Annotated in this window: 56 protein-coding genes, 1 pseudogene and 1 riboswitch (2 of these 58 cut by a window edge); of the genes and pseudogenes, 38 read left to right on the forward strand and 19 right to left on the reverse strand. The window is 65.6% G+C overall.

Translation table 11 applies throughout. The features are described from left to right. Positions 1-440, forward strand: partial view of an MOSC domain-containing protein gene (locus V8683_RS03450; RefSeq protein ID WP_411192451.1) — the 3' portion only. Its footprint begins 238 nt before the window's first position; only the last 440 of its 678 coding nucleotides appear in the window; its start codon lies off the left edge, out of view; it ends in the stop codon at positions 438-440. 41 nt (positions 441-481) lie between these two features. On the opposite strand, the gene V8683_RS03455 is transcribed toward V8683_RS03450, so the two are convergent. Continuing rightward, positions 482-1,348 carry a LysR substrate-binding domain-containing protein gene (locus V8683_RS03455; protein ID WP_411192452.1) on the reverse strand — a complete coding sequence of 289 codons (867 nt, stop codon included), beginning with the start codon at positions 1,346-1,348 and terminating at the stop codon, positions 482-484. 102 nt (positions 1,349-1,450) lie between these two features. Here V8683_RS03455 and V8683_RS03460 point away from each other — a divergent pair, with 102 nt between their 5' ends. Beyond that, positions 1,451-2,512: an NAD(P)H-dependent flavin oxidoreductase gene (locus tag V8683_RS03460; RefSeq protein ID WP_411192453.1), complete on the forward strand. Its 1,062-nt coding sequence runs from the start codon at positions 1,451-1,453 to the stop codon at positions 2,510-2,512. A 336-nt stretch (positions 2,513-2,848) separates the two neighbouring features. On the opposite strand, the gene V8683_RS03465 is transcribed toward V8683_RS03460, so the two are convergent. Next, positions 2,849-3,688, reverse strand: coding sequence for an EamA family transporter (locus tag V8683_RS03465; RefSeq protein WP_411192454.1), 840 nt, complete (start codon positions 3,686-3,688; stop codon positions 2,849-2,851). 117 nt (positions 3,689-3,805) lie between these two features. Between V8683_RS03465 and gcvA the strand changes: the two genes are divergently transcribed. After that, positions 3,806-4,747, forward strand: coding sequence for a transcriptional regulator GcvA (gcvA, locus tag V8683_RS03470; protein WP_411192455.1), 942 nt, complete (start codon positions 3,806-3,808; stop codon positions 4,745-4,747). Positions 4,748-4,792: 45 nt separating this feature from the next. Here the strand turns inward: gcvA and V8683_RS03475 are convergent, their stop codons facing one another. The 3 genes from V8683_RS03475 to V8683_RS03485 form a co-directional block, all read right to left on the reverse strand. Next, complete coding sequence (locus V8683_RS03475) at positions 4,793-5,239, reverse strand: copper chaperone PCu(A)C (RefSeq protein WP_411192456.1); 447 nt, start codon at positions 5,237-5,239, stop codon at positions 4,793-4,795. Positions 5,240-5,374: 135 nt separating this feature from the next. After that, positions 5,375-5,740 carry a DUF2946 domain-containing protein gene (locus V8683_RS03480; protein ID WP_411192457.1) on the reverse strand — a complete coding sequence of 122 codons (366 nt, stop codon included), beginning with the start codon at positions 5,738-5,740 and terminating at the stop codon, positions 5,375-5,377. 67 nt (positions 5,741-5,807) lie between these two features. Continuing rightward, positions 5,808-6,131 (reverse strand): hypothetical protein, encoded by a 324-nt coding sequence (locus V8683_RS03485; protein ID WP_411192554.1) that lies wholly within the window; start codon positions 6,129-6,131, stop codon positions 5,808-5,810. A gap of 213 nt (positions 6,132-6,344) precedes the next feature. Here V8683_RS03485 and V8683_RS03490 point away from each other — a divergent pair, with 213 nt between their 5' ends. Further along, on the forward strand, positions 6,345-6,596 hold the full coding sequence (locus tag V8683_RS03490) for a hypothetical protein (RefSeq protein ID WP_411192458.1): 252 nt from the start codon (positions 6,345-6,347) through the stop codon (positions 6,594-6,596). Between the two features lie 86 nt (positions 6,597-6,682). On the opposite strand, the gene V8683_RS03495 is transcribed toward V8683_RS03490, so the two are convergent. Continuing rightward, positions 6,683-7,300 (reverse strand): TetR/AcrR family transcriptional regulator, encoded by a 618-nt coding sequence (locus tag V8683_RS03495; protein WP_411192459.1) that lies wholly within the window; start codon positions 7,298-7,300, stop codon positions 6,683-6,685. A gap of 82 nt (positions 7,301-7,382) precedes the next feature. Here V8683_RS03495 and V8683_RS03500 point away from each other — a divergent pair, with 82 nt between their 5' ends. Further along, on the forward strand, positions 7,383-8,504 hold the full coding sequence (locus V8683_RS03500) for an MBL fold metallo-hydrolase (protein ID WP_411192460.1): 1,122 nt from the start codon (positions 7,383-7,385) through the stop codon (positions 8,502-8,504). 69 nt (positions 8,505-8,573) lie between these two features. Further along, positions 8,574-9,065: a flavodoxin family protein gene (locus V8683_RS03505; RefSeq protein ID WP_411192461.1), complete on the forward strand. Its 492-nt coding sequence runs from the start codon at positions 8,574-8,576 to the stop codon at positions 9,063-9,065. 101 nt (positions 9,066-9,166) lie between these two features. On the opposite strand, the gene V8683_RS03510 is transcribed toward V8683_RS03505, so the two are convergent. Further along, the gene (locus V8683_RS03510; RefSeq protein WP_411192462.1) at positions 9,167-9,460 is read right to left on the reverse strand and encodes a YciI family protein; all 294 of its coding nucleotides are present in this window, start codon (positions 9,458-9,460) and stop codon (positions 9,167-9,169) included. Positions 9,461-9,604: 144 nt separating this feature from the next. Then, positions 9,605-10,441 carry a FadR/GntR family transcriptional regulator gene (locus V8683_RS03515; protein WP_411192463.1) on the reverse strand — a complete coding sequence of 279 codons (837 nt, stop codon included), beginning with the start codon at positions 10,439-10,441 and terminating at the stop codon, positions 9,605-9,607. 192 nt (positions 10,442-10,633) lie between these two features. Here V8683_RS03515 and V8683_RS03520 point away from each other — a divergent pair, with 192 nt between their 5' ends. The 7 genes from V8683_RS03520 (at position 10,634) to V8683_RS03550 (ending at position 18,550) form a co-directional block, all read left to right on the forward strand. Beyond that, positions 10,634-11,842, forward strand: a complete 1,209-nt coding sequence (locus V8683_RS03520; RefSeq protein WP_411192555.1) for an ABC transporter substrate-binding protein — start codon at positions 10,634-10,636, stop codon at positions 11,840-11,842. 73 nt (positions 11,843-11,915) lie between these two features. Beyond that, the gene (locus tag V8683_RS03525) at positions 11,916-12,776 is read left to right on the forward strand and encodes a branched-chain amino acid ABC transporter permease (protein ID WP_411192464.1); all 861 of its coding nucleotides are present in this window, start codon (positions 11,916-11,918) and stop codon (positions 12,774-12,776) included. After that, positions 12,773-13,822, forward strand: a complete 1,050-nt coding sequence (locus V8683_RS03530; RefSeq protein ID WP_411192465.1) for a branched-chain amino acid ABC transporter permease — start codon at positions 12,773-12,775, stop codon at positions 13,820-13,822. The genes V8683_RS03525 and V8683_RS03530 overlap by 4 nt, the downstream gene beginning before the upstream one ends. After that, positions 13,819-14,586, forward strand: a complete 768-nt coding sequence (locus tag V8683_RS03535; protein ID WP_411192466.1) for an ABC transporter ATP-binding protein — start codon at positions 13,819-13,821, stop codon at positions 14,584-14,586. The genes V8683_RS03530 and V8683_RS03535 overlap by 4 nt, the downstream gene beginning before the upstream one ends. After that, a complete protein-coding gene (locus tag V8683_RS03540; protein WP_411192467.1) occupies positions 14,583-15,284 on the forward strand; it encodes an ABC transporter ATP-binding protein in 702 nt (233 codons plus the stop codon). The genes V8683_RS03535 and V8683_RS03540 overlap by 4 nt, the downstream gene beginning before the upstream one ends. Before the next feature lie 56 nt (positions 15,285-15,340). Then, positions 15,341-16,828 (forward strand): M81 family metallopeptidase, encoded by a 1,488-nt coding sequence (locus tag V8683_RS03545; protein WP_411192468.1) that lies wholly within the window; start codon positions 15,341-15,343, stop codon positions 16,826-16,828. Between the two features lie 1,224 nt (positions 16,829-18,052). Then, a complete protein-coding gene (locus V8683_RS03550) occupies positions 18,053-18,550 on the forward strand; it encodes a hypothetical protein (RefSeq protein ID WP_411192469.1) in 498 nt (165 codons plus the stop codon). 31 nt (positions 18,551-18,581) lie between these two features. Here the strand turns inward: V8683_RS03550 and V8683_RS03555 are convergent, their stop codons facing one another. Beyond that, positions 18,582-19,583 carry a LysR family transcriptional regulator gene (locus tag V8683_RS03555; RefSeq protein ID WP_411192470.1) on the reverse strand — a complete coding sequence of 334 codons (1,002 nt, stop codon included), beginning with the start codon at positions 19,581-19,583 and terminating at the stop codon, positions 18,582-18,584. Positions 19,584-19,707: 124 nt separating this feature from the next. Between V8683_RS03555 and V8683_RS03560 the strand changes: the two genes are divergently transcribed. From V8683_RS03560 to V8683_RS03580, 5 genes are all read left to right on the forward strand, one after another. After that, positions 19,708-21,993 carry an NADP-dependent malic enzyme gene (locus V8683_RS03560; protein ID WP_411192471.1) on the forward strand — a complete coding sequence of 762 codons (2,286 nt, stop codon included), beginning with the start codon at positions 19,708-19,710 and terminating at the stop codon, positions 21,991-21,993. Positions 21,994-22,238: 245 nt separating this feature from the next. Continuing rightward, complete coding sequence (locus tag V8683_RS03565) at positions 22,239-22,991, forward strand: SDR family NAD(P)-dependent oxidoreductase (RefSeq protein ID WP_411192472.1); 753 nt, start codon at positions 22,239-22,241, stop codon at positions 22,989-22,991. 96 nt (positions 22,992-23,087) lie between these two features. Then, positions 23,088-24,416: an MFS transporter gene (locus V8683_RS03570; protein ID WP_462847696.1), complete on the forward strand. Its 1,329-nt coding sequence runs from the start codon at positions 23,088-23,090 to the stop codon at positions 24,414-24,416. A 23-nt stretch (positions 24,417-24,439) separates the two neighbouring features. Continuing rightward, positions 24,440-25,618, forward strand: a complete 1,179-nt coding sequence (gene rhmD / locus V8683_RS03575) for an L-rhamnonate dehydratase (RefSeq protein WP_411190606.1) — start codon at positions 24,440-24,442, stop codon at positions 25,616-25,618. Between the two features lie 42 nt (positions 25,619-25,660). Continuing rightward, positions 25,661-26,443, forward strand: a complete 783-nt coding sequence (locus tag V8683_RS03580; protein WP_411190607.1) for an SDR family NAD(P)-dependent oxidoreductase — start codon at positions 25,661-25,663, stop codon at positions 26,441-26,443. Here V8683_RS03580 and V8683_RS03585 read toward each other — a convergent pair. Then, a complete protein-coding gene (locus V8683_RS03585; protein WP_411190608.1) occupies positions 26,437-27,432 on the reverse strand; it encodes a LysR family transcriptional regulator in 996 nt (331 codons plus the stop codon). The genes V8683_RS03580 and V8683_RS03585 overlap by 7 nt on opposite strands. 126 nt (positions 27,433-27,558) lie before the next feature. Between V8683_RS03585 and V8683_RS03590 the strand changes: the two genes are divergently transcribed. The 9 genes from V8683_RS03590 to V8683_RS03630 all read left to right on the forward strand — a co-directional run bounded on the left by V8683_RS03590 (position 27,559) and on the right by V8683_RS03630 (position 38,393). Then, positions 27,559-27,873 carry an L-rhamnose mutarotase gene (locus V8683_RS03590; RefSeq protein ID WP_411190609.1) on the forward strand — a complete coding sequence of 105 codons (315 nt, stop codon included), beginning with the start codon at positions 27,559-27,561 and terminating at the stop codon, positions 27,871-27,873. Positions 27,874-27,890: 17 nt separating this feature from the next. After that, positions 27,891-28,784, forward strand: a complete 894-nt coding sequence (locus V8683_RS03595) for an amidohydrolase family protein (protein ID WP_411190610.1) — start codon at positions 27,891-27,893, stop codon at positions 28,782-28,784. A gap of 24 nt (positions 28,785-28,808) precedes the next feature. Beyond that, on the forward strand, positions 28,809-30,344 hold the full coding sequence (locus tag V8683_RS03600; RefSeq protein WP_411190611.1) for a sugar ABC transporter ATP-binding protein: 1,536 nt from the start codon (positions 28,809-28,811) through the stop codon (positions 30,342-30,344). Then, positions 30,341-31,408: an ABC transporter permease gene (locus tag V8683_RS03605; protein WP_411190612.1), complete on the forward strand. Its 1,068-nt coding sequence runs from the start codon at positions 30,341-30,343 to the stop codon at positions 31,406-31,408. The genes V8683_RS03600 and V8683_RS03605 overlap by 4 nt, the downstream gene beginning before the upstream one ends. Beyond that, a complete protein-coding gene (locus V8683_RS03610; RefSeq protein WP_411190613.1) occupies positions 31,401-32,408 on the forward strand; it encodes an ABC transporter permease in 1,008 nt (335 codons plus the stop codon). The genes V8683_RS03605 and V8683_RS03610 overlap by 8 nt, the downstream gene beginning before the upstream one ends. A 169-nt stretch (positions 32,409-32,577) precedes the next feature. After that, a complete protein-coding gene (gene rhaS, locus V8683_RS03615; RefSeq protein ID WP_411190614.1) occupies positions 32,578-33,585 on the forward strand; it encodes a rhamnose ABC transporter substrate-binding protein in 1,008 nt (335 codons plus the stop codon). A 754-nt stretch (positions 33,586-34,339) separates the two neighbouring features. Then, entirely contained in the window at positions 34,340-35,344 is a 1,005-nt protein-coding gene (locus V8683_RS03620; RefSeq protein ID WP_411190616.1) for an AraC family transcriptional regulator, read from the forward strand. Positions 35,345-35,628: 284 nt separating this feature from the next. Next, on the forward strand, positions 35,629-37,419 hold the full coding sequence (locus tag V8683_RS03625; RefSeq protein WP_411190617.1) for an acyl-CoA dehydrogenase: 1,791 nt from the start codon (positions 35,629-35,631) through the stop codon (positions 37,417-37,419). Between the two features lie 179 nt (positions 37,420-37,598). Next, the gene (locus V8683_RS03630; RefSeq protein WP_411190618.1) at positions 37,599-38,393 is read left to right on the forward strand and encodes a DUF1223 domain-containing protein; all 795 of its coding nucleotides are present in this window, start codon (positions 37,599-37,601) and stop codon (positions 38,391-38,393) included. Positions 38,394-38,436: 43 nt separating this feature from the next. Here V8683_RS03630 and V8683_RS03635 read toward each other — a convergent pair whose 3' ends face one another. Beyond that, complete coding sequence (locus tag V8683_RS03635; RefSeq protein ID WP_411190619.1) at positions 38,437-40,386, reverse strand: TonB-dependent receptor domain-containing protein; 1,950 nt, start codon at positions 40,384-40,386, stop codon at positions 38,437-38,439. A gap of 88 nt (positions 40,387-40,474) precedes the next feature. Beyond that, positions 40,475-40,682: riboswitch (cobalamin riboswitch) on the reverse strand. A gap of 397 nt (positions 40,683-41,079) precedes the next feature. On the opposite strand from V8683_RS03635, the gene V8683_RS03640 reads away from it, so the two are divergent. The 6 genes from V8683_RS03640 (at position 41,080) to V8683_RS03665 (ending at position 46,630) form a co-directional block, all read left to right on the forward strand. After that, positions 41,080-42,573, forward strand: coding sequence for a c-type cytochrome (locus tag V8683_RS03640; RefSeq protein WP_411190620.1), 1,494 nt, complete (start codon positions 41,080-41,082; stop codon positions 42,571-42,573). A 2-nt stretch (positions 42,574-42,575) separates the two neighbouring features. Beyond that, a complete protein-coding gene (locus V8683_RS03645) occupies positions 42,576-43,805 on the forward strand; it encodes a hypothetical protein (protein WP_411190621.1) in 1,230 nt (409 codons plus the stop codon). A 20-nt stretch (positions 43,806-43,825) separates the two neighbouring features. Beyond that, positions 43,826-44,509 carry a c-type cytochrome gene (locus tag V8683_RS03650; RefSeq protein WP_411190622.1) on the forward strand — a complete coding sequence of 228 codons (684 nt, stop codon included), beginning with the start codon at positions 43,826-43,828 and terminating at the stop codon, positions 44,507-44,509. A gap of 238 nt (positions 44,510-44,747) precedes the next feature. Next, positions 44,748-45,605, forward strand: a complete 858-nt coding sequence (locus V8683_RS03655) for an alpha/beta hydrolase (RefSeq protein WP_411190623.1) — start codon at positions 44,748-44,750, stop codon at positions 45,603-45,605. A 241-nt stretch (positions 45,606-45,846) separates the two neighbouring features. Then, positions 45,847-46,260 (forward strand): hypothetical protein, encoded by a 414-nt coding sequence (locus tag V8683_RS03660; RefSeq protein WP_411190624.1) that lies wholly within the window; start codon positions 45,847-45,849, stop codon positions 46,258-46,260. Between the two features lie 205 nt (positions 46,261-46,465). Next, positions 46,466-46,630, forward strand: coding sequence for a DUF1328 family protein (locus tag V8683_RS03665; protein WP_411192473.1), 165 nt, complete (start codon positions 46,466-46,468; stop codon positions 46,628-46,630). A 95-nt stretch (positions 46,631-46,725) separates the two neighbouring features. Here the strand turns inward: V8683_RS03665 and V8683_RS03670 are convergent, their stop codons facing one another. The 7 genes from V8683_RS03670 to V8683_RS03700 form a co-directional block, all read right to left on the reverse strand. Then, positions 46,726-47,223, reverse strand: a complete 498-nt coding sequence (locus V8683_RS03670; protein WP_411190625.1) for a PRC-barrel domain-containing protein — start codon at positions 47,221-47,223, stop codon at positions 46,726-46,728. A 123-nt stretch (positions 47,224-47,346) separates the two neighbouring features. Continuing rightward, a complete protein-coding gene (locus tag V8683_RS03675) occupies positions 47,347-47,553 on the reverse strand; it encodes a hypothetical protein (protein WP_411190626.1) in 207 nt (68 codons plus the stop codon). A 25-nt stretch (positions 47,554-47,578) separates the two neighbouring features. Further along, entirely contained in the window at positions 47,579-47,701 is a 123-nt protein-coding gene (locus V8683_RS03680; protein ID WP_411190627.1) for a hypothetical protein, read from the reverse strand. Between the two features lie 110 nt (positions 47,702-47,811). Beyond that, on the reverse strand, positions 47,812-48,162 hold the full coding sequence (locus V8683_RS03685) for a response regulator (protein ID WP_411190628.1): 351 nt from the start codon (positions 48,160-48,162) through the stop codon (positions 47,812-47,814). Positions 48,163-48,431: 269 nt separating this feature from the next. Then, entirely contained in the window at positions 48,432-48,713 is a 282-nt protein-coding gene (locus tag V8683_RS03690; protein ID WP_411190629.1) for a DUF2795 domain-containing protein, read from the reverse strand. A 61-nt stretch (positions 48,714-48,774) separates the two neighbouring features. Next, on the reverse strand, positions 48,775-49,416 hold the full coding sequence (locus V8683_RS03695) for a DUF1109 domain-containing protein (RefSeq protein ID WP_411190630.1): 642 nt from the start codon (positions 49,414-49,416) through the stop codon (positions 48,775-48,777). Next, positions 49,413-49,985: a sigma-70 family RNA polymerase sigma factor gene (locus V8683_RS03700; RefSeq protein ID WP_411190632.1), complete on the reverse strand. Its 573-nt coding sequence runs from the start codon at positions 49,983-49,985 to the stop codon at positions 49,413-49,415. Before V8683_RS03700 ends, V8683_RS03695 begins: the two co-directional genes overlap by 4 nt. 411 nt (positions 49,986-50,396) lie before the next feature. Between V8683_RS03700 and V8683_RS03705 the strand changes: the two genes are divergently transcribed. The 5 genes and pseudogenes from V8683_RS03705 (at position 50,397) to cqsA (ending at position 54,602) form a co-directional block, all read left to right on the forward strand. Then, positions 50,397-50,669, forward strand: coding sequence for a BufA1 family periplasmic bufferin-type metallophore (locus tag V8683_RS03705; protein ID WP_411190633.1), 273 nt, complete (start codon positions 50,397-50,399; stop codon positions 50,667-50,669). Between the two features lie 22 nt (positions 50,670-50,691). After that, on the forward strand, positions 50,692-51,534 hold the full coding sequence (gene bufB, locus V8683_RS03710) for an MNIO family bufferin maturase (protein WP_411190634.1): 843 nt from the start codon (positions 50,692-50,694) through the stop codon (positions 51,532-51,534). Next, positions 51,531-52,325, forward strand: coding sequence for an HvfC/BufC N-terminal domain-containing protein (locus V8683_RS03715; RefSeq protein ID WP_411190635.1), 795 nt, complete (start codon positions 51,531-51,533; stop codon positions 52,323-52,325). Before bufB ends, V8683_RS03715 begins: the two co-directional genes overlap by 4 nt. A 42-nt stretch (positions 52,326-52,367) precedes the next feature. Then, positions 52,368-52,574 (forward strand): annotated as a pseudogene (locus V8683_RS03720) (DoxX family protein); the annotation flags it as partial. A gap of 723 nt (positions 52,575-53,297) precedes the next feature. Next, the gene (gene cqsA / locus V8683_RS03725; RefSeq protein ID WP_411190636.1) at positions 53,298-54,602 is read left to right on the forward strand and encodes an alpha-hydroxyketone-type quorum-sensing autoinducer synthase; all 1,305 of its coding nucleotides are present in this window, start codon (positions 53,298-53,300) and stop codon (positions 54,600-54,602) included. Positions 54,603-54,639: 37 nt separating this feature from the next. On the opposite strand, the gene V8683_RS03730 is transcribed toward cqsA, so the two are convergent. After that, positions 54,640-55,652 carry the 3' portion of a response regulator gene (locus tag V8683_RS03730; protein WP_411190638.1) on the reverse strand. 13 nt of this gene lie beyond the right edge of the window, so only the last 1,013 of its 1,026 coding nucleotides appear in the window; its start codon lies beyond the right edge, outside the window; the stop codon is at positions 54,640-54,642.

Here is a 55,652-nt window from a genome sequence, read left to right on the forward strand (position 1 = left end):
TGGACCTGTTTGTCCCGGGCAGCCTCGGCGAGAATATTTCCTCCCGGCACATGACCGAGCGGAGCGTCCACGTCGGAGACGTATTTCGGTTCGGCACCGCGGTCCTGCAGGTGTCGCAGCCGCGCAGCCCGTGCTGGAAGATTAATCACCGTTTCGGCGTGGAACGGATGTCGATGTTTGTCGCTCAGGCGAGGATTACGGGTTGGTATTACCGGGTGCTGCAGCCGGGGAAAATGCAGGAGGGCGACGAGATATGGCTCCTCGAACGGCAGACTCAGCGGTTTTCCATTGAGCAGTTCTGGCAGGTTCAGATGTCGCACCGTCCGTCCATCGACGATCTTGCCGAGCTGGCCGTCGTCCCCGGGCTTGCGCCGGAGTGGCGGCAACGGCTGGAGCACAGAGCGAAGTGGCTGCGTGCTCAGGCCGGCGGTCAAGCCTGAAGAAGTCAGGGTGGGGGCTGGCGCGGCGATGACGCTCATGCTCAAACTCTTTTCATCTGGTTCAGCAAGTTCCGGAAAGCCGGGACGTCATAGCCCGAACGCCAGATCAGGCACGTGTCGACGTGCCCTGCAGGCAATCTCTTGAGGTCTTTCGGAACCCTGGCCAGCTCCAGCACACTTTTGGGTAGCAGGGTGACACATGCGCCCGCTGCAACGCAGGCAATCATGGCGTGATAGGAGCCCAATTCCTGCACTTTCCAGTCCGGGGAATCCGGAATGCCGAGCAGTTCTTCGGCAATGGCGCGGTACGTGCATCCCTGTGCGAATGCCGCCAGTGAACGCGTCCTGAGAGCCCGGGCGCTGCGTGCGCGAGATTCGCTGGTCGGCGCGAGCAACAGCAATTCTTCATGCCATGCTTTTTCAGCAATCAGTTCCAGGTCGTCTAGTAAGGAATCCTCCGTAGCGGGCGGTAACGCAAGGAATGCGCAATCCAGCCTGCCGGTGCGAACCTGCTCGAGCAGCAACCTTGATGGCCCCGTGCTGACTTCAAGCTGCGTGTCCGGGTAGCGGCCATGATAGGCAGCAAGCACGGTGGGGAGCCGGCTGGCGGCGGTGCTTTCCATGCACCCCATACGCAATATACCGCCGTCCAGGCCGCCCGTGACGACATGCCGTGCCTCTTCCTCCAGTGCCAGCATCCGTTGTGCGTAGTCGAGGAAGCGCTCGCCAGCAGTCGACAGGCTGAGCCGCTTACCGGTGCGCACGAACAGTTCCACACCCACATCCGCTTCCAGTTGCTGAATTCGCGTGGTTACGTTGGATTGAACCCTGCCCAGACGGCTTGCCGCACGCGTGATGCTCAATTCGGCTGCCACCGTGCAGAAGATATTGAGCGACTCTCGATCCATGTGATTCTCAAAAAATGAATGATAGAATAAGTTTATTCTCAGTTAGGGAATTTGTCATCGTTGCTGTTCAACCCCCCTGCAGAACAGGAGTCAGGAGTCGCCATGAGCTCGCTACATCCTTTCCTCAAAAGACTCGGCATCGAGTTTCCCATCATCCAGGCACCAATGGCGGGCGTCGCTACGCCACAGCTCGCGGCGGCAGTCTCGAACGCCGGTGGACTGGGTTCCCTTGGTATCGGTGCGAGTACGGCGGATCAGGCCCGCAAGATGATCGAAGAAGCGCGTAGTCTCACGCGTGAGCCTTTCAATGTGAACGTGTTTTGCCATCTGCCAGCCCAACGTAACGCGGAGCGGGAAGCAGCGTGGCTACGGCATCTGGCGCCGTTATTTGCCGAGGCGGGTATTGCGCCTCCAGCGGTGCTCGATGAGATCTACCGCACATTTCTTGAGGATGCCGCGGTATTCGAGTTGCTGATCGACCTGCGCCCGGCTGTCGTCAGCTTCCACTTCGGGCTGCCTTCCGCAGACGCTATCCGCGCGTTGCGCGAAGCAGGCATCATGACCTTGGCCAGTGCCACCAGTCTGCGCGAGGCAGCACTGGTCGAGCAGGCTGGCGTAGACGCCGTGGTGGCACAGGGGATAGAGGCGGGCGGTCACCGCGGCGTGTTCGACCCGGAGGCGGTGGACGAACGGCTGAGCACGGCGGTGCTGGTACGGTTGCTGGTGGAGCGGACGAAACTTCCCGTGATTGCGGCGGGGGGCATCATGGACGGCCAGGGGATCCGGGCCGCACTGGACCTCGGTGCCGCTGCCGCGCAACTCGGTACGGCCTTTATCTTGTGCCCGGAATCGGCGGCCAATGCGAGCTACCGCACGAACCTGAAGAGCGAACGCGCCGCAACGACGCGGTTGACTTCGGTGCTGTCAGGGCGTCCGGCACGCGGAATGGTTAATCGCCTGATCGCCTTCGGGGAATCGCCGGAAAGCCCGGCGCCGGCACCTTATCCCGTTGCCTACGACGCCGCCAAGCAATTGAATGCGGCTGCGGCCAAGCTTGGCAACCATGAGTTCGCAGCGCAATGGGCGGGCCAGGGGGCTCCGCTAGTGCGCGAATTGCCTGCCGCGCAACTGGTCCAGACGCTCGTAGCGGAATTGCGAAGCTGATGGATGGTTGAACATAGTCGTTCGTACAACTACTGAGTTGAATGCAGATATGTCTGGAACGGCAGGGGCACCCGATGAGTTACGGCCGGGCATGGCGGTGAGGTTAGCCCAAATTCCGTTCCAGGCTCAGTTGGAAATTTCCGGCCCACACGCCTCGCGGTGCTACCCCCCTCAAGATAGTGCGTCTACCAATTTCGCTACCTGGGCTTGAGGGGCGCCATTGTATCGACCGATCGAATTTTTGTGAATACTTCGCGAGCGGGATTCGAGCCGGCTCACCCACGCCTTGCAAATGCCACGTGCAAAGCGTGTCTGGACGAACCGGCGGCAGCGCGTTCAGCTCAGCTTGAGCGTCATCACGCCGAGGAAAATCAGGAGCGCGGCGGCGGAACGCCCGTAGTTGCGCGGCTCCTTCAGGACAAAGACCGAAATCGCCGCGCCGAACAGGATGGCCGTCTCGCGCAGCGCCGCTACCATGGCGATGGGTGCGCGAGTCATCGCCCAGAGGATCAGCGTATAAGCGCCCAGCGTGCAGGCGCCGCCCACCAGGGCAAGGTGCCCGCGAACGCGCAGATAACCTCGCATGGCGTCGCGCCGACGCAGGGCAGTCCACGCGAGTATCGGCAGCGCGGTGATCGCGAACATCCACGTCGTGTAAGCGGCGGGATTGCCCGAGATGCGCACACCGGTTCCATCGACGAGTGTATAAGACATGATCGCGATGGCATTCAGTAGAGCGAACTGGGTGCTTCGCGTGTTGACGCCGCTGGCGGGGCTGGCGAGCAGAAGGCCGAGTATGCCGCCGCATATCAGAAGAATGCCGCTCCATTCGCCGGCGGTAAGCTGCTCGCCGATGATCGGGCCGCTGGCCAGCGCGACGAGCAACGGCGGCGTGCCGCGCATGAGCGGGTAGGCGTGCCCCATGTCGCCGCTGCGATACGCCGCGCCGATCAACACGAAATAGACGATATGAATTGCGACGGAGGCCGCGATGTACGGCCAGCTATCGCTATGCGGCAACGGAAGAAACGGCAGGGCGATGCCGCTGATGAGGGCGGCGCTGCCGGTCACGAAGACGATATCGAGGAATTTGTCGGGACTGGATTTCACGAGGGCATTCCAGCCCGCATGAAGGAATGCGGCCAGCAGCACGATTGCCATGACGGCGGTGGACATGAATGGACTCCAACGTTTGCAGTCAGGATATCCACCTTGTTCCGGCGCGGCAAACCAGATAAATTGGGCGCTCGAATTAGATAAACTATCGTGAATAAAACCCAGATGAGGCGGGGAATGAAGAGGGTATTGCCACCACTCAACGCGCTGCGCGCGTTCGAGGCAGCGGGCCGGCTGGGCAGCTTCAAGGAAGCCGCCGCGGAACTGCACGTGACGCAAGGCGCCGTGAGCCAGCACGTGCGCCTGCTCGAATACTGGCTCGGCGCACCGCTGTTCGAACGGCATCACCGGCGGGTGACGCTGACTCCTTCAGCCAGGGGATATCTCGAAGAAGTCGGCCCGCTGTTCGGGCAGCTCGCCGATGCGACGGCGAGATACGGATCGCCGGCGGTCGTTACCCGTACGCTCACGGTGAACGCGGTAGCGACTTTCGCGCTGCGCTGGCTGGTTCCGCGACTCGCGATGTTCCTCGCCGACCATCCCGGCGTGGATGTCCGGGTGGAGACATCGAGCGAATCGGTGGAGAGTCTGAACGACACGTGGGATGTCGTCATCCGTGGCGGACCGGACACGTTCTATGGCTATTCGACGCGGCCTTTCCTGCACGAGGAGCGGATTCCGGTTTGCAGTCCTGTTCTGTTGAAGCGGATTCCGATTCGTAGAGCGAACGATCTGCATCGCCATACCTTGCTGCATACGGAGAGTCTGCCGCGGTTATGGCCGGAATGGCTCGCAAAGGCGGGCCATCCCGCATTTGTGCCCGCTTCGAATCTGACCTTCGATCACTTCTATCTAACCGTGCAGGCCGCTATCGACGGCGTAGGCGTCGCGATGGGCCCGACGGCGCTCATCGTGAACGAGCTGGCCACAGGCAGGCTCGTGACGCCGTTCGCGGGACCTCGCCTGCCGTCGCGGAGCTACTTCATGTATGTTCCGGAAGGCAGGGCCGAAGACGAACTGGTTCAGCACTTCTGTTCGTGGCTCGAGCGCGAGGGCGCCCGCCCGACGCCGCTCGCGCAAGTGCCACTGCGGCCTCGACGAACCAGCAGGTCGCGGTAAGTTCACCGGCGCACGGAAGGCGCCGGAGGACCAGTCCGTGCGCCTTTACAGCCCTGCCGCGTTCTTCACGGCGCACTGCGATTCGACGTTCTCGCCGTCGCTGAACTTGAAGGTCACGGGGACCGTCGAGCCGATCGTGAGCGGCTTCTTCGCGTGTTCGAACATCACGTGGTAGCCGCCCGGCGCGAAGGCGAGCGTGCCGTTGGCCGGCACGGTGGCCTTGTCGATCATGACCATCTTCGAGGTGCTGCCGCTGCTTTGCGTCTGATGTAGCATGGCCATGCCGAACGCCTCGGTGCTGATGCCCACGAGATCGACGGGCTTGCCGCTCATGTTCATGAGCTTGAAGTAGCCGCCGGAAGGCGTGTCGCCGGGCATCGAGCGGATCCAGCAGTCGGACACCATCACCGCTCCCGACGACGCGGCGAACGAGGACAGCGAGGCGACGGCGAGCGGCAAGGCGAGGGCGATGTGGCGAAGGGTGCGGCTCATGGAATGTTCTCCTGTTCCATACGAAAACGAATAGGGGGCGCCGGCAGTCGATTCGACGCGCTGCGCCGAACGCAATGTAGAAAGCGCAATGCGCTGCGCCGCGGCGACAATGCCGTGCGCTGCTTGCAGACCGGATCAGGGGTGGGGCGGAGGGGCGCGCGGTCGCGCCGAAGGGAACGGACCGACTGGGACGTGCCGCAACGAAAGCGCCATGACGGCGGGTGCGCCGGGCACGAACAGCGCGGGGAGTGCCGCCGGCATGGGCGGCATGGCGGCGTGATCGGCGAGCAGATTGCAATATCCGCATGCCGCGAAGCCATTGCCATGATCGTGTAGCGCGCTGCTTGCGGGCGGCTGCGCGGCCGAACACAGCACGCCTTCCGCGACTGTGTCGCGATGGGCCGCGACGACGAGCTGACTCACGAGCGGCGCGAGCACGATGAGCCACATGGCGACGAGGCCAGGCCATGCGATCAGGTGCTTGCGGGCGTGAACGAACATGTCGGGGATCGAAAGTTTGCGCGCCAGTCTATCACCGGCGCGCGACAGGCGTCACAGGCGGTCGGACTTACTGCAGGCGGCGCGTGTACGCGTCGGGGCGCACGCTGCGAGACGTTTTGCTGCACGCAGGGAAATCGGCGGACAGAAGCGCTACGGTATCCGGCCCCGCAATCGCACGTTTGTCACGCGCGTGGGACACAATCTCGGGAAGGCGCGCATAAAAAACTTCTAGTTGCCGCGCATCCGACGCTTTGCGCTCGAGGCCGAACACTTCCTCCAATACGCGCCGGGGCAGATGGAAGCGTTGAAGTCCGTGGAGAATACGGGCCTGAAACACAACACCGTCGCTGTTGTGCGGCACCGCCGCCCAGATAAGCGATTGGATATTCATGAAACCCCCGCGAATCCCGGCATTCCATTCCGATGCCATGTTTTTATCGTCGCATATCTTGTTCAGACACCGCTATTTTTCAAAATTATGTCGAATGCCGATTCGACATATTTACAACGCCCGTCATGTTGCAATGCAGCGAGATTCGTCTAGACTGGGTAGAGACGTTCGTGCCGATGCGAACACAGTCGTGCCATGACGGGAGGATGCGCCATGACGACAGCACAGATTGCGGAGTTTCACGCCGACCCGGTTTTGCATGTATTCGAACAGGACGGCGGCTGGCATTGGGGCATTACCGTTCCGCGAGCTTTGGGGAGCGGCTTCAAGGTGATTGCGTACAGCGAAAGGGCCTTTTCGAAGGAGGCTGCGGCACGCGACGACGGCAGCCAGGTGCTGGTCAGCCTCGCGCATGCCAGTCATGTCATGCTGTCCGCTTCGCTGCGTGACGGAGGTGCGCGATGATACCCAGCGAGTGCGCGTGAGCGCAGCCGGTGGGCGAGGCGCTGCGCGCGATCCGGTCTGGCGGTCGCCGGCGGCTTGATGCCGTCTTACGTCGCGTAATGCGCGAGAAACATATCGGCGGTCGATTCCGCCACTTTCTTCTGCTCGCTTTTGCCGAGCGGCGCCTGTCCCATCGTCACCTGCGGCCAGAATGCGAACGCCTTCACGAGGCCCTGTAGTTGCTTCGAGGCGAACAGCGGGTCCGCCGTCTTCAGCCGGCCGGCCGCTGCCGCCGCGCGAATCCATACGGTCAGGTCTTCTTCGCGCTCGCCAAGACGGCCCACCATCTCGCTCGCGCGCTCCGGCGAGTGCATGCCCGCTGCAATCGCCACGCGCGCGAGCGCGAGAAACGACTCGTCGTTCAGGAGGCGCAGCTTGCGCATGAGCAGCGCGACGAGCTGCGGGCGCAGCGGTTCGTCGGCGCGCCAGCCTGGCGTATCCGAGGATTCGCTCGCATTCCAGAGTTGCAGGAGGATGGCCTCGAAGAGCGCCTCCTTGCCGGGAAAGTGGTTGTAGACCGTACGCTTGGAAACGCATGCGCGGGCCGCGATGCGGTCCATGCTGGTCGCCTCGAACCCGGCCGCGAGAAATTCCTCGATCGCCGCGCTGACGATGGCGCTGCGTTTCCGGTCGGTCAGACGTTGAGGTGGGGCGCTGGATTCCATAGGCGCATTTTACACTGGGGAGTTTACTTTTCTCGAAAATAAACTACACTGGGCGGTGTACCTTTTCTGCCGGTTCCCTCCTATGGCCTCGCTCACCGCATTGCTTCGCCGTACCCTCGGCCTCGACACGGCCGAACACGCTCGCGCCCGCTTCGGCGCCTCCCCGCAGCACGACGGCACGCACTTTCGCAACGTCAAGCCACGCCCGGTCGAGTCGGCCGGCAAGGGCCTGAGCATTGCCTGGAACCTGCTGTTCAACAAGCCGCGCGGCACGGTGCCGGCCGGTGCGTTGCCGGTGGAGCGCCTGACGCGCGAGCAGCTCGACGCCGCGCCGGACCGCAGCCTCTACCGGCTCGGCCATTCCACGTTGTTGCTCAAGCTGCGCGGACAATTCTGGCTGACCGACCCGGTCTTCGCGGAACGCGCGTCGCCGTTTCGCCGTTTCGGCCCGAAGCGTTTTCACGCGCCGCCCATCGCGCTCGATGAGCTGCCGCCGCTGCGCGGCGTGATTCTCTCGCACGACCATTACGATCATCTGGACCGCGAAACCGTGTGCGCGCTGGCCGCGACGACAGGCGTTTTTCTCGCGCCGCTCGGCGTGGGCGACCGTCTGATCGAGTGGGGCGTGGACGCCGCGAAGGTGCGCCAGTTCGACTGGTGGGAGGGGACCGAGGTGGACGGTGTGATGTTCACGGCGACACCGGCACAGCATTTTTCGGGGCGCAGCCTGTTCGACGGCAATAGCACGCTGTGGGCGTCATGGGTGATCGTCGAGCGCGACCTGCGCGTGTTCTTCAGCGGCGATACGGGTTACTTCGAGGGCTTTCGCGAGATTGGCGAACGCTTCGGACCGTTCGACGTGACGATGCTGGAGACGGGCGCGTACGACGCGCAATGGCCGTATGTGCATATGCAGCCCGAGCAGACCGTGCAGGCACACCTCGATCTGCGCGGCCGCTGGCTGATGCCGGTGCACAACGGCACCTTCGATCTGGCGATGCACCGCTGGCAGGAGCCGTTCGAGCGCGTCACGGAACTCACGGCGGCGCGCGGCATTGCACTCGCAACGCCGCGCATGGGCGAGCGGCTCGCGCTGGATGCGCCCCATCGCGGCGAAAGCTGGTGGCGCCCGGTTGTCGAGGCGGCCAGGGCGGCGCCCGCGCGCGCATGGACCTGCCGTCGGGCCGAGCGGTCCGCACCTTGAGCGCGCAGAGGGGCGCGGTATCATCGGCTCATGCCCGATAACACGCGCCCCGATCATGGAAGACCGCGCATGAAGACACTGCTCGTCGTTTATCACACGATGACCGGCGGCACGCGGCAGATGGCCGAGGCGGCTGCGCAGGCGGCACGCGAGCAGGCCGGCGTGGCGGTCAAGCTGCAGCGTGCGGACGCCAGCGGTCCCGCCGACGTACTTGCGGCGGACGGCTATTTGTTCGCGACGCCCGAAAACCTGGCCGCGATGTCGGGGATCATGAAGGACTTCTTCGACCGCAGCTATTACGGCGTGCTCGATCGCGTGAACGGCCGCCCCTACGCAGCGATGATCTGCGCGGGCAGTGACGGGCAAAACGCGCTGCGCCAGCTCGATCGCATCGCCACGGGCTGGCGGCTCCGAAGCGTGGCGCCGGGCGTGATCGTCTGCACGCATGCCCAGACGCCCGAGCGGATACTCGCGCCCAAGACCATCGGCGCGGACGACCTTGCGCGCTGCGCGGAGCTGGGCGCGGGCCTCGCGGCCGGTCTCGCGCTGGGCGTGTTCTAAGCCCCCCAGACCTGCAGCTTTGCGTCGGACCCCCAAGGGGACCAAGAAAGCAGGGGGCGGCCCGGCGTTTCTCCCGAGATCCCGGCACGCGCCGTTCGCGCTCAGGCCGGCTGCGGATGCAGATTGACACCTGGGCCAATCCGCGTTGCCTTGAATTCGGTCACGGCGTAACTGGCGAGACCCTGAACCGCGAAGGGGTCGCTCGCGAGTATGGCGTCGAGCCGCTCGCGCTCGACGCCGGATGCCAGTATCACGCCGCCTTCGCGCGGCACCTTCGGCCCTGCTGCAATAAAGACACCCGCTGCGAAGTGCTGGTCGAGAAACTGGCGGTGGGCTTCGAGGGCGTTGTCGATGGCGTCGAGCGAGGCTCGATAGGTCAGGGAAACGACGTACATGGGTTCGGACTCCAGAGTAAGGTCGATGAAAAGGGCGGGCGATCCGATGGGAGCCGCGATGGGTACCGGTTGCCGCGAAGCGAGATTGCCGGTCCTTCGGCAAGGCGCATCGCCGGTGCGAAGCGTGAGCGCGAAGTTAGCCGCTCATGCGTCCTTTCCGCCCGCCGGCACAATCGCACGCACCCGCTTGCGCATCTCCGAATCGAGGATCAGCCGGCCGCGCAGCTTGCCTTTCATGCGCTTCACGTACTTCGGGGCCTCGGTCATGTGCTCGATCATCAGCGCGCGCACGCGTTCGGCGTCGCGCTCGCGCGCGGCCTGCAGGATCTCGCGGTGGATCTTGACGTTCGCGGCGCCGAAGCGGCGGTGCTCGGTGAGCGGCGTATCGTTGCGGAACTCGATGAGCTGCCGGATCATTTCGTTGATCAGTTCGCAGACGAAGCGCAGGAACGGGTTCGGGTTCGCGGCCGCGAGTATGTCGTGGAAAGTGGTGTCCTCCTGGCGCTGGCGCAGCAGATGCCCGCGATCGTGCGCACCGGCCGTGCCGTCGCAGCAGGCGATGTTCGCCTCCAGCGCGGCGAAGTCCGCTTCGCTCAGATGCGGCACCGCGCCCGCCGCCAGTTCGGGTTCGAGCTGCCGGCGCACGGTATAGATGTCGTCGATCGTGACGTCCTTGAAGAACAGATAGTTCTGCAGAAGTTGCAGCGTGCGGTCGAGCGGCACCTCCACGACCATGCCGCCCCCACTCGGCCCGGTGCTCACCTTGATGAGGCCCTGCACTTCGAGCGACTTCAGCGCTTCGCGTATGGTGCTTTTGCTGACCGAATACAACTGCTGCAGCTCGGCCTCGCGCGGCAGGCGGTCACCCGGCTTCAGGTCTTTCTCCGTGATGAGCCGCTTGATTTCCTCGGCAACGAGGTCGCCGCGCTTCGGCTGCTTGATTTCGACGGCGCTGCCCGATCTGACGCGGTTCATGCCCATCTTTCAGACTCCCTGCAGGTGACCCGCGGCGCTTCCGTGCCACGGACGTCGACCCGGAATTTGGCCTCGTATTTTGGCCGATTGACACTCGAATTAATTAAACCTAGGATCGGTTTCATTCTATTTATCATGATAAATAGAATCAAGCAGTCGGTCGCCTCGTGTGTGCTTTTTTCTGAAAGGAGCATGAACTTGAATCGCCGGGAACTGTTGAAACTGGCCGCGCTGTCGGCCGTGCCGGGTGCGCTGGGCGCGCTGTCGTCCAGCCGCGCGTTCGCGCAGGGGGCGCTCGTGCAGCTAGGGTGTCCCGTGCCGATGTCGGGGCCGTTCGCGGCCAACGGCAAATACGCCGACCTCGGCATGCAGCTTGTGGTCAAGCAGTACGGCAAGGTGCTCGGCCTGCCGGTGAGCTACACGACGCTCGACACCGAAGGCAAACCCGCCACCGCCGTGCGCCGCGTGCAGGAGATCGAGCAGCAGAAGGGCGTGCGCTACTTCGCGGGCGGCATCCTGTCTTCCGAAGCGCTGGCGATGGGCAAGGAAGTGGACAAGGCAGGCGGCGTGTTCATCACCACGGCGGGCGCCGACGAGATCACCGGCAAGGATTGCAACAGTTCGACGTTCCGCTGGTCGGTGCCGACCTTCGGCGCGATCAACGAGACGGTGCGGCCGCTCATCCAGATGATGCCGAAGGCGAAGCGCTGGTACACCATCACGCCGCAATACGTGTTCGGCGAGGGGCTGCTTTCGGCGGCGAAAGACGTCTTCAAGGAAAAGGGCATCGAGCATGTGGGCAACAGCTACCACTCGCTCACCGAAAAGGAGTTCAGCGGCTATCTGACGAATGCCGTCGCGGCGAAGCCGGACGTGCTGCTGATTCTCAACTTCGGCTCGCAGTCTTCGGATACGCTGCGCCAGGCCGTGAGCTTCGGCCTGAAGAACAACTGCACGATCCTGCTTGCGTGGGCTTCGGGCCTGGAACAGTTCGAGGCACTGGGTGCGGACCTGTGCGACGGCGTCTATTTCGGCGCGCAATACTGGCACGCTATCGATTCGCCGCTGAACCGCGATCTCGTCAAGCGCACGAACGAGGCCTTTCAGGCCAATCCCAACTACAGTCTGGCCGGTTCGTACATCTGCGCGAAGATCCTGCTGGACGGCATGGTGAAGGCCGGCAGCACCGACCCGAAGAAGGTGATCGCGGTGATGGAAGGCATGAAGTACGACGGCCTCACCGGGCCCGAAGTCATCCGCAAGGGCGACCATCAGGTGCTCAAGAACTACTATCTGCTCAAGGGCAAGCCGAAGAGCAAGATGAGGGACAAGGACGATTACGTCGATATCGTCAGCTCCGGCCAGTCGTTCCTGCCGGTGGAGCAGACCGGCTGCAAGCTCGCCTGAGCCGCGCGACGCCTCCGACACGAGGGCGGCAGCGCGCGCCGCCCGGCCTTGCATTTTCTACGCTACGCAAGCCATGAACGTCTATCTGCTGCAGATCATCAATGGAATCGGCGTCGGGATGCTGTATTTCCTGCTTGCGGTGGGCCTCTCGATCGTCTTCGGCCTGTTGCGCTTCGTGAACTTCGCGCATGGCGCGTTCTACCTGCTTGGCGCTTATTGCTGCTACCAGGTCATGCAATGGTCGGGAAACTTCTGGCTCGCGCTCGTCGTCGTGCCGCTCGTGGTCGGGGCTTTTGCGTGGGTGGTCGAAAAGCTCGTCCTGCGGCACGTCTACGAGCAGCAGCACGAGTTCCATATTCTCGCCACCGTCGGTCTTGCGCTCGTGCTGCAGGAGTGTGTCATTCTCGTATGGGGGCCGCTTGGCGATAACGTGCCGGTGCCCGACGTGCTGAACGGCGTCGTCATCTGGGGCAGCTTCGTCTATCCGAAGTACCGGCTCTTCGTGATCGGGTTCACCGCCGTGCTCGCCGCGCTGCTCTGGTGGGTGCTGGACGGCACGCGGCTCGGCAGCGCCGTGCGCGCAGGCAGCGAATCGGCGGAGATGGTGGCGCTGCTGGGCATCAACGTCTCGCGCGTGTTCAGTCTCGTGTTTGCGCTGGGCGCCGCCACCGCCGCGCTTGCGGGCGTGCTCGCGGCGCCCATACGCGGCGTCGATCCGTTCATGGGGCTCGAAGCGCTCAGCGTGGCGTTCGTCGTGGTGGTGGTGGGCGGCATGGGCAACTTCCTCGGCGCGCTGGTGGGTGGCCTGCTCGTGGGCATCGTGCAGAGCGTGATGAGCACGCTGTGGCCCGAGGGGGCGCAACTGATGATCTACGTGGCCATGGCTGCCGTGCTGCTGCTGCGCCCGAACGGCCTGCTGGGGAGGGCCGTATGATCGACTCGTCGAAGCCGATGTCTCAGGAGTCCGAAGGGGGTGGCGCGTCTGTCGCGCATCGGGAGGGTTGGGCGCGACTTTATCGCTACGTTTTGCTCGCCGCGGTAGTGGCCGGCGTGCTGCCGCTCGTGCTGCACTCGGGATCGCTCGCCACGGAAGTGCTCGTCTATGCGCTTGCCGCGCTCGGCTGCAATCTGCTGCTGGGCTTCACGGGGCTGCTCTCGTTCGGGCAGGGCATCTTTTTCGGGCTCGGCAGCTATGCGGCCGGGATCGCGCTCACGCGCGGCGTGCCTTCCGTTTGCGCGGCGCTCGTCATCGCGGGCGCGGTCGGTGCGCTGGCGGCGGTGTTCGTCGGCTGGTTCTCGATACGCCAGCGCGGCACCTATTTCGTCATGCTGACGCTCGCGTTCGGCCAGCTCTTCTACTTCCTCGCGTACAGCACGCCCGACCTCACAGGCGGCGACAACGGTCTGCTCGACATTCCGCGTCCCGCGCTTTCGCTCTTCGGGCACGCACTCGTTTCTCTCGATACGCCGTGGCAATACTACGGCTTCGTCGCGGCCGTCTTCATCGTCGTGTTTGCCTTGCTGGTGCGCGTTTCGCAGTCGGTGTTCGGCCGCACGCTGCTCGCAATCCGCGACAACGAGGCACGTGCCGCTGCCGCCGGCTACGACGTGCGCCGCTTCAAGCTCGCCGCGTTCGTGATTTCGGGGGCGGCGACGGGGCTCGCGGGCGGACTGCACGCGCTGATGACGGGCATCGCGCCGCTTTCGAACATCGACTATCACACGAGCGAGATGATCCTGCTGATGACCGTGATAGGGGGCAGCGGCAATCTCTTTGCCTCCGTGATCGGCGCGGCGTTCTACGTGCTGTTCGCCGACTGGCTCTCGACGCTGTGGCCGCGCTGGCTGTTGCTGCTCGGCCTCGTGCTGATCGCGGTGAGCCTGTTCATGCAGCGCGGCCTGTGGGGGCTTGGCGAGCGGATTGCCGCGGCGCTCGCGGGAACGCGCGGCGCGGCCGGCGCCGGCGGGGAAAAGCCATGAGCGAAGCGATTCTGCAAGCGAGCGGCGTGGTCAAACGCTATGGCAAGTTCACGGCGCTCGCGGGCGTGGATTTGCGCGTCGCACCGCGCACCGTGCATTCCGTGATCGGCCCGAACGGCGCGGGCAAGACCACGCTCTTTCATGTGCTGACCGGCACGGTGCCGATCACGTCGGGCTCGATCGTGTTCGACGGCGAGGACATTACGCGCGAGCCCGATCACAAGCGCGTGCGGCGCGGCATGGCACGCTCGTTCCAGGTAACGAGCCTGTTTCAGAACCTGAGCGTGCGCGAGAACCTGCGCGTGGCGGCACAGGGCGTCGAGGCGCGTCGCGCGCTCAACGCCTGGACGCCTCCACGCGGTGCACTGGCGCATGCCGAAATCGTGGAGCGCGTGCTGGAGCGCCTCGCGCTGCAACGTCATGCCGATACGCTGGCGGGCGCGCTCTCGCACGGCCAGCAGCGCCGCCTCGAAGTGGGCATGGCGCTGGCCGCGCGGCCGCGCGCGATTTTCCTCGACGAGCCCACCTCGGGCATGGGCATCGACGATCTCGACGACATGAAGACGCTGATTCGCGGCCTGCGCGACGAATACACCGTCGTGCTGATCGAGCACAACATGGGCATCGTGATGGACATTTCGGACACCATCACGGTGATGCAGCAGGGCCGCGTGCTCGTGGAGGGCAAGCCGGACGAGATTCGCGGCGACGAGCGCGTGCGCAGTGCCTACCTCGGCAACATGATCACGGGAGGCCGCGCATGATGCTCGACGTGCGGGACGTCCACGCGTTCTACGGCAAGAGCCACATTCTGCAGGGCGTGTCGCTGGCCGTGAACGAAGGCGAAACGGTAACGCTCCTCGGCCGCAACGGCGCGGGCAAGTCCACGACGCTGAAGTCGATCGCAGGCGTCGTGGCGCCGCGCGGCGGGACCGTGAGCTTTGCGGGCAAGCGCATCGGCGGGCTCGCGCCGCATCGCATCGCCGCCGCGGGCCTGTGCTTCGTGCCCGAGCATCGCGGCGTTTTCCGGCTATTGAGCGTCGAGGAGAACCTGAGACTGGGCGCGCGCAAGGATTCGCCGTGGCAGCTCGACGACATCTACCGCATTTTTCCGCGGCTGAAGGAACGCCGCAAGAACGGCGGCGCGCAGCTTTCGGGCGGCGAGCAGCAGATGCTCGCCATTGGCCGCGCACTCATGAATCACCCGCGCCTCCTGATGCTCGACGAACCCGTGGAGGGGCTCGCGCCCGTGATCGTCGAGGAGATCGTCGCGCAGCTCAAGCACATCAAGGCCGCGGGCGTGGCGATTCTGTTAGTGGAACAGAATCTGGAAGTGTGTACGCAGCTCGCCGACCGGCATTACATCATCGAGCAGGGCGTGATCGTCTACGAGGGCGACAACGCGGCGTTCGCGGCCGACCACGCCGCGAAGGACCGCTATCTTGGCGTGGGCGTTGTTTGAGCGGCACGCCGGCATAGTGATGGAAAGCACGCAAAGGAACCGCATCGATGCACCGCATGAAGATCCTCATTGCACGGATGAATCACGAGACCAATACGTTTTCGCCGGTCGCGACGCCGCTCGCGGCGTTCGGCCGCAACGGCCCGGCGTGGGGCGATGACGCGTACCGGCTCGAAAAGGGCATGCGCACGGCGATGTCGGCGTTCATCGACGCGGCCGAGCGTCTCGGCGCCGAAGTCGTGACGCCGGTTTCCGCCGCGGCCAACCCGAGCGGGCCGGTGGAGGCAGCGGCCTATGAGGCGATCTGCGACGCGATCGTGGCCGCCGCACCGGGCTGCGATGCCGTGATGCTCGACCTGCACGGCGCGATGGTCGCGGAGCAGTCGGCGGACGGCGAGGGCGATCTGCTCGCGCGCGTGCGTGCGGCACTGCCTGATGTGCCGATTGCGGTGGCGCTCGATCTGCACGGCAATGTCACGCAGAAAATGATCGATCACGCCGACGTGATCGTGAGCTTCAAGACCTATCCGCACGTCGATATGTACGAGACAGGCGAACATGCGGCGCGTGTGCTGATCGAGCGCATGGCAGGCCGCGCGCGGCCGGTGCTCGCATGGCGCCAGCCGCCGCTGCTCACGTCGACGCTGCTGAGCGCGAGTGCGGGCGGCGCGATGCATCGTGCAATCGAGGCAGCACGTCGAGAGGAGTCCCAGGGAATGCTTGCTGTCTCGGTGCTGGCGGGATTTTCGCTCGCCGACATTCCCGCGCCGTGCATCAGTGTCGTGGTGGTGGGCAACGGGGACGAGGCCGCTGCCGCGGCGGCGGCCGAACGCGTGGCGCGCCAGATCTGGAGCGAGCGCGACGACTTCGTCTATCGCAGCCCGCCGCTGGCGGAATCGGTCGCACAGGCCGAGCCTCTGGCGCGCGGAGCGGACAAGCCGGTGCTGCTGCTCGATCACGGTGACAACTGCATGTCCGGCGGCACCTGCGACACGATGGATCTGCTCGAAGCCGCGCTGGCGCAGGGCTTGACGGGGATTGTCAGCGGGCCGCTGTGCGATCCGGAGGCCGTCGCGCAATTGATCGAGGCGGGCGTGGGGGCGACGGTCACGCTCGGAATCGGCAACAAGCTGCAGCGCGAAGGAGCGCCGCCGCGCGCTCCGTTCGAAGCGACCGGGGTCGTGCGCGCGATCACCGACGGCGAGTACGTCATCACCGGGCCGACCTATACGGGCCAGCGTGCCTCCATGGGACGCGCGGCGGTGCTCGACATCGGCACGGCCACGCTGGTCGTGACCGAGCGCACGCACGAGCCGTGGGACCTGGGCGTGTTCGAGAGCGTGGGCATCGATCCGCGGCGCGCGCGTTTCCTGCTGCTCAAATCGCGCATGTACTGCCGGCCCGTGTTCGTGCCGATTTCGGCGGGGCTCGTGGAGTGCGACAGCCGCGGCGTGACGGGGTCGGACTACGGCCTTTTCGAGTACCGGCGCGTGGCGCGACCGGTTTACCCGTTTGATCCGGATACGGTCTGGGCGGGTCATTGAGAATGCGGCGTTACGTTCGGCCGGGCCGAAAAACGTAACGCCGCAGACGTAACACCCATCGCACGGCAAGCCTCTGCGCGAGGCATTCGTCTGCCGCTCCGTCCCGTCCCGCAAGCCTTCCTGATTGCGCGGTCGCTGCGCCATGCCGCGCCGTGCCGCGCCCGCGAGCGTTGGCTCGCAACTTGCACAGTTCGATCGCCAGGCCGAGCCACATTCGAGCTTTGCGCCCCAGCGCGCGGCTCCCACATCAACCATCAAGGCAACGCGCGCGTTTGCGACGGCAGGCACGAGGCAACCGTTTTCTGCAGAAACGATCAGCGGGTTTCCGGGGGCACTGATTACACCTTTGACCAATCAGGACGCGATGACATCGCGAAAGGACTAATCATGGCTCCCTTCAAACACACTCTTGTTGCATCGGCGAGCGCAATCCTGTGGTTGTCGCTGGCCACGGTGTCTCAGGCCGAGGACGTCACATCGACGCCGCCCACCTCGGTCTCGCAAGGCGGCGGATGGTCGATCCCGGGCATGCCGGGGTCGGGTTACGGAAGTACGGGGGACGGCGGCACAACCGGCGGTTCGGTTGGGGCTGGGTCGGGCGCCGGGGCGGGCAACGGCGCCGGGGCGGGCGCTACCGCGAGTTCCGGCTGGGGCGATGGGTCGGCGTGGGGCGGTGTTTCGACCTATGGCGGAGGCGGTGGGTCGAGCGGTGGCAGTGGTTATGGCGGTGGTACGGGCAACGGGGGATCGAGCGGGGCCGGTGGCGGCTCTGGAGACGGCGGGCAGGGAGGCTCGGGCGGTTCTGGCGGCTCCGGGAATGGCGGGCATGGAGGCTGGGGAGGTTCGGGCGGCGATGGTGGCGGCTCCGGGAATGGCGGTCACGGTGGATCGGGAGGATCGGGAGGATCGGGCGGTTCGGGTGGATCAGGCGGTTCGGGTGGATCAGGCGGATCGGGCGGATCGGGCGGATCGGGTGGGTCAGGCGGATCGGGCGGATCAGGCGGATCGGGAGGATCAGGCGGATCGGGAGGATCGGGCGGTTCGGGTGGGTCAGGCGGATCAGGCGGATCAGGCGGTTCGGGTGGGTCAGGAGGCTCTGGAAACGGCGGCCACGGTGGTTCGGGTGGCGGCTCCGGCCACACCGGCACCACCGGCTCGAACTCCGGCAATGGCAACCAGTCGTCGAGCGGCCTCCTCAGCCCGATCGCGAATCTCGTCCTCAACGTGGGCGCCATCAGCGTGCCGATCGTGCCGATCACCCTCGGCAACAACAGCGGCAGCGGCAATGGCAACGGTGCAGGCAACGGCACGAGCAGCGGCTCGAAGGGCGCGACGAGCGGATCGAGCGGACATGGCTCGGGCGGCTTGCTGGCGCCCGTGACCGCGTTGCTGGGCGGCACGTCCCTGACCTCGGCGAGCGGCGGCTCGAAGGGCTCGGGTTCGCATTCCGGCAGCAGCCCGCTCGCACCGCTCGTCAACCTGCTCGGCGGCCAGACCGGTGGCTCCACGGGCAGCGCGGGCAGCACGGCGAACGGGTCGTCGACGAAGGGCAGCCCCGGCTCCACCTCCAACCCGGCCGCACCGCTGACCAGCCTCCTCGGCGCGCTCACCGGCGCCGCCGGCGGAGCGGGCGGGAGTTCGTCGCCGCTGTCTCCGCTCACGAATCTGCTCGGCGGTCTCGCGGGCAGTACCGGCAGCGGCGGCGGCACGTCGAAGCACTAGGCCGTAAGGCGAGGTGCCCTTCGGGGCACCTTCACACGCCCCGCCCGCTGTCCGCGGCCTGATAAAGCTCGCGCAACGACTGTCCGAAGGCCGCGTCCAGTTCGCGCGCGACGCCTGCGCGCGTGAACATCGCGACCGGCGGCAGCGTCCAGTCGAGCGTATAAGGCACGATCGCCACGCCCGCGAAATGCACGAGTTCTTCCGCGATATCGGCGGGCACGATCGACACGGCATTCTCGTTGGCGACGATCATTTCGCCGATCAGCCGCGACGTGTAGCTCTCCAGCATCGGCACAGGCGGCGCGACCCCGGCCTGCAGGAAGATATCGGCGATCTGCCCGCGCATGGGCGTGTGCGGCGCACCGAGGATCCAGTCGAGTTCCACGAGCTTGTCCCAACTGAGGCGCGCGCGCGCCAGCCGCGCGGCGAGGCGCCGGCTCGCGATGAGGCGCGGCTTCTGCTGGTACAGGACCTCGAAGCGAAGCTGCGCGAAATCGACCGTGGACGAGGCCCGGCCGATCACGATGTCGAGCGTGTGGTCGCGCAGCAGCGGCATGAGCGCGTCGCTCGTGCCTTCGTGAATCGTCAGCGTGACCCGCTGCGGCAGCCGCGCCTGCGTGAGCTGGATCGCCGAAGCGAGCGTACGCCCCGAGATGAATGGAATCACGCCCACGTGCAGCCGCGTGGCGTGGCCCGCGACCACGGCTTCGATGTCGCGCGCGAGGTGGTCGAGGTCGTGCAGCATGGCCTGGGCGCGCGTGAGCACCACGTTGCCGAGGGCGGTGGACGTCATGCCGCGCGACGAGCGCTCGAAGAGCGGCCCGCCGAACATGCTCTCCATTTCGGCGAGCGCGTTGGTCACGGCCGGCTGGCTGGTGGCGACGTGCTCGGCCACGCGCGTGAGCGACCCGTACTGGCGGATCTGCAGCAGCAGCACGAGGTGGCGCATCTTCAGGCGCGTGGTCAGGCGCCGCGTGACTTCATCGGGACTGAGAGTAGACAAAGGGACGGAGCAATGGACGATTCGGGCCATTAGTATAAGAAAAAAGTGATGGTGTCATACTAAATCAAAATTGGCAGATTATGGCGGCTGCCTAGAATCGACTCATTCGAACGTAGCCGGGACTGTCCGGCCCTAAAGAGAGCGAGTGAGGAACATGAACGAGACGGATCGCCAGGCAGCCCTGGAGTACCACCAGTACCCGACCCCCGGGAAAATCTCGGTAACGGCAAGCAAGCCGCTCATCACGCAGCGCGATCTGGCCCTGGCCTACACGCCGGGCGTGGCCGTGGCCTGCGAGGAGATCGTCACGGACCCGCAGAACTCGTTCAAGTACACGAGCCGCGGCAATCTGGTGGGCGTCATCACGAACGGTTCGGCTGTGCTGGGCCTCGGCAATATCGGCGCGCTGGCGTCGAAGCCGGTGATGGAGGGCAAGGCGGTCCTGTTCAAGAAGTTCGCCGGCATCGACGTGTTCGACATCGAAATCACCGAATCCGACCCGGACAAGCTCGTCGAGATCATCGCGAGCCTCGAAGCGACCTTCGGCGGCATCAACCTCGAAGACATCAAGGCGCCGGACTGTTTCACCGTCGAACGCAAGCTGCGCGACCGCATGAAGATCCCCGTCTTCCACGACGACCAGCACGGCACGGCGATCACGGTCTCGGCCGCGTTCCTGAACGGTCTGAAGGTGGTGGGCAAGGATATCCGCGACGTGAAGGTCGTGACCTCGGGCGCGGGCGCGGCGGCGCTGGCCTGTCTGGACCTGATGGTCGATCTGGGTCTGCCGGTCGAAAACATCTGGGCGACGGACCTCGCAGGCGTGGTCTACAAGGGCCGCACGGAACTGATGGACCCGGACAAGGCGCGCTTCGCGCAGGAGACTGCGGCGCGCTCGCTCTCCGAGGTGATCGAAGGTGCCGACGTGTTCCTCGGCTGCTCGGCGGGCGGCGTGCTCAAGGCGGAAATGGTCAAGAAGATGGCTGCGAAGCCGCTGATCCTCGCGCTCGCGAACCCGACGCCCGAAATCTTCCCGGAAGTGGCGCTCGAAGCGCGCGCCGACGCGGTCATCGCGACGGGCCGTTCGGACTTCCCGAACCAGGTGAACAACGTCCTGTGCTTCCCGTACATCTTCCGCGGCGCGCTGGACGTGGGCGCGACCACCATCACGCGCAACATGGAGATCGCGGCGGTGCGCGCCATCGCGCAACTCGCCCAGGAAGAGCCGAATGACTCGGTGGCCGCCGCCTACGGCGCCTATGACTTGCGCTTCGGCCCGACGTACTTCATTCCGAAGCCCTTCGATTCGCGCCTGATCCTGCGCATCGCGCCGGCCGTGGCGAAGGCCGCGATGGAAGACGGCGTGGCCACGCGCGCCATCGACGACTTCGAGGCTTACACGAACGAGCTCCAGCAGTTCGTCTATCACTCGGGCGCGTTCATGAAGCCCGTCTTCGCGACGGCCAAGCAGATCGTGCGCGAAGGCGGCAAGTCGCGCATCGTGTTCGCCGAGGGCGAGGAAGAGCGCGTGCTGCGCGCGGTGCAGGTGATCGTCGACGAGAAGCTCGCGCGTCCGATCCTGATCGGCCGTCCCGAAGTGCTGCTCGCGCGCATCGAGAAGTTCGGCCTGCGCCTGCGTCTGGGCGAGGACGTGGAAGTGACGAACCCCGAGTACGACGAGCGCTTCCACCAGTACTGGACCACCTATTGGGAACTGCGTTGCCGCGACGGCATTTCGAAGGAAATGGCGCGCGTGGAAATGCGCCGTCGCCTCACGCTGATCGGCGCGATGATGGTGCGCCTCGGCGACGCGGACGGCATGGTGTGCGGCACCGTGGGCGCGTACCACGACCATCTGCGCTTCGTCGACGAAGCGATCGGCATGGCGCCCGGCGCGAACACCTATGCGGCGATGAACATCCTGCTGCTCGACAAGCGCACGGTGGCGCTCGTGGACACGCACGTCAACGACAATCCGGACGCAGCGACGATCGCCGAGTTCACGATCGCCGCGGCGAAGCAGATGGCATGGCTCAATCTCTCGCCGAAGGTCGCGCTGCTCTCGCGCTCGAACTTCGGCTCGGGCAGTTCGGCTTCGGGCACGAAGATGCGCGAAGTGCTGAAGCTCGTGACCGCACAGGCGCCGGACCTGGAGATCGACGGCGAAATGCACGGTGACTGCGCGCTCGACGAGTCGCTGCGCGAGCGCATCCTGCCGCATTCGCGCCTGAAGGGCGCGGCGAACCTGCTCGTGTGCCCGAACGTGGACTCCGGCAACATCGCCTACAACCTGCTCAAGACGGGCGCGGGCAGCAACGTGGCCGTGGGCCCGTTCCTGCTGGGCGTGAACGCGCCGGTGAACGTCCTGACCTCGAGCTCGACGGTGCGCCGCATCGTCAACATGGCCGCGTTGACGGTGCTGCAGGCCAATCGCGACTGATCGGGCGGCGTCCGGGTCGTTTCCTCTTCGGCTCTTTGCCCTGCTGAACCCTGCTGAAACGGCGGTCCGCGCGAGCGGCCGCCGTTTTTTCTTTGCGAAGGGGCCCGCTGACGAAGGCGATCCGCTTTCGCTATCACCCCATGCGTCTTTCGGATTGTTCCCGTATCGCGGCGCACCTATATTGGCTGGGCAACGTTCGATTCCCATTTCACGAGACGCCGCATGAAGACGGCCGAGGAGGCGCAATGAACCAGATCGATCTCAAGGACCGCGTGATGGTGGTCACCGGCGGCGCGCGCGGCATCGGCTACGCGGTCGCACAGCGCGCGCTGCGCTCCGGCGCCGCGGTGGCGCTGTGGGACGCCGACGGCGAGCGGCTCGAACGCTCGCGCGGCGAGCTCGCGGCGCTCGGCAAGGTGTCGGCCGTCAAGGTCGAGCTGACCGATGAGACTTCCGTCGAAGCCGCCGCGCACCAGACCGTCGAAACGCACGGCGCGATCCATGCGCTCGTCAACAGCGCGGGCATCACCGGCGGCAATGGCCTCACGTGGGAACTGCCCGTGGACATGTGGCGCCGTGTGATCGAAGTGAACCTGATCGGCTGCTATCTGACCTGCCGCGCCGTCGTGCCGCACATGATCGCGCAGGGCTACGGGCGCATCGTCAACATCGCTTCGGTGGCGGGCAAGGAGGGCAATCCGAATGCTTCGCACTACAGCGCATCGAAGGCCGGGTTGATCGGGCTGACCAAGTCGCTCGGCAAGGAGCTGGCGACGAAGAACGTGCTCGTCAACGCGGTGACGCCGGCCGCCGCAAAAACCGAGATCTTCGATTCGATGTCGCAGCAGCATATCGACTACATGCTCTCGAAGATCCCGATGAACCGCTTTCTGATGCCCGAAGAGGCGGCTTCGCTGATCGTCTGGCTCACCTCCGAGGATTGTGCGTTCAGCACCGGCTCGGTATTCGACCTCTCCGGCGGGCGCGCGACCTACTGAGTGCCCCGCCGGGCGATGCGGCATCCCGCCCGTAAAGGGCGCTCTATGATCACAGCGACGATCACGGCGGACCCACCGCCGGAGGAGGAGACAGCCATGAAAGCCGAGGCCAGCCCGCTGCCCGATGCCGTTGTCGGCAAGGTCATGCGGCGCCTGCTGCCGTTCCTGCTGCTGATGTACGTGCTGGCGTTCCTCGACCGCGCCAACATCGGCTTCGCGCAAAAGGCGCTCCAGCACGACACCGGGCTTTCCGACACGGCGTTCGCCTTCGGCGCCGGCGTATTCTTCGTGGGCTATGCGCTCTTCGAAGTGCCGGGCAATCTGCTGCTGCACCGCGTGGGCGCCCGCATCTGGATGTGCCGCATCATGGTGAGCTGGGGCGTCGTCTCGGCGGCCACGGCCCTCGTGCACACGCCCGCTTCGTTCTGCACGCTGCGCTTTTTGCTGGGCGTGGCCGAGGCCGGGTTCTTTCCCGGCATCATCTACTACCTCACGCAGTGGTTTCCGCAGGCCGCCCGTGCGCGCGCCATCGGCGTCTTCTACTTCGGTGCGCCGCTTGCGTTCATCGTCGGCGGTCCTTTGTCCGGATTCCTGATCGATCTGCACGGCACCTTCGGCGTGGCGGGCTGGAAGTGGCTCTTCCTCGTCGAGGGCGGACTCGCGTCGGCGGTAGGCGTATGGGCGTTCTGGTATCTGACCGACCGCCCCGCCGACGCGCGCTGGCTCAGCGCCGACGAACAACGCGCCTTGAGCGACGCGCTCAGGGTCGATGCGCGCGAAGCCGCCGCTCACGGTCCGCGCGACGCGCTGGCCGCACTCGTGGACCGGCGCGTGCTGGCCTGGGCGGCGATCTATGCGCTGATCCAGATGAGCGTCTACGGCGTGATCTTCTTTCTGCCGCAGCAGGTGGCGTCGCTCGTGGGGGCGCGCGTGGGGCTCAAGGTGGGTCTGCTCGCGGCACTGCCCTGGCTGTGCGCTGTGGCGCTCACGTGGGTCGTGCCGCGTCGCGCCGACCGGCTCGGCAACCATCGCGCATGGGCCGTGCGCCTGCTCGTGCTGGCGGGGCTCGGCATTGCGGTGTCCGGCGCGGCGGGCAGCCCGCTCGTGGCGATGATCGGCCTGTGCTGCGCCGCGAGCGGTTTCATCGCCGCGCAGCCGCTGTTCTGGACCTTTCCGGCGCGCTATCTGGCGGGCGCCGCTTCGGCGAGCGGCATCGCGCTCATCAACTCGCTCGGCAGCCTCGGCGGCTTCGTCGCACCCATGCTGCGTGCCGGCGCCGATCACGCTTTCGCTTCGCATAGCGCCGGCCTCGAACTGCTCGCCCTTGCGAGTCTCGCGGCCGCGCTGCTGGTTCTCATCGTCGTTCCCCGCGCCGGCGCGCGGGCGGCCTCATCGTTCGAGCCGCCCGTGGGGCGCGTGCGGTAACCCACTTCAAGGAGCAACGCCTCATGGCCATGCCTACCATCAAACACGTGCGCGCCTTTACCGTGCGCGGCGGCGGCGCCGACTACCACGACCAGGCCGCCGGCCACTGGATCGACGACCACATCTCGACGCCGATGGCGCGCTATCCCGAGTATCGCGCGAGCCGCCGCTCGTTCGGCATCGACGTGCTGGGCACGCTCGTCGTGGAAGTGGAGGCGAGCGACGGCACGGTGGGCTTTGCGGTGACGACGGGCGGCGAGATCGGCGCGTTCATCGTCGAGCGGCATCTCGCGCGCTTTCTCGAAGGCCAGCGCGTGACCGACCTCGAGAAGATCTGGGATCAGATGTACTACGCGACGCTCTACTACGGCCGCAAGGGCGTGGTGCTCAATACGATCTCGGGCGTCGATCTGGCGCTGTGGGATCTGCTCGGCAAGCTGCGCGAAGAACCGGTGTATCAGTTGCTGGGCGGCCCCGTGCGCGACGAACTGGTGTTCTACGCCACGGGCGCGCGTCCGGACCTCGCGAAGGAGATGGGCTTCATTGGCGGCAAGCTGCCCTTGCAGCACGGTCCGGCCGAAGGCGAGGAGGGGCTGCGCCAGAACATCGAGAAGCTCGCTACGATGCGCGAGCGCGTGGGCGACGACTTCTGGCTCATGTACGACTGCTGGATGAGCCTCGACGTGCGCTATGCCACGCGGCTCGCGCAGGCCGCGCACGAGTACGGCCTGAAGTGGCTGGAAGAGTGCCTGCCGCCCGACGACTACTGGGGCTATGCCGAACTGCGCCGCAACGTGCCGCGCGGCATGATGGTGTCCACCGGCGAGCACGAGGCGACGCGCTGGGGCTTTCGCATGCTGCTGGAGATGGGCTGCTGCGACCTGATCCAGCCCGACGTGAACTGGTGCGGCGGCATGACCGAGCTCATCAAGATTTCGGCGCTCGCGGACGCGCACAACGTGCTCGTCGTGCCGCACGGTTCGTCGGTCTACAGCTATCACTTCGTGGTCACGCGTCACAACTCGCCGTTCGCCGAGTTCCTCATGATGGCGCCGAAGGCCGATCAGGTCGTGCCGATGTTCACGCCGCTCCTGCTGGACGAGCCGGTACCGGTGAAGGGCCGCATGAAGGTGCCGGACACGCCGGGTTTCGGCGTGCGCCTGAACCCGGACTGCGCGCTCGCACGGCCGTATACACACTAACTGCGCCACTAACCGCGCGCCAGCATTCACGAGGAGAACGACGTGCTGCTCAAGGACAAGGTGGTGATCGTCACGGGCGGGTCGCGCGGTATCGGCCGCGCCATCGCTCTCGCCAGCGCCCGCGAGGGCGCCGATGTCGCGATCAATTACTGGGGGGACAACGACGCGTCGTACGGGCGGCGCGCGGCCATTTCCGAAGTGCTCGACGACATTGCGCGGCTGGGGCGCCGGGCGATTGCCGTGGAGGGCAACGTGGCGGCGCCGCAGACGGGCGTCGACCTCGTGCGCGAGACCGTGGAAAAGTTCGGCCGGGTGGACGTGCTGGCGAGCAATGCGGGCATTTGCCCGTTCCATGGGTTTCTCGACATGCCGCCGGCCGTGCTCGAACGCACGATAGGCGTGAACCTGAACGGCGCGTTCTATGTGACCCAGGCCGTGGCGCGGCAGATGAAGGAGCAGGGCACGGGCGGCGCGATCGTGGCGACGAGTTCGATCAGCGCGCTCGTGGGCGGCGGCATGCAGACGCATTACACGCCCACCAAGGCGGGCGTGCACTCGCTGATGCAGTCGTGCGCCATTGCGCTCGGCCCCTACGGCATCCGCTGCAACTCGGTCATGCCGGGCACGATCGCCACCGACCTGAATGCGGAGGATCTCGCGGACGACGCCAAGCGCGCGTATTTCGAGAAGCGCATTCCGCTCGGCCGGCTCGGTGCGCCCGAGGACGTGGCCGAATGTGTGGTGTTTCTCGCCTCCGAGCGCGCGCGCTACGTCACGGGCGCGGCGCTGCTGGTGGATGGCGGCCTGTTCGTGAACCTTCAGTGAGGCGCGAGCGTTTCCGCGTGTGCGCGATCATGAGCGACGGCTTCGTCCGCCTTGAAAGGCTGGGAAAAACGCCGCAGCAGGCCCACGAAATGCTCGGCCGGCTCCGCGAGCGGTTCGCCCTTGCGCGTGAGCACGCCGAAGCCGGGCAGGCTCTTGCCGATCTCGATCGGCAGCACGGCGAGCAGGCGGCCGCGCACGTGATCGCGCACGACCGACTCGGGCAACATGGCCACGGCGTCGAAGCTTTCGAGCAGTTGCAGCGTGGCGAAGATCGACGCCGATTCCGTGAGATTGACGGGCGTGGCGAGCCCGGCGCGCGCCAGTTCGCCCTCGAACAGCTCGCGGGCGGGGCTCGTGATGGGCTGCACGACCCACGGCCAGTTCATCAGCTCCGCGAGCGTGATTCGTTCGCGGCGCGCGAGCGGATGCTGCGAACGCACCACGAGCACGAGCGGTTCGCGCGCAAGCGGCTCGAAGCCGAAATCGTTGTGCTGCAGCGGCGTGGTGAGGCGCCCGAGCGCGAGATCCACTTCGCGGCGATGGAGCAGTTGAACCACCTGATCGCTCGTTTCGCCGAGGATGCGCACGTTGAGCAGCGGCCGTTCGGTCTTCAGCATGGCCACGGCCTGCGCGAGCAGGTCGGGCGCGGCGCCCATGATCGCGCCCACGGTGAGTTGGCCGTGGCCGCCGCGGCGCTTCACGTCGAGGTCTTCGGCGAAGCGCGTGAGGTCGGCAAGGGCGCGGCGCGCGTAGGCGAGCGTCACGACGCCGAGCGCCGTGGGCTGCATGCCGCGCGCATTGCGCTCGAAGAGGCGAAAGCCGAAGGCCTCCTCGATGTCGCTGAGCATGCGGCTGCCGCTTGGCTGGGCGACGTTGATGGCGTCGGCGGCCTGATGGACGTTGCGCGTGTCGTCGAGCGCGACGAGCAGCGCGAGGTGCTTGAATCGGAGCCGGTTGACGAGTGCGACAACGGCGGTCGGATGGTTCATTAGCGATCCGGTTTATGTATCGCCCGATCCCAACATCGGATTGGTTGGCTATCGATGCGGGAATTATAGTCGGTGAAAACTGCCTGGGAATCCACGAAAACCAGAGGGCAGGATGGAGACACGAGCATGGAGACTATCGCGTTTCGCATGGTGCTCAACCCCGGACAGCGCGACGAGTACGCGCGCCGGCACCGCGAAATCTGGCCCGGGCTGGCGGCGGAACTCACGAAAGCGGGCGTGAGCGACTACTGGATCTTTCTCGACGAAGCCACGAACCATCTGTTCGCGGTGCTCAAGCGCCGCGACGATCACACGATGGAGACGCTGCCCACCCTGCCCATCATGCGCAGATGGTGGGATTTCATGGCCGACATCATGCAGACGGGCGAGGGCAACGTGCCCGTGCAGGCGCCGCTCGTGCCGCTCTTTCATCTGGCGTGAGCGCGAGGGAGCCTCTTATGCAAGTCGTCGATCCGCACGTCCACTTCTGGGACCTCGCTACGCATCATTACCCGTGGCTCGCGAATCCGGGCGTGTCCTTCGTGGGCGACGCGCGCGCGCTCCGCTTCAACTACCTGCCCGCCGACCTGCTGCGCGAGGCCGGCGACATCGACGTGCTGAAGGTCGTGCACGTGGAGGCGAATCACGATCCGGCCGATCCGGTCGAGGAAACGCGCTGGCTGCAAGGTCTCGCCGACGCGGGTCGGGAACATGCGATGCCCGCGGCGATCGTCGCCGCCGCAGACCTCAGTGCGCCGAACGCCCAGGCCGTGCTGGAAGGCCATGCCGCGTTTTCGCGCACGCGCGGCATTCGCCAGATCCTCAACGTGCATGCCGACCCGCTCTACGACTATGTGGGCCGTCATTTTCTGCGCGACGCCGCGTGGCGCGCGAACTTCGCTTTGGTCGCCCGCTATGGCTTCTCCTTCGATCTGCAGCTCTATCCGTCTCAGATGGAGGAGGCGGCTGCGCTCGCGCAGGCGCACCCCGATATCGCGTTGATCGTGAACCACGCGGGCATGTTCGTGGACCGCAACAGCGTGGCCGGCTATCGCGCCTGGCGCGACGGGCTGCGCGCGCTGGCCGCGTGCCCGAACGTGACGGTGAAGATCAGCGGGCTGGCGATGTTCGATCACCAATGGACCGTGGAGAGCCTGCGCCCCTATGTGCTCGAAACGCTCGACGCGTTCGGCGTCGAGCGGGCGATGTTCGCCTCGAACTTTCCGGTGGACCGGCAGTTCGGCAACTATGACGACCTGTGGCAGGCGTATGCGCAGATCGTGAGCGGGGCAAGCGAGGACGAGCGGGACGCGCTTTTTATCGGCAACGCCGAGCGCATTTACCGGATCTAGCCGGCAGGACGACAGGAGACGCGTGTGGAAACCCAGGCAACGACCGGCGCCGTACCCCGGCTCGAACTCAGGCAGGCCAGCAAGTCGTTCGGGCGCGTGCGCGCGCTGGTGGACGGCAGCCTGACGCTGCAGCCGGGCGAGGTGCATGCGCTCCTCGGCGAGAACGGCGCGGGCAAGTCGACGCTCGTGAAGATTCTCGCGGGCGTGTATCGCCCGGACAGCGGCACCCTACTCATCGACGGCGTCGAGCGCCAGTTCGCGACGCCGGCCGAGGCGCGCGACGCGGGCATTGCCGTGATCTATCAGGAGCCCACACTGTTCTTCGACCTTTCGATTGCCGAGAACATCTATATGGGCCGTCAGCCGCTCGACCGGCTCGGGCGCATCGACTACGACGCGATGCATCGCGACGTGGCCGCGCTGCTTGCCTCGCTCGGCGTGGATCTGAAGGCCGGGCGTCTCGTGCGCGGCCTTTCGATTGCCGACCAGCAGGTGATCGAAATCGCGAAGGCGCTCTCGCTGAACGCGAACGTGCTCGTAATGGACGAACCCACGGCGGCGCTCTCGCTGCCGGAGGTGGAGCGGCTTTTCACGATCGCCCGCAAGCTGCGCGAGCGCGGCGTGGCCGTCCTCTTCATTACGCACCGGCTGGAGGAAGTGTTCGCGCTCACGGAACACGTGACGATCATGCGCGACGGCGCGAAGGTATTCGACGCGCCCACCGCCACGCTCAGCACGCAGGAGATCGTCGCGAAGATGGTGGGCCGCGACCTCGCCACCTTCTATCCGAAGGCCGACGTGGCGCCGGGCGAGGTCATGCTGCGCGTGCGTGGGCTCACGCGCCGCGGCGTGTTCAAGGACATCTCGTTCGACGTGCGCGGCGGCGAGATCGTGGCGCTCGCGGGGCTCGTGGGCGCGGGGCGCAGCGAGGTGGCGCGGGCGATCTTCGGCATCGACGCCTGCGATTCGGGCGAAGTGCAGATCGCGGGCAAGCCGCTCGCCATGGGCAAGCCCGCGGCGGCCGTGCGGGCGGGGCTCGCGCTCGTGCCGGAAGACCGGCGCCAGCAAGGGCTCGCGCTGGACCTGAGCATCGCGCGTAATGCCTCGATGACGGTGCTCGGCAGGCTCGTGCGTTTCGGCCTCATCTCCGCCGCGCGCGAAACGCAGCTCGCGGGGCAGTGGGGCACGCGCCTGCGGCTGAAGGCGGGCGACCTGAACGCACCGGTGGCCACGCTCTCGGGCGGCAACCAGCAGAAAGTGGTGCTCGGCAAATGGCTGGCCACGGGGCCGAAGGTGCTCATCATCGACGAGCCCACGCGCGGCATCGACGTGGGCGCGAAAGCCGAGGTCTACGGCGCGCTCGCCGATCTCGTGCGCGAGGGCATGGCCGTGCTGATGATTTCCAGCGAATTGCCCGAAGTGCTCGGCATGGCCGACCGCGTGCTCGTCATGCACGAGGGCCGCATTACGGCCGATATCGCGCGCGCCGACGCGAACGAAGAGCGCATCATGAGCGCTGCGCTGGGCGAAGCCAACGTCCACCTGGGGCACGCCGCATGATGCGTCATACCACGACCCCTCATCCGCCGCTGCCGCACGGGCCGCATGACGGTGCGCCGTCCGAGCGCCGCCGCGTGCCGGCGCTCGCCGAGGCGCTGGCGAAGAGCCGCGAGACGACGCTCTTCGTCGTGCTGCTGCTGATCGTCGGCGGCACGGCCCTCGCGCAGCCGCAGTTCCTGAATTTGCAGAACCTGCGCGACGTGCTGCTCAACGTCTCGATCGTCGCCTTGCTCACGGCGGGCATGACGATCGTGATCCTCATGCGGCATATCGATCTTTCCGTGGGCTCGACGGTCGGTATCAGCGCGTATGCGGTCGGCAGCTTCTATGTCGCGTTTCCGCATATGCCGGTGATCGTGGCGCTGGGCGCCGGCTGCGCGATCGGCTTCGTCGCCGGAGGCATCAACGCGCTGCTCGTGGCGGCGGGCCGGGTGCCTTCGCTCGTCGCCACGCTCTCCACGCTCTATATCTTTCGCGGTGCCGACTATGCGTGGGTCCACGGCGGGCAGATCAACGCGACGAGCCTGCCCGACGCGTTCTCACGGCTCGCCACCGGCACCGTGCTGGGCGTGCCGGTGCTCGCGCTCATTGCGCTCGCGCTGCTGGTCGGGCTCTCGGTCTACCTGAAGCAGTTCCGTCCGGGCCGCGAATACTACGCCATCGGTTCCAATCCCGAGGCTGCGCGGCTTGCCGGCATCAACGTGGAGCGGCGCGTCGCCACGGGTTTTCTGATCAGCGGCACCATCGCGGGACTGGCGGGCGCGCTGTGGCTGGCGCGCTTCGGCACTGTCGAAGCGAGCACGGCCAAGGGCATCGAACTGCAGGTCGTGGCCGCCGCGGTGGTGGGCAGCGTCGCGATCACGGGCGGCGTGGGCACGATACTCGGCGCGACGCTGGGGGCGCTCGTGCTGGCCGTCATCAGCATCGCGCTCGTGGTGCTGCATGTTTCGCCGTTCTGGGAGCAGGCCATTCAGGGTGCGCTGATCGTCGCGGCCATTGCCGCCGACACGCTGCTGGCCCGCTCCGTCGCCAAACGCATGATGAGGAAGCGCGATCATGGCTAAACCCGATTCCGCTCTGCTGACCCGCCGCCCCGGCCTGCCGCTCAGTTGGGAAGCGCTGCTGGTAGTAATCCTGATCGTCTCGCTGGTGGCCGGACGCCTCCTGTCCCCCGTGTTTCTCAGCGGCGACAACGTCGGCAACATCCTGGCCGACCTCAGCGAAGTGTCGCTGATGGCGCTGCCCATGACGCTCATCATCGTGGCGGCCGAGATCGATCTTTCGGTGGCCTCGGTATTGGGCGCGTCGAGCGCGCTGATGGGCGTGCTCTGGCACATGGGGCTGCCGATGCCGCTCGTGGCGCTGCTCGTGATCGTCGGGGGAGCGCTTGCGGGTCTCCTTAACGGGCTCGTCATCGTCAAGCTGAACCTGCCCTCGCTGGCCGTGACGATCGGCACGCTCGCGCTTTTTCGCGGGCTCGCCTATGTCCTGCTGGGCGACCAGGCGATTGCCGACTTTCCGCCGGCGTGGACCGCATTCGGCATGAACACGCTGGGCCATACATTCGTTCCGCTGCCGTTTCTCATCGTGGTCGCGTGCGCGGTGGTGTTCGTCGTGCTGTTGCAGGCCACCGCGTTTGGCCGCAGCCTCTATGCGATCGGCGCGAACAGCACGGCGGCGTCTTTCTCGGGTATCGACGTCGCCAGGATCAAGCTGCGTCTGTTCGTGCTGTCCGGCGCGATGAGCGCGCTTGCGGGCATCGTCTATACGCTGCGTTTCACGAGCGCTCGCGGCGACAACGGCGAGGGGTTCGAGCTCTCGGTGATCGCGGCGGTGCTGTTCGGGGGCGTCAGCATTTTCGGCGGCCGCGGCTCGATGTACGGCGTGCTGCTTTCGCTGCTGATCGTGGGGGTGCTCAAGAACGCGCTCACGCTCGCTGACGTTTCCAGCGAAACGCTCACGATCGTTACTGGCGCGCTGCTGCTTGCCTCCGTGCTGATTCCGAATCTTGCTGCGCGGTGGCGCGCGGCGCGGGACCGGCGCGCGTTGGCGCGGGCGGCGTGATGTGTTGAGTGAAATGCGGCGGTAAAGGTAGCAAGCGGGTAGCAAGCGGCAGTTGTGGCAGCAAGCGGCAGTTGCGGCGGTTCAGCCAGTCGGGAAGGAGGCACGCGGAACGTCAACACGCAGTCAACCATCCGGGCACACGCCCGGTATCCATTGAGGAGACACGTTCATGTTCAAGCCAGTACGTCACATGTGCACAGCGCTGCTGTGCGCGACGCTGTTGGGTGCAGGCCTGGCGGCGCATGCCGCCGGCATCAAGGACGGGCTGAAGATCGCCTTCGTGCCCAAGCAGATCAACAACCCCTATGAAGTGATCGCCGACAACGGCGGCATGGACGCGATCAAGGAGTTCAAGGGCGACGGCAAGGTGGTCGGTCCTTCGGATGCCGGAGCATCGTCGCAGGTGTCGTATATCAACACGCTTATCACGCAGCACGAAGACGTGATCGTCATTGCCGCCAACGACGCGAACGCGCTCGTGCCGTACCTGAAGAAGGCGATGTCCCAGGGCGTCAAGGTCGTCACGTTCGACTCCGATACGGCGCCCGACGGCCGGCAGATTTTCGTGAACCAGGCGGATGCCGAGAGCATTGGCCGTGGCCAGATCCAGTTGGTTTCGAAGCTGATGGGCGAGGAAGGAGAGTTCGCGATTCTTTCGGCCACGCCGAATGCGACCAATCAGAACACCTGGATCAAGTGGATGCAGGAAGAGCTGAAGAAGCCCGAGTACGCGAAGATGAAGCTCGTGAAGATCGCTTACGGCAACGATGACGACCAGAAGTCTTTCGTCGAGACGCAGGGTTTGCTGCAAGCGTATCCGAACCTCAAGGCGATCGTCGCGCCGACTTCGGTGGGGATTGCTGCGGCTGCGCGTTATATCTCTTCGTCGTCGAGCAAGGGGAAGGTGGCCGTGACGGGACTTGGCACACCTAACCAGATGCGTGCGTTCGTGAAGAACGGCACCGTGAAGGCGTTCCAGCTTTGGGATCCGGGTGCACTGGGGTATCTTGCGGCGTATGCGGCCGCGAATCTGGCCTCGGGGAATATTACCGGCAAGGAGGGGGAGTCGTTCGATGCGGGTAAGCTCGGCAAGCGGACGATCGGCAAGAATGGCGAGGTCATACTCGGGCCGCCGACGACTTTCGATGCGCAGAATATCGATAATTTCAATTTTTGAAGTGAGTGGGTTGGAATTTTGATATTTGCGGTTCTTGTTGTTTTGGCGTTTTCTTGTGTTCGTGGTGGTATGCCAGGGTTGCCCCTGTGCGGGGCGGCACCTACTTTCTTTGCCGCGGCAAAGAAAGTAGGCAAAGAAAGCCGCTCACCCCGCCAGTGTGACGCCGTCCGCCACTCGCCCACCTTGGTAGTGGTTCCGGGGCGTCTGCCATCACTGGCCGTTAGCCGGAGTGACAAGGCGCTCATCCTTCCGGCGGCGCTGCGCGCGCCGAAGGGCATAACCCGAACCAGCGGTATGCACACCGAAATGCCTCGCAGCAAGGCCGGTTTCCCTTGCAGACCTGTCTGCGGCGCGCGTAGCGCGCAGCAGGAGGTATGAGCCCTTTGTCACTAACGTGGAGGGTGCGGGGTGACAGACGCTCCGGAGCCACTGGCTATTGTGGTGCGGGGTGAATGGTGGCTGGCATTAGCGGTGTGAGCGGCTTTCTTTGCCTACTTTCTTTGCCGCGGCAAAGAAAGTAGGTGCCGCCCCGCACAGGGGCAACCCTGGCAGACCACCACGAACACAAGGAAAGGCCAAAACAGCAGGAACCACGAATCAAACACCCCGCGACAAATCCCAAACACGCACCAGACGCAGCCACAGTAAGCACGGCGCCGCCGCGTTACCGAGCCGGCAGGCCCCCACCCCAATTCAGCATCAACTTCTACACTAGAATATCGCATCCACCGCCCCGCACTCCCTCCGATACCGAATGCAAGCGCCCAGCGCCACCGTCCCGATCTCCCTCGTCAACGGCTTTCTCGCGGCGGCTGGCGCGAAAGACGAAGTGACGAACCGTTATCTGAAGCAGGCAGGCATCGCACCGGAACTGCTGGGCGAACCAGGCGCGCGGGTGACCGAAGAGCAGTTCTCGACGCTCTACCAGGCGCTGGCGATCGAACTCGACGACGAGATGCCCGGCGTCTTCAGCCGCCCGTTTCGCAGCGGCACGCTCAAATTCCTCTGCCTGAGCCTGCTCGACGCGCGCAACCTCGAAACGGCATTGCATCGCTTCGGCCAGTTCTTCCACATCGTGCTGGACGACTTCCGTCTCGAGTCCCGCCGCATCGGACCGGTGGCGCAGGTCGAGCTGTGTCCGAACCCCGACTTCGGCCCCCTCGGTCCGCTGGGCCAGGAACTCATGCTCAAGCTCGCGCACGGCGTCGGTTCCTGGCTCATCGGGCAGAAGATCCCGTTGCTGCAAGTGGAGTTCGCCTGCGAGCAACCGCCCCATGCACTCGATCACCGCTACTTCTTCTCGGGACCGGTGCGCTTTGGTTGCCGGGCTACGCTGATGCGCTTCGGCACGGCCTATCTGGATCTGCCGATCCGCCAGAGCAAGCGCAATCTGCGCAACTTTCTCGCGCGCTCGCCCGGCGACTGGATCTTCGAAACGTTCAGCGAGCAGCGAACAGGCCATCGCGTGCGGCAGTTCATGGCCACCGCGCTGCCCGATCTGCCGACCATCGAAGCGGCGGCGCAGAACCTGAATTGCTCCGTGCGCACGCTGTGCCGGCGGCTCGCGGCCGAAGAGACTTCGTTCCAGTTGCTCAAGGACGAGTTGCGGCGCGACATCGCCATCCAGCGCCTCACCGAGACGCAGGACACGATTGCGGCCATCGGCGGCGACATCGGCTTCGACGATCCGAGCGCGTTCCACCGCGCCTTCCGCCACTGGACGGGCAGCACGCCCGGCACCTACCGCGTGCGCGCCTGAGAGGCCTGGCCTACCCAGGATGGGGGGGCGGATCGATCGCAGCAGTGCTGCATGATGCGCCTTGCGGCGCCACGCCCTGCATCTGCACGCGGGCTGGCCGGCACGGCGTGGCCAGATTTGTCACCAGGTGGGCAGATTTGGACAGTCGGCGAAGCCGCTTTGGCGCTACGATCTGCCCCAGATCCCGCCGTTCCCGCTCCTTTACCGACGAGACCCGCGGCGAGACCCATGGCGAGACCCGCGCCGCGGCGCCACCCTCTTACCGCACCACTGGAAGGACCATCATGAGCTACACCGCCCCCGTCAAGGACATGCTGTTCGTGCTGAAAGAACTGGCCGGAATTGACAGCGTCGCTGCGCTGCCGGGCTTCGAGGACGCGAATCTCGACACGGCGCAGGCGGTGCTCGACGAAGCCGCGAAGCTGTGCGGCGAAGTGCTTGCGCCGCTGAACGTGGAGGGCGATCGCGCGCCCAGTAGCTGGCGTGACGGCGAAGTCACGGCGACGCCGGGGTTCGCGCTCGCATTCCGCCAGTTCGTCGAGGGCGGCTGGCAAGGTTTGCAGCACCCGTCCGAGTACGGCGGTCAGGCGCTCCCCAAGTTGATCGCGACGCCGTGCATCGAAATGCTCAACGCGGCGAACCTGTCGTTCGCGCTGTGCCCGCTCTTGACCGACGGCGCGATCGAGGCGCTGCTTACGGCAGGTACCGAAGAGCAGAAGGCGCGCTACGTGCCGAAGCTGATCTCGGGCGAATGGACCGGCACGATGAACCTCACGGAGCCGCAGGCGGGCTCCGATCTCGCGCTCGTGCGCACGCGCGCCGAACCGCAGGGCGACGGCAGCTACAAGGTCTTCGGCACGAAGATCTTCATCACGTGGGGCGAGCACGACATGGCGGACAACATCGTCCACCTGGTGCTCGCGCGCACGCCCGATGCGCCCGCCGGCGTGAAGGGCATTTCGCTCTTCATCGTACCGAAGTTCCTCATCAATGAGGACGGCTCGCTCGGCGCGCGCAACGACGTGCATTGCGTGTCCATCGAGCACAAGCTCGGCATCAAGGCGAGCCCGACTGCCGTGCTGCAGTACGGCGATCATGGCGGCGCCGTGGGCTACCTCGTGGGCGAAGAGAACCGCGGCCTCGAGTACATGTTCATCATGATGAACGCGGCGCGCTTCGGCGTGGGCATGCAGGGTATCGGCGTGGCCGACCGTGCGTATCAGAAAGCTGTAGCGTACGCAAAGGAGCGCGTGCAGAGCCGTCCCGTCGACGGATCGGCGGTGCAGTCCGTCACCATCATTCACCACCCCGACGTGCGCCGCATGCTGGCGACCATGCGCGCCCTGACCGAAGGCGCCCGCTCGCTCGCCTACGTGGCGGCGGCCCACAGCGATCACGCCCATCGGCATTCGGACGCTGCGGAGCGCGCACGTCATCAGGCGGTCTACGAGTACCTCGTACCCATCGTGAAGGGCTGGAGCACGGAGATGGTCAACGAGGTGGCAAGCCTCGGCGTGCAGGTGCACGGCGGCATGGGCTTCATCGAGGAGACGGGCGCCGCACAGTATTACCGCGATGCGCGCATTCTCGCGATCTACGAAGGCACGACGGCCATTCAGGCCAATGATCTCGTGGGCCGCAAGACCGTGCGCGACGGCGGTGCGGTGGCGAAGGCGCTGCTGGCCGAAGTTGCCGCCACGGTCGATGCACTGGCGAAGGCGGACGGTCCGGCGGCGGCATCGATGCGCGCGCAACTGGAGCAGGGCGCAAAGGTGCTGGCGAACGTGGTGGCGTTCGTCGTGGCGAACACGAAGACCGATCCGAATGCGGTGTTCGCGGGCAGCGTGCCGTATCTGAAGCTGGCGGGCGTCGTGCTGTGCGGCTGGCAAATGGCGCGCGCGTTGTTGGCCGCGCAACGCAACCGCTCGGACGACCCGTCGTTCCATGACGCGAAGATCGCGATTGCCCAGTTCTATGCGGAGCATGTGCTGCCGCTCGCGAGCGGTTTCGAGGCGTCCGTGCTCAGTGCGCGCGGCGCGCAAGGCGTGCTCGCGCTGGCGGAAGACCAGTTCTGATTGGCGAGTCTGGGGCCGGGCGGCATTCTTGTCGCCCGGCCCGCTCGCGAAAATTCCTGATCTGCTGTAACCCCACCGAACTTCCAGCCGAATTAACAGCAGGGTCCAGGCGACTTGTGCCGCCTTACCGATCCGCTGACCCGCGCGCCCGCGCGGGCGTGCCGCTGTGGAGGGACATCATGCGCCTCGTTGGTCTGCTCGGTGGTTTCCTGTTGATGCTCGCCTTACTGGTGGCGAACGCGTCCTATGCGTCGGATGCTTGCCACGCGACGAGCGGGCCCGGTACTGCGGCCGTGGTTGAGCTCTATACGAGCGAAGGCTGTTCGAGTTGCCCGCCGGCCGATCGCGAGTTGAGCATGCTCTCGCGCGAAGCCAGTCCGGGATCGGCCGTGATTCCGCTCGGCTTGCACGTGACGTACTGGGACAGCCTGGGCTGGCAGGACGTGATGGCGCAGAAGGTCTTCGACGCCCGCCAGAGCGAACTCGTGGCCGCCGGTCACGGCACCTTCGTCTACACGCCGGAATTTTTCGCGAACGGCGAGGAGATTCGCTCATGGCATGGCACGTTGCCCGAAGCGATCCGCAGGATCAACACCACACCCGCGCCGGTGGAGATAGCGCTGACGACGCGCTCCGATGCGAATAACACCGTCGAGCTGGAGGCGAGGGTTACGCCTCGCGATACTCGTGCGTTACCGGCGGACGGCGCGCAGCTCTATTTCGCCGTTACGGAAGACGGGCTCGTCTCGCATGTGCTGCGAGGCGAAAACGGCGGCACGACGCTTTCGCACGACAGTGTCGTGCGGCTCTGGGTGGGGCCTGTTTCACTGGGTTCGCAGGGCGGAATCGTGCGGCGCGATATCGCCGTGCCTCCCCAATGGGACCGCGCGCGTCTGCATTTTGTCGCACTGGTGCAGAACGGGCGCGATCAGGTTTTGCAGGCCGTGAGGGCTGGAACTTGCGGGGCCTCGTGAGCGAGGCAGCGCCTCACGAGGCCGCGTGGTGGACCCATCACCATCAGAACGTATACGCAATCTTCCCAAACGCCGTCCGCCCAAGGCTGTTATACCCATAGGCCGTCATGTACTGCCGGTTGAACAGATTCGCCAGCGAGGCGGACAGCGCGAGGTGCGGATTGATCTGATAAGAAGCGCGCAGACTGACCGTCGTCCACGAAGGCAGGTAAATTGTGTTCTCCTGATCGTCGAAGGTCGATCCGTTGTAGAGAATCGAGATGCCCGTGCTGAGCGCGTGGAGGTGGAACTCGTCCCACGTGTGATCGACGCTCAGGTTGACTGTCTGCCGCGGCCGGCGGTTCAGCCAGGTATCGTCGGTGACGTCTTCCGGATTCAGCAGGCCGACGGTGAGGCTCACCGGCGTGGACTTGCCGAGCGTGCCCTTGTATGAGAGGTCGATGCCCTGGATATGCGCACGGCCGACGTTGAACGGTATAAAGGTCTCCGAACTGTAAGCAATCAGGTCGTGGAAACGCGTGTCGTAGATGGCGGCCGTGAAGGTGCCGAACGACGTGTTGGCATCGAGGGCCGCTTCGACGCTGTCGCTGCGTTCCGGTTGCAGATCGGGATTGCCGTACTGCGGATAGTAGAGATCGTCGAACGTTGGCAGGCGGAAGGCGTTGCCATAAGACACGCGCGCCGTGTAGACCGGCGTGATCTCCCACGCCAGCGAGACATTGCCCGTGTTCACCGTCTGGCCTTCGACGATCTCGTGGCGCCCTGCGAGGAACAGCGTCCACGGGCCGAGCGTGGTCGACTGGTGCAGCGACACCGCCGAATCGTCGCGGGTGGGTACGCCGGTCGGGATATCTACCGGCAGGAAAGCCTGTTCGCGCGTGAAGTCGTAGGCGAGCTTCGTCTCTCCGGTGAATGGCAGTCCGAACAATCGGTTGCCCGTCTCCTGGTGCGTGAGCGACGTGGACGTGCTGAAGCGCGTGGAGTCGATTTCGTCGGTGGGAATCGTCGGATCATTCGCGTAGACGAACTGACGATCGGTTGCGTAGCCCACCGACTGATCGAACTGCGTGGTCGGCGTGATGTCCCAGTGGAACGCAATGCCCGTGGTCAGTTGATGATCGAGCTGCCGGTCGTCGCCGCCCGCGTTGTCGTAAGACAGATCGGAGCGGTGATAGAGCATGAACGTCGAGATCGACCAGTTGTCGCGCGCATAGCCGAGGCGCGCATCCACGTCTTGGGCGTGATACGGATTGCGCCCGTCTTCGTGGCCGTAGGCCCACGGCTGGGTCGCGTCGATGCCCGCAGTGTTGTAGTCGTGCAGGCCGAGCGAATACGTCAGGCCGCCCAGCGCGGCCAGCGGCCCGGTGGAGGGGACCGTGCCCGAGGTGCGGACCTGCGTGTCGAAGGTCTTGTTCGAGCCGCCGCCGAACGAGACCGTGGTCTGGTTCGGCTGGTTCGACGCGTGGCGCGTGAAGAGCTGCACGACGCCGCCCACCGCATCCGCGCCGAACGAGGCGGCGGCCGGCCCGGAAATCACCTCGACGCGGTCGAACGCCTCGGTCGGCAGATCGGCCCATTCGGCCTCGCCCGTGGTGGCGGAGCCAATACGTATGCCGTCGATGAAGACGGCCACCTGCTGGGCTGACGAGCCGCGGATGCTGACCGAAGCCGCCGATCCCGGCCCGCCGTTCTGCGAAACCGTCACGCCGGGCAGCGTGGCAAGCGCCTGGGTGATGCTGGGATCTTGCGGAGCGAGACGATCGAGGTCCGCGCGCGTGAGGACCTGGGTGCTCGCGTAGCGCCGGTCGAACGACTGCGGCAGATGCTGCGTGTCGCCGACAACGAGAATGCTCGGCAGCGCGGTTTCGCCGTGCGCCTCGTCAGTCTGATCGGTCTGGTCCTGTTGTGCGAGCGTCGCGTCGTCGGCGGCATGGGCGTTGTGCCACGCGCAGGCCGTCACGGCCGACGTGAGAATGAATTGTTTTAGTTTCATGTGCGGGGCTGAGGTCAGGGCTGTCCCTGCAGCGAGCAGCCGCGCGTAGCGGCGCTGGCGCTTCGGGACACCCCGCCCGTTGCGGCTGCATGGACCTCGGTTGATGGCAGGTCTCCTGGCTCGCGGGTCTGCGTCCTCTGCCGGCCTTCCCGGTTTCCCAGTGGCTCGCGCGGGCATGGACTCGCCGCTCACAGTTGCGGGGGCAGCCGCAGTCTCGAAGCGCGCGTTTTTGAGGCGCGCCTTTACTGCGTTCCCTTTTGATCCCGTCGCCGGGAACCATCAGCGCGCAAGGTTAATGCGCCATGGTTCGCCGCGTCAATTGTCCGGGCCGCGGGTGATGCGAAAAAGGCACGGAAGGCGCGCAGCACGAGGTGCGTTTCCCGGTGCGTTAGCGGCCGGCGCCCGAAATAAAAATGAAAGAAATCCCCGGTCGAGCGGGCCAGTCCGCATTGCCGCTCCGGCTGCAGCGGTGCGTGGATGCCCGGTCTGCGCGATTCCCGACATGATTCCAAACATAACTGCTACGCAGCGTTAGCCACGCGGACCTTTTGCTAGCATGGCCCTCCCTGAATTTCAGGTGTCGTCATTGATCCGGAAGTCAGGGGTGCATAGCGGGTGCACAGAGGGCGCGCGGCGTCCGCTCATCCGGATCGGATCTACAGAAGAAGGGGGAGACGTATGGACATGCTCGGCATGTACCCGACGTTTTACGTTCCGGGCATCGGTACGGCCTGGGTCATGGGGATCATCGGCGTGATACACGTCGTGGCGTCCCACACATCGGTCGGCGCTTCGTTTCTGTTCGCGCTGCTCGAAACGCGGGCCTACCGCGAGAACAAGCCGCAGCTGATGGAGTTCATCAAGCGCTACGGCATGTTCCTGCTCGTGTTCTCGTACATCATCGGCTCGATCACGGGCCCGGGGATCTGGTATGCGATCACCGTGGCGAGTCCGCGCGGCGTGAGCGGGCTGATCCACAACTTCGTCTGGGTCTGGGCGAGCGAGTGGGTCTACTTCACGGTTGAAGTCATTGGCGTCTACGCGCTCGTCTACCTGATCGGCAAGATCGATGCGCGCACCCACCTGAAGCTGACGTGGTCGTTCGCGCTCGCTTCGTGGGCGACGATGCTGCTGATCGTCGGCGTGCTCTCGTTCATGATGTGGCCGGGCCACGATAGCTGGTACCAGACCGGCTCGACGAGCGAGGCGTTCTACAACGTCAACTTCTTCGCGCAGCTCGGCACCCGCACGGGCGGCATGATCGTGATGGCGGCGCTCGTCGGACTGCTGGTGGCCAGCCGCGTGAGCGATCCCGCGCTGCGCCGCAGCGTCGTGCGCATGATCGCCCCGGTGGGACTCCTTGGCGGCGCCGTGGCCGTCGTGATGTTTTTCTACTACCTGCGCACGCTGCCGCAAAACGCGCTCGTAATGCTCGACACGCATCTGCTGCCCGTCTACGCCAGGGGAATGGTCGCGGTGTTTGCCGTGGCGACGCTCTGGCTCGGCTTCGCCTGGGCCTTCCCGCAGCGCGTCTATACGTCGCTGGCGATTTCGCTCTTCCTGTTCATTGCCGTGGTGGGGGTGTGGCCCGAAGAGCGCATGCGCGAGTCGATGCGCAAGCCGTACGTGGCGGGGCAGTACATCTACGGTAATCAGGTGATCGCGCGCGACGTGCCCGGCAAGGGCATTCATTCGGAAGTCGAGCGCATTGCCGAGCATGGCCTGCTCCAGTTGCATCCGTTCGTGCCGGACCGCCTGAGAACCGTGACCGATGCCAACGAGCTCGAAGTGGGCCGCCTGCTGACCAAGGTGGCCTGCGCGAACTGCCACTCGCTCGAACCGGGCGGCCCGCTGCGCAGCCTGCCCGACAAGCTGCACATGGCCACCGACGAAGACATGATCGCGGCCTTCCTGCGCGGTCCGCTGAAATACGGCACGCAGCCCTACATGCCGCGCATCGACCTGCCCGACAACGAGATTCGCGCCATTGCGCATTACCTCGCAGCCGTGGATAGCGGCAAGAACGTCGACCAGTTGATCGCGCAGCAGCACGCGGCGGAACAACGCGCCGTTGCTGCCGCGAATGACGGCAAGAGCGGTGGCAAAAGCAGCGGCGCGAACGCGGCCGCGCTGGTTGCGGAACAGGAACAACATGCGGCGGGGCAGCCGGCGCCGTCGAGGAACTAGCCATGGATATTGGTGCCGTGATGAACACGATGCGCGACCCCGCCGGGGTACCCGCGCAGCCCGTGGTGTTTCAGATCCTGATGGTGCTCACGTGGGTGGCGCACATTGCCTTCGTGCACCTGGCCATGGGCGCTTCGGGGCTCGCGATCTTCGCGTTTCACCGGCGCGCCGACGGCGCGGCCGGCAGGTATTGGGAGCGCCTCTCGATGGCGATGACGAAGGTGGCCAAGGTCGCCGTGTCGTTGCTGATCGTGCTGGGCGTCGCGCCGCTGCTTTTTACCCAGGTCATCTACGACCCGCAGTGGTACACCTCGAATGTGCTCTCGGGGCGCTGGGCCATCGCCTTCATTTTCACGCTGATCGTGGCCTACTGCTGCTGGTTCGCCTTCTATCACGCCAATCACGAAGGGGCGAAGAAGCACATCGGCGTCTATGCATGGATCGCGTTCGGGCTCTTCTGCCTGGACGGGCTGATCATGCATGCGCTTTCGTATCAGGCGTTGCTGCCCGAGCAATGGATGAACTGGTATGCGCCGGGTGGCATGGTCGACACGCGCGGCGCCGCGCTGCATGCGATCCAGTGGCCGCGGTATGCGTTCATCATGAGCCTCTCCGTGCCGGCCGTGGGCGTGTTCCTGCTCGCTTACGCGCACTACTTCGCTGAGCGCGAGGATCGCGAGCCCGCCTACCGGGCGTTCGTGAGCGACCTTGGCCGGCGTCTCGCGCAATGGGGCTACGCGATCGCGCTCGTCCCCATGCTGGCCTGGCAGTTCGATTTCCCCGCGGGTTCCGGTCTCGCGCTGCATCCGGTGGGCTGGCTCATCGTCGGCGCGCTGGCCACCATGGCGCTCTGGATGCGGCAGCTCGGCAAGGACACGCATGGCTATCAGCCCGCCCTTTGCGGTCTTGCGTTGCTCGGCGTGCTCGCGGTGTGGCGCGAAATCATCCGGGTGCATTACCTGCGGCCGCTCGGCTACACGATCCAGACCTACACGGTGCATGCCGACTGGCCTTCGACGGTGTTGTTCTTCGCGACGCTCGCCGGCATAGGCGGCCTCGTGGGCGGCTTCTATCTCACGCTGCTGTATCGCGCGGGACGCACGCAGGGCGTGTATCGCGCGGACCGGACCGTGGCGCGTCTGGGCACCGGGGCGGTGTCGGTCCTTGGCGTCTGGATTGCCGTGTTCTTCGTGTACGGGATCGCGATCTCGATGCACGACAGCTTCAATTGATGCGGGGAGGCGTCGAAATCATGAACAACATCATCCGGTTCGGACTGGTTCTGCTGTCGCTGTTCTGCGTGACGGCGCATGCGCAGACGTCGGGGGACGCGCCCGACGTCGCGGCGGGCAAGCGGCGCGCCGCGGTCTGCTTTGCCTGCCACAACGTGGACGGCGTGGCGAAGATTCCGGGCGTGCCGAATCTTGCGGGGCAGCACCGCAGTTATCTCGAGGGCGCGCTGCTGGCTTACCGGGACGGCAAGACCCGGCAGAATCCCACGATGAACGCGATGGCCGCGCCGCTTTCGGATCGCGACATCGTCAATATCGCGGCGTATTTCAGTCTGTTGCGTGGGCAGGGCGGGGGTGTGGCGGGAGCCGACGCAGCGGGCGCGGGTGGCGATAGCGGCGGCGTGACGCCGATTCCCGCCGCGGCGGCGCCCGCGAAGGCCGAGGCGGTTTCCACCGCGCCGGTGCGCTCGGGCGAAGCGGTCTATAGTTCGGTCTGCTTCGCATGTCACGCTACCGGGGCGGCGGGCGCGCCGAAGGTCGGCGACAAGGCCGCGTGGATGCCGCGCATCGCGCAAGGCGATGCCACGCTGCTGCAGCACGCGCTGATCGGTTTCAAGGCCATGCCGCCGCACGGCGGATGCGCGGCCTGCTCCGATGTCGAGATCAAGGCCGCGGTGGCGTACATGACCGCGAAATCACGCTAGCGGTGCGCTTGACGGGGCGAAGCGGATCGAAGCGGATCGAAGTCCCGTGCGCGGAGGGCTTCGATCCGGCGGTGGGGGCGATTCGATCGTCGAGGTCGACCATGCCTCGCTTGCAATCCGTAGGGTTGTCTGAAATTTGACTGTAAGTCGCCGTTGCTAGAGTGGGCCGAAGCGCTTCTCCGCCCGTGGCCGGACCGCGTCCGGGCGAGAGTGGCGCCAAAAACAAGAGCGACCCCTCATGAACACGGCCCGCGCATTCCGGCTTGCACTCTGGTTCGTTTCCACACTGTTTTTCACCGATCACGCTTCTGCATTCCAGTCTAGCGTGGTCAGCATTCCCAGCGCCGCCATGCGGCAAACCTTGGCCGCGACGGTCGTGTTGCCCGACGACTACGCTCGGGATGGCGGCACGCAACGTTATCCGGTGATCTACCTGCTGCACGGTTCGGGCGGCGACCACACCGACTGGGCGTCGAATTCCCGGGTCGCCGAACTGGCAGACCGCTATCACGTGATTCTCGTAATGCCGGACGGCGGCCATGAGAGCTGGTACATCGACAGCCCCTTCGATCCGCGCAGTCGTTACGAGACTTACGTGGGCAACGAGGTCGTCGCGTGGGTGGACGCGCATTTGCGCACCATCGCCGCGAAACCGGCGCGCGCGATCACGGGACTTAGCATGGGTGGCTTTGGCGCCCTGCGCATTGCGCTCGACCGGCCCGATACCTTCGGCGCGGCGGGCAGTATCAGCGGCGCCGTGGACCCGCGCGCCTGCGAAGACGAACCCGGCATCGACCGCGTGTTTGGCGATCCCGCGCGGAATGCCGAATTCTGGAACCGCAACGCGATCATAGCGAGCGCGAGCGAATTCAGGCGCGCACACATCGACCTGACCATCGACTGCGGCGTGGACGATCATTTCGTCCAGTCGAACCGCGTGCTGCACGAACGGCTCATCGAGCTCGGCGTACCGCACGACTATGCGGAACGGCCCGGCGGTCATACCTGGACCTACTGGTCCAATGCAATCGGCTATCAGGTGCTGTTCTTCTCCACCGCATTCCGGCGCAACGGCTGGAACCCGCCACAAGCGTAAAGGCTGGCCCGACCGGATAGTCGGGCGGCAGGTTTCGTCTCTTGCCTGGCAATGCTTATTGAAATGCCAGGCCATGGTTCCCGGCCGCGTACCAGTCCAATTCCCTCGACGATATCCCGTTCGTATCGCGCCGCCGCGATGCGCCGCGGCACATCGCTTGCGCGCCGGCAGGTGTACGTGCGGCGCGGCCTGCGGGTGTACGCCGCTTTTTCGAACCTGATGACGCGAAAGGAGATCGACGATGAACCGATCGACGAGGCACGCAATGGCATGGGCACTGGTGATGGCGCTTTCGGGCACGGCATGGGCCGCGGGGGGGACGGGGGGCGCCGGCGGCGCGGGTGGCATGGGCGCGGGCGGCAGTTCTGCCGGCGGCTCGGCGGGGATGGGCGGTGGAGGCGGCGGCATGGCGCCGGGCAACACCGGCACTGCGCCGGGCACGACCGGAGTGGCTCCGGGCACGGCCCCGGATAGCGGTTATGGTTCGCCGGGTACGACGGGTACAGGCAGCGGAGCCGGCACGGTGATCGGCGTCCCCTCCAACACGGCGCCGGATACCACGGCACCCGGCTACAACGGCGGCTCGGGCAATGGCAATCCGGCCGGCGGCAACAGCAATGCCATGCCGGCCACGCCGCCGAACACGACGCAATGACGCGTTACCCCCGCGGCATTCCGGGCACCCGGCTTGCTGCGGGAAACGTAACGTGCCGGACCCGGATGCGCCGAGCAACCGGGAATGATGCATGGCACGCAGATGCAGGCTGGGCAATAGCTCGGCCTGTGCCTACGCCGCGCCGCTCACCGCTTTCGACGGCGCAGGGACTTTCCCCGGTGTGACCCGGAGACTGGAGGACGTCATGCTTCAATATGCGCTTATTTTTTTCATTATCGCGATCATCGCGGCCGTATTCGGCTTCGGCGGCATAGCAGCGGGCGCCGCGGCCATCGCGAAGATCCTGTTCTACATCTTCCTCGTGATCTTCCTCGTTTCGCTCGTCCTGGGCATCGTGCGACGCGGCTAACGAGGGCCGGCTATGGCGAGACGCAGCAGCGACTCACGGCGGAGACGCTGCTGCGCCTGCGCGGCAAGTGAGAGGGTCGTTTACCCAAACTTCATTCAAAGCTTCACGCCGCCCGCTTCCGGGGGATCGCCGCGCCGGCTTTCGCCGGGCAGTGCCGTTTCGATGCTCCAGTAAGGGGCGCGGCCATAGTACTCGTGCACGGCGGTGGCCCAGGCGCGGTCGGCCATCGAAGGCCAGTGGCGCTTGTCGAAGCCCGGCGCGGTCTTCACGTGCTCCGAGGGCAGCGCGAGGACAAAACATTTGCGCACGGCGTCGAGCGTGAGCGCGTCCCAGGGAATCGCAAGCAGCTTGTCGCCGATTCCGAGCCGGCCGCCGCTCGACATCACCGCATAGGCGATGCGTCCGCTTTGCACGTCGAGCATGATGTCCTTGATCTTGCCGACTTCGTCGCCTTCCGCGCTCAGGACTCGATCGCCATCGAGCGTGCTTGCGCCCATGACATAGGGGCCAGGGCCGATCGACGATTCGTGCTCGCGCCTGACGATGCGTGCACCATTGCCATCAGGCGCAGGGGAGAGAACCGGGTTGGGCATGACGGACTCCTTCGGATGAGGCGGCGCGGGACCGCCGCGCGTGGCCAGGACGCGTTGCGACGCGCATGGGCCGTTCCCGCGACGGCTGCGTCGCGGGCTGATCCGCGCGATCAATCGGCACGATCAATCGGCTTTGCCGCCACCGTCGAGACCCGCGCCTCGGCGCCAGATTTCCTTGCCGCGCGGCGAGAGTTCGCCACAGCTGTGATCGGGGTCCGGCTCGGTGCCGTAGACGGCCATCTGGCCGCCCGGCGGCTCCTGGGCGCGCTGGATTTCGTGCTTGCGCCGGGCTACGCGCTCGTCTTGCGAGCGGCCTGCATACGCGTTCATGATCGTGCTCCTCTTGAGGACTGCGTTACATCGGGCCGATGTGCAGGGCGAGCAGTACGCCGGCCACGAGCGCACATTCGATCGCTACGATGCCGGTCAGGGAGATGGCGCTCCTCAGCGCGAGATGGGGTTGGTGCGGGAGATTCATATCGGCTTCCTCGAAAGATTCATGTCTTCAGGGAAGCATCCCGCGTTCCTCGATTTGTATTGAGGATTGCTATGAATATTGCCGGACGATTGCGCCATGAAGCATGCTGTTCAAGCCGCTTGTACGCGGCGCAGAATGTCGAGCAACTGGGTGACGGCGAACGGCTTGCGCAGAAAGCCCGCCACATCGGCGTCGGCCGGCGGCGTGACCAGCGCCGAAACGAGCACGAGCGGCACGTGGGCAAGCGCCCGGTTGCGCCTCATTGCGCGCATCAATGCGATGCCGTCCATGCGCGGCATCATGCAGTCGGAGATCACGACGTCGGGCGGATCGGCGAGCGCGCTCCTGAGCGCGTCAGTCCCGTCCGCCGCGGTCGTAACACGGTAGCCTTCCTGGACGACCAGTTCTTTTAGCGCATCGAGCGCATTGGGGTCGTCGTCAACGAGCAATACAGTAGCCATGCATGTGCACCCGCCAGGCGCGATGCTGCCCGCGCCCATGTTTTTGCGTTTCGTTCCCGGCGCGTACGCGCGCGCTCGCGCATCGCGCCTGTCCTGGTTCGGCATTGAGCACGTTCCGTTCCCGCTCGTGGCGGCGCAGCAGTCGTCGGGGCTCACGGCGCGAAAGCGGTTTGTGGCGAGGGTTTTCGCCCGCTACGACGCAGGGCGGCGCGTAGTTGGCAGGGTGTGCGCCGCGTGCCGGATGTAAAACTTTATTTCCGGCCTTGCGTTCAACTCGCGCAATTCGGGTCCAGGCCGCTGGCGGGTCCACGGGCTGCCTCGATCGAGGCAGCCACCTCGGAAAAACTGCCGAACGCCTCGTCGGGGAGTGCCCGCAAGGCGTCTACCACGTCGCGCGCCGCGCCACTATGCTCGGCGGTCTCGATCAGGATGAGAGGGTGTGCGGGATAGCTCACCTGCGCAATCGCGGATGCGATGCGCCGTTTGAAGTCCTGTCGCGCCGCGGCGTCCGTTGCGGCGGATACGGAGGGATACATGGCGGAGGGATACATGACGGTCTCCCGGTATCGGTACAGCGTGCCGGGCGCAGGCGCTGTACCCGGGCGGCGCCCGTCACCAGCGCAGCAGCCGCGGCCCGAGCCAGGCGCCGATACCGGCCGGAATGGCCATGCCGAGCAGATACCAGACGGCCCAGAACGACACCGCCATTTCGGGGCAATGCAGGGAATAGGCCAGCGTTGCCGTGGCGCTCGCCAGCAGTCCGCCCGTGAAGCCGGCAACCCGCAGGCGCGTGGGCGCGAGGCCGCGCAGGGCCCAGAACACGGCGATGAACGACGGCACCGAAAGGAGTGCGATGTTGAGCGGGCACACGCGCCATGTCTGCCCCATGACGAGCGGCAGGCGCTCGGCAGGCGGTGCGAGCGACACGAGCGCGATGGCGCCCAGCCACACGGCCGCGACCGGCCAGGCCATGGCGGCCCAGGCCATGCGCGGCGCGCCTCCGGGCCGCGAGAGCCGCGTGGTGGCGGCGAGTGCGCCCAGCGCGAGGAAGAACGGCAGCGCGAGCTTGAGCCAGAAGACCGGCGTGGCCGCGACGGTCGCGAGGTCGGGGCGCACGCCGAACACGAGCGCCATCAGGAGCGTCGAACCAAGGCCGCCGGCAATCAGCGCTCTGGCGAAGCGCCGGGCGACCAGATGGCGGTCGACCGGCGTCGCGCCCGTGGCGAGTAGGGAAATGAGGTCCTCTGTCTTCATGATGCGTTCTGAAACTTCAGCGCGAGCGCTTTGAGGCCGCGATGCACCCCCACCTTTACCGCCGATTCCGAGAGACCGGTCAGCTTCGCGGTTTCCGTGACCGACAGCCCTTGCAGCTTCACGTGCAGGATCGGCAGGCGCTGGCGGTCCGGCAACTGGTCGAGCATCTTGCCCAGGTCGCGGCGCGCGTCGGCAGCCTCGTCGTCGCAGGTCGCGAAGATCTCCAGTTCGTCGTCGAGCGGCGTCTGCAGCGCTTCGCGGCGCGAGCGCGCCCGGAAGAAGTCGGTCAGCTTGTAGCGCGCAATCGCATGTACCCAAGCCGTGAGCGGCTCCTCGGGGCGGTAAGTGGCGCGGCCGTTATGCACGGCAAGCAGGATTTCCTGCACGAGATCCTCCACGTCGTCCTGCAACGCATAGAGCCGCTTGCGCAGAAAGCCGCGCAGATGCGAGCCGAGCTCCGAGAGAAAGGCGTGGTAAGCCGTCGTGTCGCCGGCGAGGCCGCGCACGAACAACGCCCTGAGCCGCTCCTCGGTGCCGCGTGCCGGTTCGTTACCGGTAGTTCGGCTCATCGCGAACTCCGGTTACAGCGCGGGTGAAATGTCTGCGGGTGCAAAGGGATTGCGGCGGGCATCAGGCGGGCGGCGCGTGGCGGGTCATGACGGGGCTCCGGTGGCGGTGGACAGGCTCCTCTTCAATAGTCGCGGGCCTTCCGGGCATTCGTCAAGCGTGAGCTGCGGCATGGTTTTCTTTCTGATGGCTTTCAGTATGCGGTGCTGCGGTGCAGGGCGTGTGCGAAGCGTATACGAATGGCGGGGCCAGCGGGTTACAGCAGGCATAAAAAAATATTTTGTCGCGATTGCGGGCCGGCTTGTAACCGGCGCTCCCGCCGATGCGTATTTACAGGCAGATCGGGTATGCATCGCTGCGATGCCGCGAACGATCTGAATACTGTCCCAACATCAACCGATGGAGCCTACATCATGAGTACTCTTAAATTTTCCGCCGCCGCGCTGATTCTTGCCTCGCTCGCTTCCGGCGCCACCGTCGCCCAGGCCCAGACCGGTAGCGTGGAAAAGTGCTACGGCGTCGCGATGGCCGGCCACAACGACTGCAAGGCAGGGGCGGGCACGACCTGTGCGGGCTCGCAGAAGATGGACTACGACGGTTCGCACTGGAAGAACGTCCCGGCTGGCACCTGCACGTCGATCAAGACGCCCTCGGGCCATGGCTCGCTCGAGCCGATGGGCTCCTGACGCACACGGCCGCCCGACGATCATGAATAGGCTCACCGAATGTGGCGCGGGACTCGGTCTCAAGCCGCAGCATTACGACGAAGCGTGCAACTGCGAGGCGCGCGGACTCTGGTTCGAGGTTCATCCGGAGAACTACATGATTGCGGGCGGCCCGCGCCTCGCGTGGCTGGATGCGGTACGCGAACGCCACGCGCTGTCGCTGCATGGCGTATCGCTCTCGCTCGCGGCAGACCGCGTGCCGGATGCGGCGCATCTGAGCCGCCTGCGCACGCTGGCGGACCGGCTGCAGCCGGCGCTCGTGTCCGAACATCTTGCCTGGTCCGCCTGGCGTGGCCACTATCATCCCGACCTGCTGCCGTTTCCGCGCGACGCCGCGGCGCTCGCGCGCATCGCCGACAACATTGCGCGCACACAGGAGGCGCTGGGGCGGCGGATCGCCATCGAGAACCCGTCGCACTACGTGCGCATCGACGGGCACACGTGGAGCGAGCCGGAGTTTCTCGCGGAACTGGTGCGGCGAACAGGCTGCGGCTTGCTGCTCGACGTGAACAACGTCTATGTGAGCGCCTGCAACATGGGCTTCGATGCCGCTGCCTGGATCGATGGCTTTCCGGGCGAGGCGGTGATGGAGATCCATCTCGCGGGACACAGCGTGGATGAAGAAACGCAGCCGCCGCTCCTGATCGATTCGCACGATGCCCCCATTGACGATGCCGTGTGGAAGCTTTATCGCCATACGATCGATCGCTTCGGTCCGCGGCCCACGCTGATCGAGCGCGACGACCATATTCCCGGTTTCGATGCGTTGCTTGTCGAACGCGACGCGGCCCAGGCCGTGCTCGATGGCGTGGGGGTTCTCACATGAATCCGACCTTGACCGGCTTTCAGGACGATTTCGTGCGTGCGCTCCATGGCGCCCCCGCGGAGGACTCGCGCGTGGCCGGGCTCATCCTGCAGCCGGGCTTCGCCGTCTACCGCAACACGGTGTTCAAGGGCTGCGTCGATGCCTTGCAGGCGAATTTCCCTACGGTGGAGCGCCTTGTCGGCGTGGACTGGTTTCGTTCGGCCGCGCTCATCTACGCGCAGGCGACGCCGCCCGACGACGCGCGGCTTCTGCTCTATGGCGCGACGTTCCCGGCGTTTCTGGCCGGCTTCGAACCGGCCCGCGAGTTGCCGTGGCTCGCGGACGTCGCGCGGCTCGACCGGTTCTGGGTGGAGGCGCACGTAGCGGCCGACGAACCCGCGCTCGCGGCGGCCGAAGTGGCCCGCTACGCGCCTGAAGCGTTTGCCCAACGGGTCCTGAAGCCGCACGCGAGTGCGCGCTGGGCCTGGTTCGGTGCGCATCCGGTCTACACGATCTGGCGCACCAACCGCGAAGCGGTCGCGCTGCCCGAAGAACTCGCATGGCACGGCGAGGGCGCCCTGGTGTTGCGCGCCGGCGCAAGCGTGACGTGGCGTGCGCTGGGTCAAGGCGCCTGCGCGCTGCTGGACGCCTGCGCGGCGGGGCGCGAGCTAGGGGAAGCGACGCTGGAGGCGCTCGAAGCCGAACCCGCACTCGATCTTGCCGTCCTGTTCTCTGAACTGTTTGCCGATGGCGCGTTTAGCGCCGCCATGTCCTCCGGAGATGGGAAGCAATCCGAAACGAATGGAGCCTGAGATGAACACACCCCGGAACGCAACCCGGGACATCGCCACCGATCGGAACACTTCTTCCCGGTACTGCTTGTACTCGGACTCTTCGCGCGCGGTGCGGCGCTCGCACTCCTTGGCATGACCACGGTGATCGAAGTGTTCGTCTATCCCGATGCGCGGCCCACGCATCTTTCGTGGGCGGGCCTGTTGCTCTATATGATCGGGCGCGGCGGAGGCGTTCTGTCGCTCGATCATCGGTTCGGCATCAAGTAGAAAACAGCGGAGGGACTGGCGCGGACAGCAGATTTCGTCAGATATTTATTCGCCGCATCGCAGCGCAGCCGCCGAAGAGGCGTCTGCGCTGTTGTTTTTTGGACGCAAGCTATGCACAGCGAATCATTTGGAAAGCGGATCGCCACGCTAATGCGCCGGCGGAACAAATTGAAATGCACTGCGCATAGTTACGGCCGTAAAGCGATTTACGCGGCAGTTTTTACTGGATAATTATCAAACATGCATTTTGCGTGCTGACCCGCGTTTCGTACCGAACGTCATGCCACGCGCTACGCGATACCAGAGCGCGCTTTCCGGCACGCAAGCTTCTCTTCCTTCATAACCAGTAGCGATTACGCGAGGCGGGAATCGTGCGGATGTCGGGGCGTCCGTCCATGGGCGGCCAGCAGCCGCAAACGATATCGCCGCCGCGTTCGTGCGCCGAAGCAGCGCTGCGACGGCCTCGCCGTTCCTCCGCCGTTCCTGTGTGCGCGGCTCGCGCGCAAACCCATTCTGGCGAAACGGTCATGTTCCGTTTCGCGTCGCGATGGACCTGTGCGTACACCATTGCGTCATCCGCTTTCGTAAGCCTCTTGCAGGCGTGCCGTGCCGGCTCACGCATGGCGCGCCTGTCAAGGCAATTCCACTGGCCAGTCTCCCGTAAGGATCCCTGACGAAATACGTTGCCTTCGGGGGGCGGCCTTCAACCGCAAGGAGCCTGAGATGAAAGTTGGTAGCAACTGGCGTAACGCCCACCATCACGACGCGGCGTTGCCGTCCTTTCTCGCCGCGCGCGTGGACCGCTATTACCAGACGCGCGTGCAGGAGACCTGGGCGGGCGGCCATATCATGCATGGGCGCGCGCCGGGCGCCGACGCATTGCATCTGTCGAGCAACGATTACCTTTCGATTGCCCGCCACCCCGAAATTCTCGATGCGATGTGTCGCAGCATCCGCGACGAAGGCAACGGTCTGCTGATGTCGGGCATCTTCCTGCACGGCGACGACTGCCCGCAACTGCGGCTCGAGGACCGCTTCGCCTCCTGGATGGAAGCCGAGGCGAGCGTGCTGTGCCAGTCGGGCTTCGCGGCCAACACCGGGCTCATCCAGTCCATCGCGGACGCGCAGACGCCGGTTTATGTGGACATGATGGCGCACATGTCGCTTTGGGAAGGCGTCCGCAGTGCCGGCGCACGTGCGGTCAGTTTCCTCCACAACGAGGTCGATCATCTCGAGCAGCGCATCCAGCGCAACGGCCCGGGCGTCGTAATCATCGATTCGGTCTACAGCACGAACGGCAGCGTGGCGCCGCTCGCCGCCATCGCAGACGTCTGTGCCGAGCACGACTGCGTGCTCGTGGTCGACGAATCGCATTCGCTCGGCACCCACGGGCCGCGCGGCGCCGGGCTCGTTGTCGAGCTGGGGTTGACCGACCGCGTCCACTTCCGCACTGCGAGCCTTGCGAAGGCCTTCGCGGGGCGGGCGGGCATCATCGGCTGCTCACGGCGATTTCAGGAATATTTCAAGTTTGAGGCACTGCCCGCGATCTTCAGCTCTACGTTGCTGCCGCACGAGGTGATGGGCCTGGCGGCCACGCTGGACGTGATCGAACGCGAAGACTGGCGCCGCACGCGGCTTGCCGCAAATGCCAGGTTTCTGCGCACGCGGCTGGCCGAACTGGGCTACAACCTGAACGGCAGCGAGGCGCAGATCATCGCGCTGGAAGCGGGCCCCGAGCAGCAGACCATCGTGCTGCGTGATGCACTGGAAGCGCGCGGCATATTCGGTTCGGTGTTCTGCGCGCCGGCGACGGCACAGAACCGCTCGCTGATCCGGATTTCGGTGAATGCGGCGTTGGGCGATCAGGAACTGGAACGGCTCGTCGACGTGTGCGACGAGATTCGCGACGAGGTGGACATGTGGAACTGGCCGTCGACACGCCGCCTCGTGCAGCGCGGCGCAGGCCGTTCCCGCGGGCATCGGGCGCAGCCGGCGGCGGCACTTGCAATGGCGTCCGTGCCGGCCTGATCGCGGAGAGGGCGAAAGCCCGGAGGCGGCGTGGGACTCAGTGCGGGTTCCACGCCGCCTGGAACTCGCTGTCGAGCTGCTGCAGGAATGCGTCGTACGGTACGACGGTATCGAGCGCAAATCCCGCCGGCTCCTTGACGACCGCGTAGGTGTAGCGGCGCTCGCCATGGAACATCGATGCCGGATGCATATATGGCTGCCACTCCACGCATTGCTCGGGGTAATAGCCTTCGGTATGCCAGAAATAGGGCAGGCTGCGATGCGCGTCGAGTTCGGCGAGGAAGCCGGTGGGTGCGCCCTGTTCGACAGCGATTTCCCGCACGCCGCGCAGGGTTTCGTCGGTATGGATCACGAGCAGGTAGCCCGTGCCCGCGCCGTCGAACATGAGGATGCCGTGCGGCTGGTACGAGAGGTAGTGCTCGACGATGCCGTGCGATTCGAAAATCCGCTTCACATGCGCGGCGAGCGCGCCGTCCTTGAGGAAGGCGTATTCGGAAACCGACAGCGCGTCGCGCACGGAGGCGCCGGCCTGGTCGAAATACGCGTCCTGCATATCGCGAATCGCGTGGTTCAGCGTTTCCACGGCATCGGATTCGTGCTTGCGGATGAAACGGTCGATCAAGCCTTCGTTGAAGCTGCGTACGGCCACGTGCTCGTCGGCCTTGCCGGTGAGCACGATTTTCTTGACCGACGAGTCGGACAGGCGGCGGCAGAACTCCATGCCGTTGATCTCGGGCATGTCGTAGTCCACCACGACAACCGAGACCGATTCGAAGCGCGCGGGCTGATGTACGAGGCTGCGAATGGCGTCGACGCGCATGGAGATGACCTGGTGCGCATCGTTTTCCTCGGTGCGGTCCAGATAGGGACTGAAAATCGGTTCGGCGGCCTGGCCAGACGTTTCGCGGTGGTTCAGGAATCGCAGTGCGCGAGAAGGCGAGTTGAACATCCGGAATGCGAGTTGCGGATCGAGCTGCAGGCTCAGATTCGACAGGAACGCGGCGCTATCGTCGACGAAGGCGACGGTGGTGGGGTAAGCAAACGGCGTGA

This window comes from Paraburkholderia sp. AV2 (assembly GCF_054968425.1).

Coding starts and splice junctions, on each gene's coding strand:
- V8683_RS03590 (WP_411190609.1), top strand. CDS start 27,559: ATGGAGACTATCGCGTTTCGCATGGTGCTCAACCCCGGACAGCGCGAC.
- V8683_RS03480 (WP_411192457.1), bottom strand. CDS start 5,740: ATGTTCGTTCACGCCCGCAAGCACCTGATCGCATGGCCTGGCCTCGTC.
- V8683_RS03530 (WP_411192465.1), top strand. CDS start 12,773: ATGATCGACTCGTCGAAGCCGATGTCTCAGGAGTCCGAAGGGGGTGGC.
- V8683_RS03525 (WP_411192464.1), top strand. CDS start 11,916: ATGAACGTCTATCTGCTGCAGATCATCAATGGAATCGGCGTCGGGATG.
- V8683_RS03500 (WP_411192460.1), top strand. CDS start 7,383: ATGGCCTCGCTCACCGCATTGCTTCGCCGTACCCTCGGCCTCGACACG.
- V8683_RS03690 (WP_411190629.1), bottom strand. CDS start 48,713: ATGTATCCCTCCGCCATGTATCCCTCCGTATCCGCCGCAACGGACGCC.
- V8683_RS03565 (WP_411192472.1), top strand. CDS start 22,239: ATGAACCAGATCGATCTCAAGGACCGCGTGATGGTGGTCACCGGCGGC.
- V8683_RS03630 (WP_411190618.1), top strand. CDS start 37,599: ATGCGCCTCGTTGGTCTGCTCGGTGGTTTCCTGTTGATGCTCGCCTTA.
- V8683_RS03670 (WP_411190625.1), bottom strand. CDS start 47,223: ATGCCCAACCCGGTTCTCTCCCCTGCGCCTGATGGCAATGGTGCACGC.
- V8683_RS03490 (WP_411192458.1), top strand. CDS start 6,345: ATGACGACAGCACAGATTGCGGAGTTTCACGCCGACCCGGTTTTGCAT.
- V8683_RS03675 (WP_411190626.1), bottom strand. CDS start 47,553: ATGAACGCGTATGCAGGCCGCTCGCAAGACGAGCGCGTAGCCCGGCGC.
- V8683_RS03645 (WP_411190621.1), top strand. CDS start 42,576: ATGGATATTGGTGCCGTGATGAACACGATGCGCGACCCCGCCGGGGTA.
- V8683_RS03685 (WP_411190628.1), bottom strand. CDS start 48,162: ATGGCTACTGTATTGCTCGTTGACGACGACCCCAATGCGCTCGATGCG.
- rhmD (WP_411190606.1), top strand. CDS start 24,440: ATGGCCATGCCTACCATCAAACACGTGCGCGCCTTTACCGTGCGCGGC.
- V8683_RS03505 (WP_411192461.1), top strand. CDS start 8,574: ATGAAGACACTGCTCGTCGTTTATCACACGATGACCGGCGGCACGCGG.
- V8683_RS03555 (WP_411192470.1), bottom strand. CDS start 19,583: ATGGCCCGAATCGTCCATTGCTCCGTCCCTTTGTCTACTCTCAGTCCC.
- V8683_RS03625 (WP_411190617.1), top strand. CDS start 35,629: ATGAGCTACACCGCCCCCGTCAAGGACATGCTGTTCGTGCTGAAAGAA.
- V8683_RS03595 (WP_411190610.1), top strand. CDS start 27,891: ATGCAAGTCGTCGATCCGCACGTCCACTTCTGGGACCTCGCTACGCAT.
- V8683_RS03585 (WP_411190608.1), bottom strand. CDS start 27,432: ATGAACCATCCGACCGCCGTTGTCGCACTCGTCAACCGGCTCCGATTC.
- gcvA (WP_411192455.1), top strand. CDS start 3,806: ATGAAGAGGGTATTGCCACCACTCAACGCGCTGCGCGCGTTCGAGGCA.
- V8683_RS03650 (WP_411190622.1), top strand. CDS start 43,826: ATGAACAACATCATCCGGTTCGGACTGGTTCTGCTGTCGCTGTTCTGC.
- V8683_RS03665 (WP_411192473.1), top strand. CDS start 46,466: ATGCTTCAATATGCGCTTATTTTTTTCATTATCGCGATCATCGCGGCC.
- V8683_RS03495 (WP_411192459.1), bottom strand. CDS start 7,300: ATGGAATCCAGCGCCCCACCTCAACGTCTGACCGACCGGAAACGCAGC.
- cqsA (WP_411190636.1), top strand. CDS start 53,298: ATGAAAGTTGGTAGCAACTGGCGTAACGCCCACCATCACGACGCGGCG.
- V8683_RS03700 (WP_411190632.1), bottom strand. CDS start 49,985: ATGAGCCGAACTACCGGTAACGAACCGGCACGCGGCACCGAGGAGCGG.
- V8683_RS03510 (WP_411192462.1), bottom strand. CDS start 9,460: ATGTACGTCGTTTCCCTGACCTATCGAGCCTCGCTCGACGCCATCGAC.
- V8683_RS03560 (WP_411192471.1), top strand. CDS start 19,708: ATGAACGAGACGGATCGCCAGGCAGCCCTGGAGTACCACCAGTACCCG.
- V8683_RS03610 (WP_411190613.1), top strand. CDS start 31,401: ATGGCTAAACCCGATTCCGCTCTGCTGACCCGCCGCCCCGGCCTGCCG.
- V8683_RS03695 (WP_411190630.1), bottom strand. CDS start 49,416: ATGAAGACAGAGGACCTCATTTCCCTACTCGCCACGGGCGCGACGCCG.
- V8683_RS03660 (WP_411190624.1), top strand. CDS start 45,847: ATGAACCGATCGACGAGGCACGCAATGGCATGGGCACTGGTGATGGCG.
- V8683_RS03570 (WP_462847696.1), top strand. CDS start 23,088: ATGAAAGCCGAGGCCAGCCCGCTGCCCGATGCCGTTGTCGGCAAGGTC.
- V8683_RS03475 (WP_411192456.1), bottom strand. CDS start 5,239: ATGAGCCGCACCCTTCGCCACATCGCCCTCGCCTTGCCGCTCGCCGTC.
- V8683_RS03620 (WP_411190616.1), top strand. CDS start 34,340: ATGCAAGCGCCCAGCGCCACCGTCCCGATCTCCCTCGTCAACGGCTTT.
- V8683_RS03465 (WP_411192454.1), bottom strand. CDS start 3,688: ATGTCCACCGCCGTCATGGCAATCGTGCTGCTGGCCGCATTCCTTCAT.
- V8683_RS03515 (WP_411192463.1), bottom strand. CDS start 10,441: ATGGGCATGAACCGCGTCAGATCGGGCAGCGCCGTCGAAATCAAGCAG.
- bufB (WP_411190634.1), top strand. CDS start 50,692: ATGAATAGGCTCACCGAATGTGGCGCGGGACTCGGTCTCAAGCCGCAG.
- V8683_RS03655 (WP_411190623.1), top strand. CDS start 44,748: ATGAACACGGCCCGCGCATTCCGGCTTGCACTCTGGTTCGTTTCCACA.
- V8683_RS03540 (WP_411192467.1), top strand. CDS start 14,583: ATGATGCTCGACGTGCGGGACGTCCACGCGTTCTACGGCAAGAGCCAC.
- V8683_RS03605 (WP_411190612.1), top strand. CDS start 30,341: ATGATGCGTCATACCACGACCCCTCATCCGCCGCTGCCGCACGGGCCG.
- V8683_RS03455 (WP_411192452.1), bottom strand. CDS start 1,348: ATGGATCGAGAGTCGCTCAATATCTTCTGCACGGTGGCAGCCGAATTG.
- V8683_RS03715 (WP_411190635.1), top strand. CDS start 51,531: ATGAATCCGACCTTGACCGGCTTTCAGGACGATTTCGTGCGTGCGCTC.
- V8683_RS03680 (WP_411190627.1), bottom strand. CDS start 47,701: ATGAATCTCCCGCACCAACCCCATCTCGCGCTGAGGAGCGCCATCTCC.
- V8683_RS03640 (WP_411190620.1), top strand. CDS start 41,080: ATGTACCCGACGTTTTACGTTCCGGGCATCGGTACGGCCTGGGTCATG.
- V8683_RS03635 (WP_411190619.1), bottom strand. CDS start 40,386: ATGAAACTAAAACAATTCATTCTCACGTCGGCCGTGACGGCCTGCGCG.
- V8683_RS03460 (WP_411192453.1), top strand. CDS start 1,451: ATGAGCTCGCTACATCCTTTCCTCAAAAGACTCGGCATCGAGTTTCCC.
- rhaS (WP_411190614.1), top strand. CDS start 32,578: ATGTTCAAGCCAGTACGTCACATGTGCACAGCGCTGCTGTGCGCGACG.
- V8683_RS03535 (WP_411192466.1), top strand. CDS start 13,819: ATGAGCGAAGCGATTCTGCAAGCGAGCGGCGTGGTCAAACGCTATGGC.
- V8683_RS03485 (WP_411192554.1), bottom strand. CDS start 6,131: ATGAATATCCAATCGCTTATCTGGGCGGCGGTGCCGCACAACAGCGAC.
- V8683_RS03545 (WP_411192468.1), top strand. CDS start 15,341: ATGAAGATCCTCATTGCACGGATGAATCACGAGACCAATACGTTTTCG.
- V8683_RS03705 (WP_411190633.1), top strand. CDS start 50,397: ATGAGTACTCTTAAATTTTCCGCCGCCGCGCTGATTCTTGCCTCGCTC.